This is a genomic window from Guptibacillus algicola (assembly GCF_020171805.1).
Classification (GTDB): Bacteria; Bacillota; Bacilli; order Bacillales; family Guptibacillaceae; genus Guptibacillus; species Guptibacillus algicola.
The window spans coordinates 172,643-230,313 of record NZ_JAIVAF010000004.1 but is presented as its reverse complement, the minus strand read 5'-3'; the positions used below and the strand labels follow the sequence as shown (position 1 = coordinate 230,313).

The 57,671-nt window shown below is 41.1% G+C and carries 58 protein-coding genes and 1 other annotated feature (2 of these 59 running past the window's edge); of the genes, 41 read left to right on the top strand and 17 right to left on the bottom strand.

The window, feature by feature from the left end; genetic code table 11:
- From LCM09_RS15235 to LCM09_RS15205, 7 genes are all read left to right on the top strand, one after another.
- A protein-coding gene (locus tag LCM09_RS15235) for a EutN/CcmL family microcompartment protein (protein WP_224883653.1) crosses the window boundary here: on the top strand, nt 1-136 show its 3' end. 149 nt of this gene lie to the left of the window's left edge; only the last 136 of its 285 coding nucleotides appear in the window; the start codon falls outside the window, past its left edge; it ends in the stop codon at nt 134-136.
- Complete coding sequence (locus LCM09_RS15230; RefSeq protein WP_224883651.1) at nt 129-551, top strand: BMC domain-containing protein; 423 nt, start codon at nt 129-131, stop codon at nt 549-551. Before LCM09_RS15235 ends, LCM09_RS15230 begins: the two co-directional genes overlap by 8 nt.
- A gap of 30 nt (nt 552-581) precedes the next feature.
- Nucleotides 582-1,517, top strand: coding sequence for a malate dehydrogenase (mdh, locus tag LCM09_RS15225; RefSeq protein WP_224883649.1), 936 nt, complete (start codon nt 582-584; stop codon nt 1,515-1,517).
- Between the two features lie 206 nt (nt 1,518-1,723).
- Nucleotides 1,724-2,725 carry a TAXI family TRAP transporter solute-binding subunit gene (locus tag LCM09_RS15220; RefSeq protein ID WP_224883647.1) on the top strand — a complete coding sequence of 334 codons (1,002 nt, stop codon included), beginning with the start codon at nt 1,724-1,726 and terminating at the stop codon, nt 2,723-2,725.
- Nucleotides 2,718-3,218: a DUF1850 domain-containing protein gene (locus tag LCM09_RS15215; RefSeq protein ID WP_224883645.1), complete on the top strand. Its 501-nt coding sequence runs from the start codon at nt 2,718-2,720 to the stop codon at nt 3,216-3,218. Before LCM09_RS15220 ends, LCM09_RS15215 begins: the two co-directional genes overlap by 8 nt.
- A gap of 15 nt (nt 3,219-3,233) precedes the next feature.
- Nucleotides 3,234-5,378, top strand: coding sequence for a TRAP transporter permease (locus LCM09_RS15210; protein ID WP_404800841.1), 2,145 nt, complete (start codon nt 3,234-3,236; stop codon nt 5,376-5,378).
- Nucleotides 5,379-5,393: 15 nt separating this feature from the next.
- Nucleotides 5,394-6,185: an SDR family oxidoreductase gene (locus tag LCM09_RS15205; RefSeq protein WP_224883641.1), complete on the top strand. Its 792-nt coding sequence runs from the start codon at nt 5,394-5,396 to the stop codon at nt 6,183-6,185.
- A 16-nt stretch (nt 6,186-6,201) separates the two neighbouring features.
- Here the strand turns inward: LCM09_RS15205 and LCM09_RS15200 are convergent, their stop codons facing one another.
- The gene (locus LCM09_RS15200; RefSeq protein WP_224883639.1) at nt 6,202-7,806 is read right to left on the bottom strand and encodes an ATP-binding protein; all 1,605 of its coding nucleotides are present in this window, start codon (nt 7,804-7,806) and stop codon (nt 6,202-6,204) included.
- A 518-nt stretch (nt 7,807-8,324) separates the two neighbouring features.
- Here LCM09_RS15200 and LCM09_RS15195 point away from each other — a divergent pair.
- From LCM09_RS15195 to LCM09_RS15180, 4 genes are all read left to right on the top strand, one after another.
- Nucleotides 8,325-10,175, top strand: coding sequence for a sensor histidine kinase (locus tag LCM09_RS15195; protein ID WP_224883637.1), 1,851 nt, complete (start codon nt 8,325-8,327; stop codon nt 10,173-10,175).
- Entirely contained in the window at nt 10,150-10,788 is a 639-nt protein-coding gene (locus tag LCM09_RS15190; RefSeq protein WP_224883635.1) for a response regulator, read from the top strand. Before LCM09_RS15195 ends, LCM09_RS15190 begins: the two co-directional genes overlap by 26 nt.
- Before the next feature lie 210 nt (nt 10,789-10,998).
- Nucleotides 10,999-13,455, top strand: coding sequence for a S8 family serine peptidase (locus tag LCM09_RS15185; RefSeq protein WP_224883629.1), 2,457 nt, complete (start codon nt 10,999-11,001; stop codon nt 13,453-13,455).
- A 233-nt stretch (nt 13,456-13,688) separates the two neighbouring features.
- The gene (locus LCM09_RS15180) at nt 13,689-15,047 is read left to right on the top strand and encodes a DUF2254 domain-containing protein (RefSeq protein ID WP_224883607.1); all 1,359 of its coding nucleotides are present in this window, start codon (nt 13,689-13,691) and stop codon (nt 15,045-15,047) included.
- A 174-nt stretch (nt 15,048-15,221) separates the two neighbouring features.
- Here the strand turns inward: LCM09_RS15180 and LCM09_RS15175 are convergent, their stop codons facing one another.
- Nucleotides 15,222-18,443: a M36 family metallopeptidase gene (locus LCM09_RS15175; RefSeq protein WP_224883605.1), complete on the bottom strand. Its 3,222-nt coding sequence runs from the start codon at nt 18,441-18,443 to the stop codon at nt 15,222-15,224.
- Between the two features lie 259 nt (nt 18,444-18,702).
- On the opposite strand from LCM09_RS15175, the gene LCM09_RS15170 reads away from it, so the two are divergent.
- From LCM09_RS15170 to LCM09_RS15160, 3 genes are all read left to right on the top strand, one after another.
- Nucleotides 18,703-19,467, top strand: coding sequence for a class I SAM-dependent methyltransferase (locus LCM09_RS15170; protein ID WP_224883603.1), 765 nt, complete (start codon nt 18,703-18,705; stop codon nt 19,465-19,467).
- A gap of 16 nt (nt 19,468-19,483) precedes the next feature.
- Entirely contained in the window at nt 19,484-20,221 is a 738-nt protein-coding gene (locus LCM09_RS15165; RefSeq protein WP_224883601.1) for a class I SAM-dependent DNA methyltransferase, read from the top strand.
- Nucleotides 20,222-20,368: 147 nt separating this feature from the next.
- The gene (locus LCM09_RS15160; protein ID WP_224883599.1) at nt 20,369-20,539 is read left to right on the top strand and encodes a hypothetical protein; all 171 of its coding nucleotides are present in this window, start codon (nt 20,369-20,371) and stop codon (nt 20,537-20,539) included.
- A 64-nt stretch (nt 20,540-20,603) separates the two neighbouring features.
- Here the strand turns inward: LCM09_RS15160 and LCM09_RS15155 are convergent, their stop codons facing one another.
- From LCM09_RS15155 to spxA, 5 genes are all read right to left on the bottom strand, one after another.
- Nucleotides 20,604-20,798 (bottom strand): hypothetical protein, encoded by a 195-nt coding sequence (locus LCM09_RS15155; RefSeq protein WP_224883597.1) that lies wholly within the window; start codon nt 20,796-20,798, stop codon nt 20,604-20,606.
- A gap of 160 nt (nt 20,799-20,958) precedes the next feature.
- Nucleotides 20,959-21,372 (bottom strand): DUF3021 domain-containing protein, encoded by a 414-nt coding sequence (locus tag LCM09_RS15150; RefSeq protein WP_224883595.1) that lies wholly within the window; start codon nt 21,370-21,372, stop codon nt 20,959-20,961.
- Nucleotides 21,369-21,827 (bottom strand): LytTR family DNA-binding domain-containing protein, encoded by a 459-nt coding sequence (locus LCM09_RS15145; protein ID WP_224883593.1) that lies wholly within the window; start codon nt 21,825-21,827, stop codon nt 21,369-21,371. The genes LCM09_RS15150 and LCM09_RS15145 overlap by 4 nt, the downstream gene beginning before the upstream one ends.
- Before the next feature lie 224 nt (nt 21,828-22,051).
- Nucleotides 22,052-22,468, bottom strand: coding sequence for a universal stress protein (locus LCM09_RS15140; protein ID WP_224883591.1), 417 nt, complete (start codon nt 22,466-22,468; stop codon nt 22,052-22,054).
- Nucleotides 22,469-22,583: 115 nt separating this feature from the next.
- Entirely contained in the window at nt 22,584-22,976 is a 393-nt protein-coding gene (gene spxA / locus LCM09_RS15135; protein ID WP_224883589.1) for a transcriptional regulator SpxA, read from the bottom strand.
- Nucleotides 22,977-23,277: 301 nt separating this feature from the next.
- On the opposite strand from spxA, the gene LCM09_RS15130 reads away from it, so the two are divergent.
- A complete protein-coding gene (locus tag LCM09_RS15130; RefSeq protein WP_224883580.1) occupies nt 23,278-23,445 on the top strand; it encodes a hypothetical protein in 168 nt (55 codons plus the stop codon).
- Between the two features lie 33 nt (nt 23,446-23,478).
- On the opposite strand, the gene LCM09_RS15125 is transcribed toward LCM09_RS15130, so the two are convergent.
- Nucleotides 23,479-23,781 (bottom strand): MTH1187 family thiamine-binding protein, encoded by a 303-nt coding sequence (locus tag LCM09_RS15125; RefSeq protein ID WP_224883578.1) that lies wholly within the window; start codon nt 23,779-23,781, stop codon nt 23,479-23,481.
- 126 nt (nt 23,782-23,907) lie between these two features.
- On the opposite strand from LCM09_RS15125, the gene LCM09_RS15120 reads away from it, so the two are divergent.
- The 3 genes from LCM09_RS15120 (at nt 23,908) to LCM09_RS15110 (ending at nt 25,343) form a co-directional block, all read left to right on the top strand.
- The gene (locus tag LCM09_RS15120) at nt 23,908-24,612 is read left to right on the top strand and encodes a class I SAM-dependent methyltransferase (RefSeq protein WP_224883576.1); all 705 of its coding nucleotides are present in this window, start codon (nt 23,908-23,910) and stop codon (nt 24,610-24,612) included.
- A 65-nt stretch (nt 24,613-24,677) separates the two neighbouring features.
- Nucleotides 24,678-24,977 (top strand): hypothetical protein, encoded by a 300-nt coding sequence (locus tag LCM09_RS15115; protein WP_224883574.1) that lies wholly within the window; start codon nt 24,678-24,680, stop codon nt 24,975-24,977.
- Between the two features lie 78 nt (nt 24,978-25,055).
- Entirely contained in the window at nt 25,056-25,343 is a 288-nt protein-coding gene (locus tag LCM09_RS15110; RefSeq protein ID WP_224883572.1) for a putative quinol monooxygenase, read from the top strand.
- Between the two features lie 83 nt (nt 25,344-25,426).
- On the opposite strand, the gene LCM09_RS15105 is transcribed toward LCM09_RS15110, so the two are convergent.
- Nucleotides 25,427-25,984 carry a TetR/AcrR family transcriptional regulator gene (locus LCM09_RS15105; protein WP_224883570.1) on the bottom strand — a complete coding sequence of 186 codons (558 nt, stop codon included), beginning with the start codon at nt 25,982-25,984 and terminating at the stop codon, nt 25,427-25,429.
- Nucleotides 25,985-26,277: 293 nt separating this feature from the next.
- On the opposite strand from LCM09_RS15105, the gene LCM09_RS15100 reads away from it, so the two are divergent.
- The 3 genes from LCM09_RS15100 to LCM09_RS15090 are packed head-to-tail and all read left to right on the top strand — an operon-like array spanning nt 26,278 to nt 28,621.
- Entirely contained in the window at nt 26,278-27,168 is an 891-nt protein-coding gene (locus LCM09_RS15100) for a beta-keto acid cleavage family enzyme (RefSeq protein ID WP_224883569.1), read from the top strand.
- A gap of 2 nt (nt 27,169-27,170) precedes the next feature.
- On the top strand, nt 27,171-28,133 hold the full coding sequence (locus LCM09_RS15095) for a 3-hydroxyacyl-CoA dehydrogenase NAD-binding domain-containing protein (protein WP_224883567.1): 963 nt from the start codon (nt 27,171-27,173) through the stop codon (nt 28,131-28,133).
- An 11-nt stretch (nt 28,134-28,144) separates the two neighbouring features.
- Complete coding sequence (locus LCM09_RS15090) at nt 28,145-28,621, top strand: thioesterase family protein (RefSeq protein WP_224883565.1); 477 nt, start codon at nt 28,145-28,147, stop codon at nt 28,619-28,621.
- A gap of 44 nt (nt 28,622-28,665) precedes the next feature.
- Here LCM09_RS15090 and arsC read toward each other — a convergent pair whose 3' ends face one another.
- Genes arsC through LCM09_RS15075 form a run of 3 tightly spaced genes read right to left on the bottom strand, consistent with a single transcriptional unit; the run spans nt 28,666 to nt 30,775 of the window.
- Nucleotides 28,666-29,088 carry an arsenate reductase (thioredoxin) gene (arsC, locus tag LCM09_RS15085; RefSeq protein WP_224883563.1) on the bottom strand — a complete coding sequence of 141 codons (423 nt, stop codon included), beginning with the start codon at nt 29,086-29,088 and terminating at the stop codon, nt 28,666-28,668.
- A 33-nt stretch (nt 29,089-29,121) separates the two neighbouring features.
- Complete coding sequence (locus LCM09_RS15080) at nt 29,122-30,417, bottom strand: arsenic transporter (RefSeq protein ID WP_263623025.1); 1,296 nt, start codon at nt 30,415-30,417, stop codon at nt 29,122-29,124.
- A gap of 13 nt (nt 30,418-30,430) precedes the next feature.
- Entirely contained in the window at nt 30,431-30,775 is a 345-nt protein-coding gene (locus LCM09_RS15075) for an ArsR/SmtB family transcription factor (protein WP_224883561.1), read from the bottom strand.
- Nucleotides 30,776-30,936: 161 nt separating this feature from the next.
- On the opposite strand from LCM09_RS15075, the gene LCM09_RS15070 reads away from it, so the two are divergent.
- The 3 genes from LCM09_RS15070 (at nt 30,937) to LCM09_RS15060 (ending at nt 31,664) form a co-directional block, all read left to right on the top strand.
- On the top strand, nt 30,937-31,176 hold the full coding sequence (locus tag LCM09_RS15070; protein ID WP_224883553.1) for a carboxymuconolactone decarboxylase family protein: 240 nt from the start codon (nt 30,937-30,939) through the stop codon (nt 31,174-31,176).
- A complete protein-coding gene (locus LCM09_RS15065; protein WP_224883551.1) occupies nt 31,177-31,473 on the top strand; it encodes a carboxymuconolactone decarboxylase family protein in 297 nt (98 codons plus the stop codon).
- 95 nt (nt 31,474-31,568) lie between these two features.
- Entirely contained in the window at nt 31,569-31,664 is a 96-nt protein-coding gene (locus LCM09_RS15060; RefSeq protein ID WP_142329528.1) for a YjcZ family sporulation protein, read from the top strand.
- A gap of 132 nt (nt 31,665-31,796) precedes the next feature.
- Here LCM09_RS15060 and desB read toward each other — a convergent pair whose 3' ends face one another.
- Nucleotides 31,797-32,852, bottom strand: coding sequence for a Delta(10) desaturase DesB (gene desB, locus LCM09_RS15055; RefSeq protein WP_224883549.1), 1,056 nt, complete (start codon nt 32,850-32,852; stop codon nt 31,797-31,799).
- A 482-nt stretch (nt 32,853-33,334) separates the two neighbouring features.
- Nucleotides 33,335-33,582, top strand: a binding site (T-box leader).
- A gap of 46 nt (nt 33,583-33,628) precedes the next feature.
- Between desB and LCM09_RS15050 the strand changes: the two genes are divergently transcribed.
- The 3 genes from LCM09_RS15050 to LCM09_RS15040 all read left to right on the top strand — a co-directional run bounded on the left by LCM09_RS15050 (nt 33,629) and on the right by LCM09_RS15040 (nt 35,595).
- Nucleotides 33,629-34,621 carry a tryptophan--tRNA ligase gene (locus tag LCM09_RS15050; RefSeq protein ID WP_224883547.1) on the top strand — a complete coding sequence of 331 codons (993 nt, stop codon included), beginning with the start codon at nt 33,629-33,631 and terminating at the stop codon, nt 34,619-34,621.
- 82 nt (nt 34,622-34,703) lie between these two features.
- Nucleotides 34,704-35,030, top strand: coding sequence for a VOC family protein (locus LCM09_RS15045; RefSeq protein ID WP_224883545.1), 327 nt, complete (start codon nt 34,704-34,706; stop codon nt 35,028-35,030).
- 85 nt (nt 35,031-35,115) lie between these two features.
- Nucleotides 35,116-35,595 (top strand): GyrI-like domain-containing protein, encoded by a 480-nt coding sequence (locus LCM09_RS15040; protein ID WP_224883543.1) that lies wholly within the window; start codon nt 35,116-35,118, stop codon nt 35,593-35,595.
- 29 nt (nt 35,596-35,624) lie between these two features.
- Here the strand turns inward: LCM09_RS15040 and LCM09_RS15035 are convergent, their stop codons facing one another.
- Both LCM09_RS15035 and LCM09_RS15030 read right to left on the bottom strand, forming a co-directional pair.
- Nucleotides 35,625-36,242, bottom strand: a complete 618-nt coding sequence (locus LCM09_RS15035) for a class D sortase (protein WP_224883541.1) — start codon at nt 36,240-36,242, stop codon at nt 35,625-35,627.
- A gap of 205 nt (nt 36,243-36,447) precedes the next feature.
- Nucleotides 36,448-36,927 carry a site-2 protease family protein gene (locus LCM09_RS15030; RefSeq protein WP_224883539.1) on the bottom strand — a complete coding sequence of 160 codons (480 nt, stop codon included), beginning with the start codon at nt 36,925-36,927 and terminating at the stop codon, nt 36,448-36,450.
- A 164-nt stretch (nt 36,928-37,091) separates the two neighbouring features.
- Between LCM09_RS15030 and LCM09_RS15025 the strand changes: the two genes are divergently transcribed.
- Both LCM09_RS15025 and LCM09_RS15020 read left to right on the top strand, forming a co-directional pair.
- Complete coding sequence (locus LCM09_RS15025; RefSeq protein WP_224883537.1) at nt 37,092-37,628, top strand: DinB family protein; 537 nt, start codon at nt 37,092-37,094, stop codon at nt 37,626-37,628.
- Between the two features lie 139 nt (nt 37,629-37,767).
- A complete protein-coding gene (locus tag LCM09_RS15020) occupies nt 37,768-38,787 on the top strand; it encodes a serine hydrolase domain-containing protein (RefSeq protein ID WP_224883536.1) in 1,020 nt (339 codons plus the stop codon).
- Between the two features lie 51 nt (nt 38,788-38,838).
- Here the strand turns inward: LCM09_RS15020 and LCM09_RS15015 are convergent, their stop codons facing one another.
- Nucleotides 38,839-39,027 carry a hypothetical protein gene (locus LCM09_RS15015; protein WP_224883534.1) on the bottom strand — a complete coding sequence of 63 codons (189 nt, stop codon included), beginning with the start codon at nt 39,025-39,027 and terminating at the stop codon, nt 38,839-38,841.
- A 271-nt stretch (nt 39,028-39,298) separates the two neighbouring features.
- On the opposite strand from LCM09_RS15015, the gene LCM09_RS15010 reads away from it, so the two are divergent.
- Nucleotides 39,299-41,278: a penicillin-binding transpeptidase domain-containing protein gene (locus tag LCM09_RS15010; protein WP_224883532.1), complete on the top strand. Its 1,980-nt coding sequence runs from the start codon at nt 39,299-39,301 to the stop codon at nt 41,276-41,278.
- Between the two features lie 71 nt (nt 41,279-41,349).
- Here the strand turns inward: LCM09_RS15010 and LCM09_RS15005 are convergent, their stop codons facing one another.
- Nucleotides 41,350-42,930 (bottom strand): peptide chain release factor 3, encoded by a 1,581-nt coding sequence (locus tag LCM09_RS15005; protein WP_224883523.1) that lies wholly within the window; start codon nt 42,928-42,930, stop codon nt 41,350-41,352.
- Nucleotides 42,931-43,056: 126 nt separating this feature from the next.
- Between LCM09_RS15005 and LCM09_RS15000 the strand changes: the two genes are divergently transcribed.
- The 11 genes from LCM09_RS15000 to LCM09_RS14950 form a co-directional block, all read left to right on the top strand.
- A complete protein-coding gene (locus LCM09_RS15000) occupies nt 43,057-43,482 on the top strand; it encodes a flavoprotein (RefSeq protein WP_224883521.1) in 426 nt (141 codons plus the stop codon).
- 202 nt (nt 43,483-43,684) lie between these two features.
- The gene (locus LCM09_RS14995) at nt 43,685-44,518 is read left to right on the top strand and encodes an aldo/keto reductase (RefSeq protein WP_318246526.1); all 834 of its coding nucleotides are present in this window, start codon (nt 43,685-43,687) and stop codon (nt 44,516-44,518) included.
- 184 nt (nt 44,519-44,702) lie between these two features.
- Entirely contained in the window at nt 44,703-46,292 is a 1,590-nt protein-coding gene (locus LCM09_RS14990) for a diguanylate cyclase (RefSeq protein WP_224883519.1), read from the top strand.
- Between the two features lie 16 nt (nt 46,293-46,308).
- On the top strand, nt 46,309-47,355 hold the full coding sequence (locus LCM09_RS14985; protein ID WP_224883514.1) for a HEAT repeat domain-containing protein: 1,047 nt from the start codon (nt 46,309-46,311) through the stop codon (nt 47,353-47,355).
- Nucleotides 47,342-48,757, top strand: a complete 1,416-nt coding sequence (locus tag LCM09_RS14980; RefSeq protein WP_224883512.1) for a glycosyltransferase family 2 protein — start codon at nt 47,342-47,344, stop codon at nt 48,755-48,757. The genes LCM09_RS14985 and LCM09_RS14980 overlap by 14 nt, the downstream gene beginning before the upstream one ends.
- Nucleotides 48,758-52,039 (top strand): hypothetical protein, encoded by a 3,282-nt coding sequence (locus LCM09_RS14975; protein WP_224883510.1) that lies wholly within the window; start codon nt 48,758-48,760, stop codon nt 52,037-52,039.
- A 72-nt stretch (nt 52,040-52,111) separates the two neighbouring features.
- The gene (locus tag LCM09_RS14970; protein ID WP_224883508.1) at nt 52,112-52,477 is read left to right on the top strand and encodes a response regulator transcription factor; all 366 of its coding nucleotides are present in this window, start codon (nt 52,112-52,114) and stop codon (nt 52,475-52,477) included.
- Entirely contained in the window at nt 52,470-55,352 is a 2,883-nt protein-coding gene (locus LCM09_RS14965; protein ID WP_224883506.1) for an ATP-binding protein, read from the top strand. The genes LCM09_RS14970 and LCM09_RS14965 overlap by 8 nt, the downstream gene beginning before the upstream one ends.
- A gap of 173 nt (nt 55,353-55,525) precedes the next feature.
- A complete protein-coding gene (locus LCM09_RS14960) occupies nt 55,526-56,527 on the top strand; it encodes an NAD-dependent epimerase/dehydratase family protein (protein WP_224883504.1) in 1,002 nt (333 codons plus the stop codon).
- A 28-nt stretch (nt 56,528-56,555) separates the two neighbouring features.
- Entirely contained in the window at nt 56,556-56,981 is a 426-nt protein-coding gene (locus LCM09_RS14955) for a DUF1801 domain-containing protein (RefSeq protein WP_224883502.1), read from the top strand.
- Nucleotides 56,982-57,002: 21 nt separating this feature from the next.
- Nucleotides 57,003-57,671, top strand: partial view of an MFS transporter gene (locus tag LCM09_RS14950; protein ID WP_224883500.1) — the 5' portion only. It continues 606 nt past the right edge of the window; 669 of the gene's 1,275 nt are visible here — the first part of the coding sequence; the start codon lies at nt 57,003-57,005; the stop codon falls past the right edge of the window.

The following is a 57,671-nucleotide window of genomic DNA, read 5'->3' as shown; positions in this document are numbered from 1 at the left end:
TGTAGGCGATAAAGTCATGGTTACAAGAGGGAGTTCGGCCTCCAATATAGAGGTAGACAATCCGATACCGATAGACTCTATCATCATTGGCATTGTAGATGCTGTAGAAGTTGAAAGAGGTGAAGAGAATGGCTAAAGCTTTAGGCATGATTGAAACAAGAGGTCTGATTGGCTCAATTGAAGCTGCAGATGTCATGGTTAAAGTAGCAGATGTTAAGCTGATCAACCAAGAAAAGATAGATGCAGCATTAGTCACCGTTTTTGTAGAAGGTGATGTTAGTGCAGTTCAAGCAGCTGTAGATGCAGGAAAAGAAGCTGCTCAACGGGTGGGAGAGCTTGTTGCTCATTATGTGATTCCTCATCCTGATGAGGGAACAAGCAGCATACTAAAAAAAGCAGACGAAAATAAACAAGAGGATAAAGAAAAACAAGGTAATACAGAAGAACAAGATAATGCCGAAGAACAAGCTACGAAAGCTAAACCTAAATCTTCTGGTAGAGCTTCTAAAACGACTCAAGAGCCAAAAAAGGAAACAAGTAAAACGTCTTAGTAATTCAATTCGTTGTATGGAGGTGATGGAATGACTTTCAACAGAAAAAAATTTGCAGTTATTGGGGCGGGATTCACAGGAACAACTACAGCACTGATGCTTGCACAAAAAGAACTTGGTGATGTCGTTCTAGTAGATATTCCTTCAATGGACAACCCTACAAAAGGCAAGGCATTAGATATGTTAGAAGCGAGTCCTGTTCAGAAATTCAATTCTACTATAACGGGTACATCAGATTATAAAGATATTAAAGACGCAGATATGGTAATCATAACTGCAGGTATACCTAGAAAACCAGGTATGAGTAGAGATGACTTAATCGCTACTAACTCAAAGATAATGAAGGATGTTTCTGAGAAAATCGTTCAGTATGCACCTGAAAGTTATATTTTAGTATTAAGTAACCCAGTCGATGCGATGACTTATGTTTGTTATAAAACGACTGGATTCCCAAAAAATCGAGTGATTGGACAATCTGGTGTGTTAGATACGGCGCGTTTTAATACGTTTGTTGCACAAGAACTAGGTGTCTCGGTTGAAGATGTTACAGGGTTTGTCTTAGGTGGACATGGTGACAGTATGGTGCCATTGGTTCGTTATTCTCATGCAGGTGGTATTCCATTAGAAAAGCTAATAGCTGAAGAGAAAATAGATGCCATCGTAGAAAGAACACGAAAAGGAGGAGGAGAAATAGTATCCTTGCTTGGACAAGGAAGTGCCTATTACGCTCCAGCAGCCTCTCTCGTGGAAATGGCCGAAGCAATTGTAAAAGACAAGAAAAGAATATTGCCATCTATCGCTTATCTAGAAGGTGAGTATGGATATGAGAACATCTATCTTGGTGTTCCAACAATACTTGGCGGAAATGGAATAGAAAGTGTCATTGAACTTCCTCTACATTCTAGCGAAAAAGAGGCACTTGATCGCTCTGCGGAGACAGTAAAAGAAACATTAACATTGGTATAATGTAAAAAGGGATAGTATTTAAAAGGGAACCTCCAATAATGGAAGTTCTCTTTTTTGTTGTTTCTTTTCTTTTCTTTTCTTTTCTTTTCTTATGTGTAAAATTCTATGACCAAAAAGACCAAAACGTCCAATATGTTCTAAATATTCAAAAACAATAATGTAAACGTTACCATAAACCTAGCAAATAAGAAGCGGAGGGGTTTAATTTGAAATCAAAGGTATTAGGTATTGTTTTACTGGCGCTCGCTATGATTATTTCTGCTTGTGGCGGTGGTAGTAATTCAGCAGGCGGAGATAATGGTGACAGTTCAGGTGGCTCTTCTCAATCTCTCGTATTTGGTACGGGTGGAACGTCGGGTACATATTATCCAATTGGTGGCGCACTTAAGCCGATTTTTGAACAAAGTGATTCGATCGGGAACATTACAGTTGAGTCTACTGGTGCTTCTGTAGCAAACATTCAGAACATCAAGGATGGTTTGAATCAAATGGCAATCGTTATGAGTGACGTTGCGTATGATGCTGTTGAAGGAAAAGGACAGTTTGAAGGGAAGAAGGTAGATGTTCAAGCACTTGCTGGCATGTACCAGAACGTTGTTCAAATCGTTGCCACAGAAGATAGTGGGATCGAATCTGTTGAAGATTTGAAAGGGAAGAAAGTAGGCGTAGGTAAGGTAGGCTCAGGAGTAGAACAAAGTGCACAAAAAGTACTTGAAGCAGTGGACTTAACGTATGACGATATGTCGAAAGTAACGCACACAGGCTACGCAGATAGCGTTCAGGAAATGAAGAATGGAAACCTTGATGCAGCTTTCTTTACTTCTGGTGTTCCAAATAGCAATATCACGGATCTTATGCAGCAAAATGACATTACGTTCGTTGAAATCAAAGGTGAGACGGCAGAAGCTCTAAAAGAAAAATATCCGTTCTACAAAGACTACATCATTCCTGCAGGGAATGAGGCAAAATATAATCTTGATAATGAAGTAACGACCGTTGGTATTCAAAATATGATCGTGGTTTCAAAAGACCTTGATGAGGAGACGGTAAAAGATTTAACAAAAAGGTACTATGACTACCTTGGAACTGATGAAGTAGCAGTTGGAGCATTAAAGCAGCTAGACCGAGATGAAATTGCAAAAGGTCTGATTGCACCGCTTCACCCAGGTGCAAAAGCTTTCTATGAGGAACAAGGCATACTTGAATAGAACAAAATGGGGGCATCGTCAAGGTGCTCCCATTTTTCTAAAGTGGTTCTTTCTTTTCGCAATCGTTCTTGCTCTTTTTGCTATTCCAATGAATGTGCTGGTGGTTGAGGAAGAGAAAGAGGTTATCGATGTTTTCCTGAGAGCGGATACGTTTTCAGTGAGGTGGGAGCATTCGGTGGAGAAGGAAGAATGGGAAGAATTTTTTCAAAGAGAAGGTTCTGAACTTATTTTAACTCATACTCGGTTTAAGACGTTTGGTGCTGGTGTCCCTAGTCATGCAGGTAAAGAGACGTTTATAAAAGAGGGTTGGGTATACATGACAGGTATTGATCAGTCGATCGATGATAGTCTATTTGTTCGTACCGGTGACGTGACGAAACACCGATTAACAGTAGCTGGACAAAGCGAAAAGCTTAAGGCAAACAGTTCCTACCATATAACTGTTAAGAAACTTAATCTATTTAGAGCTTTGCTAGTAAAACTTACATGTTAGGTGAGGTGCATGATCGTGAAAAAGAAAAATGTAGAAGAATACGACCGCGAGAGTAATGTGCGATCGTTCGATAATTCTTTATTAAAAGGTATCATTACAGTGTTAGCAGCTGGGCTTGCACTGTTCCATTTATATACGGCTTACGCGGGATCTCTTGTAGATATCCAACAACGAAGTATCCATTTGTATACATTGATGGCGCTCGGTTTTCTCATGTATCCGTTCATTAAGAAAAAAGCGGGAAAAGGTACGCCCTTCTATGATTACATATTGTTTGGACTAGCCATGTTCGCTGGTGTATACATGTTGTTGACTGCAGAACGAATCATCCAATCGGGTGGCCAGATCAACACGACTGATTTTATCGTCGGTATTCTAATCGTTATTCTTCTGTTCGATATAACTAGAAGAGTAACAGGTTGGGGGCTTACTTTACTAGGTTCGGCATTTCTCGTGTATGGGTTTTATGTAAAGCTCTCCATCTATCCGCAGTTAACGGAACAAGTCGTCTTCAGTGTATCAAAACAAATCATTTCTCAACTTGTGTTCATTACGGAAGGAATCCTCGGTACAGCGATAGGCGTATCAGCGAGCTATATTATCCTTTTCATTCTGTTCGGGGCATTCTTAAGTCGGTCAGGCATGGGTCAGTTATTTAATGATCTGGCGCTTGCTGTTGCAGGTCATACAAAGGGAGGCCCTGCAAAAGTAGCGGTCATAGCAAGTGGTTTCTTAGGGTCGATCAATGGATCCGCAATTGCGAACGTTGTAACGACAGGAGCGTTTACGATTCCGTTAATGAAGAAGATTGGTTACCACCGTAACTTCGCTGGGGCGGTAGAGTCTGCAGCGAGTGTGGGTGGACAGATCTTACCCCCGATCATGGGTGCAGCTGCATTTATTATGGCAGAAAACTTGAATGTTCCTTATACAAAAATCATTCTTGCGGGAATTATACCGGCACTATTGTTCTATATCGGTATTCTTCTTCAAGTACATTTCCGCGCAGCAAAACGTGGCTTAAAAGGGTTACCGAAAACGGAATTACCAACGGTAAAAGAAGTACTCGCTGAGAGAGGGCATTTAATCATTCCAATGCTAATCTTGCTTTACTTGCTTTTCTCAGGAAAAACACCTTTCTTTGCTGCATTTTGGGCAATCATTGCAACGGTTGTCATTTCTGCATCAAAAAAGATGCTGCCTGTTATCACAGTACTAGGGTTATTCTTGATTTTCCAACCTCAGATTACCGCAGTTCTTTCAGGGAACGCTAGCCCGAATTTACGCGGGGACTGGTGGGAGCTATTGTTGATCATTGCCGTTCCGCTTGTTATCAATGTGTGGAGACGCATGCTCAACTTACAGGCTGAAGAAATCGGAATTGTGGATAGTGTTCAAGCATTAGAAGAAGGTGCGAAAACGACTGTACCCGTTGCAATTGCATGTGGTGCTGTCGGAATTGTTGTTGGAATAGCATCGCTCACAGGTGTTGCGCTTGAGATTGCGAATAGTATCGTAAGCATTGGTTCGATGGTAAATAGTCCATTGATCCAACTTATTATCACCTTACTTCTTGCGATGGTTACTTCAATCATTCTAGGCATGGGACTACCAAGTATTCCTACTTATATCATCACAAGTACGATGGCAGCACCGATATTACTTCAGCTTCCATTGTTTAGAGAACTTGCAGGTTCACCAGAGACGGCTATTTTTGTCGCGCATATGTTTGTGTTCTACTTCGGTATCTTTGCAAATATTACCCCACCGGTTGCACTTGCTGCTTTTGCGGGGGCAGGTATTAGTGGAGGAGATCCAAACAAAACTGGTTTTCAGGCAATGAAACTAGCGATCGCAGGGTTTATTGTACCGTTCATGTTCGTATTCTCTCATGAGATGTTAATGGTTGATGCTACTGTGATGAACATTCTATTAATCGCGATCACTTCACTCATCGGTGTGTTTCTATTATCCGTTACAGCTGAAGGGTATTTCCTTACGAAACTATCTGGCTGGATGAGGCTCATTACGGGCATTGGCGCTATTCTACTCATATACCCTGGGCTCGTCACAGATGCTGTTGGAGCAATTGTGTTTATTCTAGTAATGGTGATGAATGTAGCTAGTAACAAAGCGAACGAAGAAACAATCTCTGCATAAGAAAGGAATGATTAGATGGATTTAGGATTAAAGGGAAAATCTGTTGTAGTCACAGCATCAAGTAAAGGGCTTGGAAAAGCGACTGCCCTCGCATTCGCAGAAGAAGGAGCAAAGGTGGTCATCTCCAGCCGTAATCGTGAGGAATTACAAAAAGCATGTGAAGATATATCTCGAGTAACGAATAACGACAACGTTTCCTATAAAGTCTGTGACGTGAAAAATGGAGAAGACATCAAGGAGTTAATGAACTATGCCAAAGAGAAGAATGGTGCGATTCATGTTCTTATCAACAATGCCGGTGGACCAGCTGCTGGTGGGTTTGAGAAGTTCTCAGATGAAGACTGGCAGAGTGCATTCGAACTAAATCTATTAAGCTTCGTCCGAACATCTCGAGCGGCTATTCCATTTATGAAGAAAGCAGGCGAGGGACGCATCGTGAACATTGCGTCTTCTTCTATCAAACAATCACTGGATAACTTAATCCTCTCTAACACGTTCCGTGCAGGAATCGTAGGTTTAGCTAAAAGTTTGTCACAGGAATATGCCGAAGATAACATTCTCGTAAACACCGTAGGTCCAGGCCGAATCGCGACTGAGCGTGTCGAGCAACTTGACGGCTTACGGGCAGATAAACTTGGAGTGTCAGTAGAAGAGTTAAAAGAAAAAACGGAAAGATCGATCCCAATTAAACGGTACGGCGAGCCAGATGAATTTGCGAAGATGCTCGTCTTCCTAGGGTCAGGAGCAAATACGTACGTTACAGGTCAGTCATTAGTAGTAGATGGTGGATTAGTAAAGGCGTTATAGAGAAGAAAAAGAAGACTCAACTAATGTTGGGTCTTCTTTCATTCCTTGCATCATAAGGAAGTGTAATGTGAATAGATGTGCCGTTTTCGTCAGACGAATTGACGCCAATACTTCCATTGTGAGACTTAACGATATCAGAACAAATCGAAAGCCCAATGCCTAGACCTTTATCTTTCGTACTGTAGAAGGGTAGTCCGAAATTCTCAATCTCTTTTTGTGACATGCCATTTCCTTCATCGTTAATCGTAATGACAACTTCAGTGTCGTGGACACCAAGATCGATTGAAACATCTCCACCTTCTGGCATCGCATCGATGGCATTATTGATGAGGTTGATCAGAACTTGTTTAAACTGAGATTCATCAATATAGAGAGGGACATGGTCACTAGGCTTATTGAAATAGAGGTTTGCATGTTTCTTTTTTGCAGAGCAATGCATAAGCTTAACCGTGTCGCTGATGATGGAAACGACGTCGCACGTCTTTTTTTGAGTTCCAGCGGGTTTCCCATACATAACGAACTCATTGACGAGCTTATCTATTCGTTCTAGTTCAGATTTAATGATTTCCATGTACTTCGTTTGTTTTTTATCTACTTCTAATATCTTGGTAAGTCCAATAATTGACGTTAAGGGATTTCGTATTTCGTGTGCAAACCCTGCACTGAGTTTCCCGATTGCAGAGAGTTTCTCGGATTGCACGACCTGGTTCTGAAGTTCGATATAAGATGTAACATCTTTGAATTGTCCATAAGCACCGGTCAGGACACCATCATTAAAAAGCGGTAGAATATCGATCAAACACGTTTTTTGTTGTTCAGGAAACGCGAGCTCAATGTTTTCAACAGGCTTCTCTTCTTTGAGAACGTGATGGAAGCAAGGAGATATATCAGGTAAAACCGTGATCCTATTTCCTATTGCTAGTTCTTGTTCCAAGCCGGTTATCATCTGTGCGCTTTTGTTAAAGTCACTAATCATTCCATCCTTATTTGTAATGATGATTCCAAGTGGTGTGGTCTCCATTAACACCTGGTTGTTTACATGTAGTTCCTGGTTTTGTTTCTGTGTATTTATTTCTCTTTCGATCGAATCGACGGCAGAGGAAAGAAGTCCCAAGTGAAACTCAGACGCATGCTCTTTACTTGTCATTAACGAGACAGTTCCTGCTACTTCTCCCTTTGTAATTGAAAAAGGAACTGAAAAACAGGCCACGTTTTCAAAGCAATCATGATAATGATCGTTACCTATTAACTGAATTGGCTCGCCATATTTAATTGCAAGAGTAATAGAGTTAGTGCCTGCAGCTTCTTCGTAAAACTGTACGCCGTTCTCAACGCCAAGGGTAGTTACCATCCTTTGAATGCTATCATCTCCATAAGAATCCAATACATGTCCCTCTTTATCTGTTGTCACGATATAGGTAGGCGTTCCAGATAAAAAACTGATCAATTTCTGCATGAATTCTCGTATCGTTGATAGCGATTGTCCATATTCTTGTTGTCTTTCTCTGAGCTGTTCCTTAGAAAGAGATCGTGTGAGAACAGGAATCGATGTAGGATCTAGTGCGAATACGTGCTGGCACTTATATTTAGATGTTTCGATGTAGTGTGTAGGATGAATCATGGTAATCCTCTTTCCTTCTGAACTGTATTACTACTATTGTAAATGAATTTACGGTGAAAGAAAAACACTACCGATTGGATTGGAGAAATAGGATAGATAAGATGATGAAATTGAATCAGGAGGTATAATAAAGACATGATTATCCTGTACCCTTTACTAGCAAGTATAAAAGCTTATACACGTAAGACCAAAAGGGTAAGAAAACGGAATTATACTACGTAAGTACTACGATATTTATATCTTTTGTCGAATTGGTTGAAGTCATTTCTTCTGACATAATGTAAAGTAACGAACCCGCTCTAAATGGGTTAGGCCCGGGATTGGTTAGTGGTTTACTCCATTTGACCAGTTTCGGGTTTTGTTTTTTATAGTGGGCACTTCGAATCTAGGATCTATCAGCAGATCCTTTTTTTGTTGTTATAAAACTTTTGTAAACAAGGATTTCTTTATAAACTCTCTCGAATCATGTAAAATGAAAGATATAGAAAATTCAGATACATAGAGTGAGGGGATACGTTATGGGACAACCGTCTCATCTTCAAAAGAAAGAAAAATACGCGAAGTGGTTCATGTACGTGGTCTCTATCGTTGGATTAGGCGCATTAGGTTGGATGACGTTCCAACTAACTTCACCAAACAATTGGTGGGTGTTCCTTCTTCTTGCCTTTTTCATAGTTGTAACTGAATATTTCCCTATCGCTATATGGAAAGGCTTCACTTCTCTTAGTTTCCCACTTCTCTATACATTGTTTATCAATGAAGGACTTCCGATTGCGGTTGTTACATACGCACTGTGCATTGTACTCGTGAACATGATACAACGAAGGCCGCTTCGAATTATCTTCTTTAACCCTTCACAGTTGATTATCAGTTTGATTGGAGCTTCCGTGCTTGCACGATTGTTTCAGGAACAAATTATGCAAATTGAACTCTACTCGTTTGGCTATATTTTAGTATTGACGCTATTTTTCTATATGATTAACAATCTTCTTGTGGATCTCGTCTTACTCATCCGCCCGCAGCCATATACCTTTAATCTGTGGCGAAAGAAATTCACCTCTGAAACAATAAGTGCTCTAATCTCGATTGCTTATATCGGGATCATGTTTTATATCGGAAATCAGAACAGAGGTGTAATCGATGTCTTTTCTTACTTTTTCTTCTTCTCTCCATTAGTTGGTTTAGCTTTATTAAGTTCTATTATCGTAAGACTTCAAGCTGAGCGAAATAGGATGACAGCTCTCTTTGACATCTCCACTGAATTGAATAAGTGGTTACCGACGAAGGACTGGGTTCATTCAATTAAGCCTAGTTTGAATAAGTTTATCGATGTTGATGCTAGCGTTCTATGGGTGAAGGAAGAAGGGGAATGGATCGTGCGTTTTGAAAACGGACAAGTTCAAAACGATCGACCGTTATCAAACCAGGAAATTGCAGATTTTGAATCGTTTCAGGATATTGTGGTCTATCAAAACAAGAAGAATGAATCAGGGCTTATCCCATCATGTTTTAATAAGGCACTCAATGCTTTCGTCTTCGCACCGATCATTCTAGAAGGTAAATCCCTTGGAATGTTTGCTGTAGCGCGAAGTCGAACGAAAAGCTTCAGACAAGAAGATATCCAATCGGTTGCCACCCTTGCTAACCAGCTTGCTGTGGCAATCAAAACAAGGATGTTGATTTTTGAACAGGAAAAAAGAACGGTTCTTGAAGAACGAAATCGAATTGCGAGAGACATTCATGACGGAGTGGCACAGTCCCTTGCAGGTGCAGTGATGAAGCTTGAAACCGCTCATCGTAAATTTTATCAAAAACCCGCAGAAGCAAATGGCATCATACTTGATAGTTTAGATAAATTACGTTTTAGTTTAAAAGATATTCGAGAATCGATTTATGCGTTACGTCCATATGAAACAGAAAGAGTGGGGTTGAAACAAGCAATCATAAAGAGAATCGATGTGGTCAAACGAGACTTCGGGCTCGATATTAGATTTGAAGAGAGAGGGAAGCAAATATCGCTGAGTCCTATGGTGGAAAAGGTTATGTTCGATACGTTTCAGGAAAGTGTTCAGAACACGATTAAACATGCTGGTGCCACAACGATTAGTGTTCTTCTAAGTTATCAGAAGGAGCATGTGTTATTGAAGGTAACAGACGATGGGGTAGGCTTTTCACTCCTAGATGCAATGATCAAAGCCAAGAAAGACCCGCATTTTGGGATACTCAGCATGAATGAACAAGCAGAAAAGATTGAAGCTTCTCTGCAGATCGATAGTAAAGAGAGAGAAGGAACTGAAATTACGCTAACGATTCCGAAGCTAGGTCTTGAAGGGGGGATGGATCATGATCAACGTCTTGTTAGTGGATGATCATGCTGTATTAAGGGATGGGATGAAAAACATATTAGAAATGGAAGATGATATAAAGGTTGTCGGTGAGGCCGTAAATGGAAATGAAGTGATGACTGAGCTTCAGAAGTGCAATCCTGACGTGGTGCTGATGGATATTAACATTCCAGATAAAAACGGAATTGAGCTTACCGCCATCTTAAAAAAAGACTATCCAGATGTTAAGGTTCTCGTCTTAACGATGCATAGCCACGATGAGTATTTTATGGCAGCTATACGTGAAGGAGCAGATGGGTATCTATTAAAAGACTTACCATCTGAGCAGGTGGTAGAAGCGATTCGCACGGTAGCAATGGGAGAATCGATCATCGATCCCTCTCTGACAAAGAAATTACTAGGGTACTATAACCAAAAGCAGGAATCAAAGAGTCAATCTGAACTCACCGAACGTGAAAAGGAAGTCTTAATTTGCCTGGTTAGTGGAATGAGCAACAAGGAAATAGGCGAAAAACTGTATATCAGTGATAAAACTGTCAAAATCCATGTTAGCAAAATCTACAAGAAGCTAAATGTGAAAAGTCGTTCCCAGGCCATCATCCACGCAGTACAAAATCAACTAGTACCTTTACCATAGAGATGGTTATCTATCGAAAGTCAGGACGTATCCTATTTTTGTGAGGATCGCGTACCTGGCTTTTCGTATGCATACCTGACTACGTCCTTAGTACTAGTTGGATATAGTCCATCTAGATTGGAATTTATATCTTAAGTGGAATAGCAAAATAGTCTCCCTTTCAGGATAATAGAAGAAAGAGTAATATTATTCTGAATAGGAGGGAATTAAATGAAATTTAAATCACTATTACTAGCAGTTTTGTTAGTTGTTTCAACACTGTTTGGCTCTATGGTAACTGCATCTGCTACAGAAACGAATGAAAAAGCTACGATCGGATCTAAGCTTCAAGAAATGATGCAGAAACAACTTACTGGACTGGAAGTAATCGTTACGTTTCACGGTGATGGGGGAACTACTTCATCTCAATTAGATTTGTTGAGTGATCTTGGAATCGCAAAAGGATTATCTTTTAAGAGTCTACCAATTGCAGGAGTTGTGGCAACAGCTGATCAAATCAATGCGCTTGCACAACAACCTGAAGTTCGTTCAATTTATTTTAACGCAGAACTAGAATACGACAATGCAGAATCAACAGCGCTAACGGGTGTTGATAAAGTAAGACTCGACGACGCGATGAGACAGGCAAACGGTGGAATGCCGGTATCAGGTAAAGGCGTCGGAGTTGTTGTGAATGATAGTGGAGTAGATGGAACTCATAGCGATATCAAATTTGGTGATCATCTAGTACAGAACGTGCTAGCTTCTACGAACCTTAACGCACTAAGCGATTTAGCTCCTGTTACATATGTAGAGGATGTACCGAACACTGATAATAACTCAGGACACGGAACTCACGTTGCAGGAATAGTTGGAGGCAATGGTTCAAAATCTGCAGGTAAACATGAAGGTGTTGCACCTGGAGCAAACCTGATCGGATATGGTTCTGGTGCAGGTCTAGCAATCCTTGATACGATCGGAGGATTTGATTACGCGTTAACACATCAAGCACAGTACAACATCCGTGTTATCACGAACTCATGGGGAGCTACAAGTGATGCGGGGACAGCGTTCGATCCTGAAGATCCAATCAATATTGCGACAAAGAAACTATACGATCGTGGAATTGTAACAGTATTCTCAGCTGGTAACTCTGGTCCTGCTGAATCAACAATCACTGGTAACTATAAGAAAGCACCTTGGGTAATCACAGTTGCTGCTGGAGATAAGCAAGGCAAGTTAGCAGACTTTTCTTCAAGAGGTGTAAAAAATAAAGGTGGAACGGTTATAGTCGATGGCGAAACATTCGAATGGGTAGATGCACCAACAATTACTACACCAGGTAAAGATATTATCTCTACGCGAGTAATTTCACCTACAACAGGACTTTCTGCTGATAAAGATGCAGAGATGATCGAACCAGCATATCTTCCTTACTATACAACGATGAGTGGTACGTCGATGGCAGCGCCTCACATGGCAGGAATCGTAGCACTAATCTTGGATGCGAATCCAACGCTTTCGCCAATGGAAGTAAAACAAATCGTTCAAGATACTGCAACAAACATGCCAGGATATGAATCATGGGAAGTTGGAGCTGGATACGCAAACGCTTATGCAGCAGTAGATAAAGCATTCAATACGACGAAAGAATATGGCCAAACGCTTAATGCTGCAACAACGTACAATGCAAACGTAGATATGGAAGTAAAGTATGAGCCTTTTACAATCGATTATAGTGCAGCGAATGACAATACGCATGAGTTTGAAGTAAAAGAAGGAACAACTGAAATTGTTGCTCGTGCGAACGCAAAGGGCTTACTTGGTGAAACAGGTAATACAATCAACTTAGTAGTGACAGCGCCAGATGGTACAGAATACAGATCGGGTATTTCAGCGCTTTTCAGTCTTTACACAAACCGTACTGTTCAAGTAACAGCACCTCAACCAGGAACGTGGACAGTTGAACTTCAGGGACTTAATGGTCTTGCTCTTCCTGAATCGATTGATGGTGAGCTTACGTTTAAGAAAGCAACTGGATTCAGTGGTTTATATGATATCGCTGGACATCCTGCAGAAGAAGCGATTAAAGCAGGTGTATCTGAAAGACTTCTAGATTCAGACAATAAAGGTAACTACAAGCCAGATAACAACCTGAAAAGAATGGATCTAGCTGAATTTTTAACAATGGGCGCTGGTGTTGTGCAAACACTTCCAGTCGAAAATAGTTTGACTGACGTTCGTGCAAAAGATCTTGCATATGCTGAAGCTGTAACAGCTACAGGCGCTGCTTTGAAGGACATCGAGCAAGACGATGCAGGAGTCATGCTTTCAGATAATGGAAAGTTCAACCCTAAAGGGACTGTTTCAAGAGCTGATCTTGCATACTCTCTTGTTCAAAGCCTTGGTCTTGAAGACGAAGCGAACGCTGTTAATGAACCACTTACTGTAGAGTACCAGGGTGAAAGAATTCAATTAACTGACGCATCAGACGTTCCTGCTGAGTTAAAAGGACACGTTCAGCTAGCTCTGGATCTGAATATCCTAAATGCATACTTCGATGTAACACAGGGTCCTTATGATCTTGAGCCAACTGTAACAGCATCATTTGCGCCATCTAAAAACGTTACAAAAGGTGACTTTGCAGTCGCAATCACGCGCTTCTATGCAACATATCTCATGCCGTAAAGTGCGGATAAGACTAGTTTACCAAGCACGATTCCTATTGTAGGGATCGTGTTTTTTGTTAGTTGATAGGTATAGCTATTTCGTTCGAAAAGAAAAAGGGAGGTTACTTTCCTACATTGGAGGGTAGAAATAGAAGTGTTTACTACTTTGAAGGATAGATTGGTGATCATATGGGGTTCTTTTACTATATAAAGAAATATTTAAAAATGTCGAGACGTCAACGGAAAATTGAATTGAAATCAACGCTTTGGTTTATGCCTCTTTGGTATATTCTTGGAGCGATCGGTTTATCTGTTTTCACCTATTTTCTTGATTATATTATCGATATCAGTTTATATCTTCCTTCTGCAATCGGGTTTAGCGGGCAGACCTTGCAGGTGCTTCTAAGTGCGCTCGTAGGAGGGGTTCTGACCTTAAGTGCGTTTACGATTAACTCTTTACTCGTCGCACTGACCACGTTTAGCGGACAGTTTTCTTCCAAAATGCTTGTGAATTTTGTTAGTGATCGAGCGACTCAGCACGTACTCGGTATTTTTAACGGCAGCTTCATTTATGTTCTCTTAAACTTTTTATACGTTACACATGGAGAAGAAGAGTTTATTGTTGCGACACCAATCTTATCCATATTGACAGCTATTACGGCAGCTGTAACGTTTATTTATTTTATCAACCATACAACGACTTGGATGCAGGTTCATAATATTAGTTCTAATATGAATGAAAAATCAAAGTCCGTTCAGGCATCTCTTGAGAAAGAATTACAGTCATACCATTTAGAAAAAGAGGTAGAGCCAGAATCGTTACCAACTGAAACGGATGGAAAGGTAATAAAAGCGAGTCAATCTGGTTACTTGCAAGTTGCGGACTTTTCAAGATTGATTAAGCATTCGAAAAAAGATGATATTCTTTTAAAGTTCAACGTAAGAATTGGGGAATTCGTATTAGAAGGTACGCCGCTCTTTACTTATTGGGAATATGGAGAGAGTATTCGTCCTGAGCGTTATTTAAAGTTTGTTGAGGTAGGCGTGAAGCAAACTGAAATACAAGATCTAGAGTATGGACTGAATAAGCTTGCTGAAGTAGCGATCAAAGCGTTAGGTCATAATGATCCTCTAACAGCAACGAATACGATTCATCAGATTGCTGATTTGTTGAAGACGATTCAACAAACGAGGAATTTCTCTCCTTACCTTTTTGATGAGAACCAAGAACTTCGGATCATGTTAAATCAAAAGAATTTTCCTTATTTTCTCCATAAGGGGTTCGCTTCCATTCGTGAGTATGCTGACCAAAACTCGACGATTATGACGGAGCTATTAACGATGATTGCCCTCATGAGTAAAACGATGGATAAGGTAGTCCATCAGGATCTATGGGAATTTGCCCGCCAGACGATTCTAGGATTTGATAACTATAGCCTGTACGAAAATGATTGTTTGTATATACTAGAACAATTATCTGAGGTTGCGAAGAATACAGGTAATCAGAAAGATTATCTCTTCCTCCTTGAATACATGTTGCAACGAGTCAGTTCGAAAAGTGCGGCAAACGTGTCATCGTTAAGCTATCTTGAAAAAGATGGTCCACGTTAAGTATTGTTTTTTTGATGGGAGCTCTAGTAGTTTTGGTAGGTATGTCCTTGATACCAATAATAAAACACTTAGTCTAATTTTTACATCTGTTGCACTCCTTTCTTGAAAAAAACAGATTACACTCACGGTATAATTAAGAAGCGAGCTCGAATTTCGAGCTCGCTTTTTATTAGATTAATAAGGACTAGTAGCGGTTAGCGTGAATGGGACGTTAGCGCCTGAATAGAGTCCTACATAGACGTACTTTGTGCCACCAGGGATGACACCTGATTCATTCGCGCCGGATGTTGCAACGCCGCCTATTTGTTCAAAGTTCTTGTTGTAGAAGAAGATATCAAAATCATAATCTGCAGCTGTGCTTCCACCTTCTACAGTGAAATTGTGGATTCCATCTCCATATTGTTCGGGTAGAGTAACCACATAACCGTCAGTACCTTGAGAACTTGGTTCAGGATTTTGTGTAGTTACAAACTCATTTTCTGTAACTGCTAGCGTAGCAGGCACACCTGCGAGACTGCCGACTCCAGTTCCTGCGTTCCCTACTTGAACCGTGCCTTCCGCAACGAATGGCTCTTCAGGAGCTACAGTTACAGGTTCGATCTTTGCTTTCTTAGTTGCAAAAGCTTGAATCTCAGCTACCTGTACATAGCCTTTTGAGTTATCTTGAGAATCGTGAGCGATGAACTTCAGGTATTTCGCTTTCACAGGCTGATCAAGATCGAAGCCTTTGTAATGAAGGTCAGCAATCGTTGGTCTTGGGTCTTGAGCAGTGAATTTCTCTCTAACAACTGTTGTCCAGTTCTTACCGTCCATTGATGTTTGAACAGAGAAGTTTTTAAGAGTTGCAAAGCGTGCCTTTGAAACGTCTTTTGCAGCACTTACTTGGATGTGAGAGATATCAACTGCATCGTCTCCTGCTAGATCTACAACGAAGTCAGATCCTTTGAATCCATTTTCTTGCGTATCAGATGCATATACACTTGCTTCTGTATCGTCGATTGCTAGTTTAACAGGGTTGCTATCAGATTCGCCTGATACATCTGTAACAGTTGCGCCGTTAAAGGATGAAGCTACGTTTGGTGCGAGCTTAAAGTTCAGGTTATTCACTTTACCTGGTTCGATCTTCACGTCACGAATCGTACGAGAGCCATAGCCACGTGCCTGGATCGTAATGTCATACGTACCTTCTACAACGTATGTGGAGAAGCCGCCCTTATCTTCAGTTACTGAAACTGGTGACGTTCTTGCTTCGAATTCTCCAATCATAATACGAGCGTCTTCAATCGGTTGCTTAGTAGATGCATTGATCACTTGTCCAACTAGCTGACCATTACGATCGCCATCCGGGTGATTAAATGCAGGAATTGGGTCTGTGTCGTCTCCTCCTTTAGAGAATGCGTCAGAGCCAAGTCCACGCTCGGCGAATGCTGTCCATAAAGCATCGTAATGATTTCCTTCATAACGCTCAAAATCTGCAGCGATAATCGCTGTTCTCATTTCTTCCATAGAAGGATCAGGTACGGAAATCGGCATTGCATCCATAACAAGCTGTTCAGCAACGGCTTCGCCTTCTTCTTTACCGAATTGCTCGATTAATTCTTCTCTCACTTGCCAGAGGATTGCAGCCCAGATGTCTCCATCAGAGTGAACTTCTGGTCCAACGATGTCATAACCGATATCACCATAGTTATAAGGTGCATCATCAAGAGAGTAGCTTCGGATACCGCGCTCTTCGTTTCCAGTTACGTAAGCTCCTACAACAGGTTTTTCTTGAAGACCATTTTTAATGAGATAATGCATGCCGAACCAGTCTCCCCAACCTTCTCCCATTGATCCAGATTGGTGACTACCTAGCGCTTCACCACCTGCTACATAGCGGTTTGAAAGCGCGTGAGAGTATTCATGGTAGATGATTCCTGCATCAAAGTCGCCATCAGCATACTGACCTTCGAATGCTCCTTCGATCGGTTCCCATAGGAACATACCACTCCATGCTGGAATTCCGTCTGGAAGTGTTAGCATGTAGGCATTGTCACGGCCAGTATAAGTTGGTGCACCACCTGATGCTGCTCCTGCTTGAACGAGTCCAAGAATAGCGTCTCCACCTAGACCGCCTTTGCCGAAGTTAGATGCCTGCAGGTTACCTGCTGCTTCTACCCAACCAAGATTGTAGAAGTAATCATGGAACAGATTGTGATGGTAGAACAGATTTGTCGATGCACTATTTACATCATCCGCATAGGAAGGAGGAAGGATTTGACCATTTGTCTTATTCCATGAATCTTTGAACGTAAAGCTAAATTCACCAAGTGGTGCAACAGGGCGGACCGCTTGATCAGCAGGTGCGATAAAGTTACTCCAGTTCGCGTAACTATTTGCGTTGTTACCAAATGTTGTTACACCAAGAGGACTACCAGGAAGCAACCAGCCATTTGGAGATGCATTAGGGTCACCGTTGAATGACTTAACGACTTGCGTACCGCCTTTAGCAGCTCCAGGATAGTTTTCAAAAATAAGTCCTTCAGGGTCGGCTATATAATCGACAAGAGAACGTTTGTATAGCTGTTCACCAGTTACAGCATCGACAACGATTTCATGCCCTTTATCGATTTCTTCAATAAATAGCACACGGTAAGCTGGACGGACGCCTTCTTCAGTGATGAATGTAGCTTTCTTCACTCGTTGAACAGTAGGAAGGATATCAGTACCATCAAAAACATCCCAGCCGTTTTCTGTGCCCGTTAATTCTGGTGTATAGGAGAGGGAAGCATTTTCATGTGATATCGCTTTGCTTAACGCTTCGGCTGAGGATAGTTCAAAGCTATCTTTCATTGATTTCGAACGGCTCATGTTGCCTGTTACGGATAGGATCTTACCTTCTTTGTTAACAGCAACGATCACTCGTCCTCCATAGACAGACCCGATTCCATCGAAAGTTTGCTGGAACGTGACAGGTTGTAGTCCAGTTCCTTTCATCGCATAGTTACGTGTCACATTTAGATTGTCGATATCAGATGCTGTAAGACCGAACATCGCAGCGTTGTCTTTTAACCAATCACGAGCGATCGTTTCAGCGTTTTTATTCGAAGCGTCTGTTAAGTATCCTTGTTCTTTAATAATCATGGAAGGTGTTCCGAAGAGAGAGTTCCATTTGATTTTCGTTCCTGTACCCGCTGTGTTGATGAACGAGTCAGCCGCATTGAGCTGAGCAGCAGTAGGCATCACATTATTAAGTACATTTCGAATGTCCATCAGAGAGGAATGGTGTTCATGATCCGTTACACTTTTCTCGACGATCGGACCTGTAACGTCTGAAGCACTAGCTCCCCCTGAAACGAGTAGAGATCCAGCCATCAAACCGATCCCTAACATAGACGTGAAGTTTCGCTTTTTCATATTAGTTGTAGCCTCCCTATAATAAAAGCATTGATACGAATTTCTATCAGTCTATCAGTGTTCCCTCTACAAAATGTGTGGTTTACTGACAAGAGCCTATAGGGTTTGTTTGTTTGACCTAGAGGTGACTACAACTAAAGGAGTAGGGGGGATAGTCTAATCGGGAGAGTTAATTTCAGCAGTAGAGGAAGGTATTACGATGATGAAAACAGAATAAGTGTTGTTGGAGTGAAAATCATGACATAAGGGGGGAGTCTACATGAATGTGTTTTCACATAATAGTCAGGCATGGGATAGAAAAGTGACGGAAGGTGTCGCTTATACGAAGCCTGTGAGCACTGAACTAGTTGAGAAAGCGAGAAAGGGAGACTGGGAGATTACGGTTACGACGGAGAAAAGTGTGCCGAGAAGCTGGTTTAAAGAATCACTGGTAGGTATGAACGTACTTTGTCTCGCCTCAGGAGGGGGGCAGCAGGCACCCATCCTTGCTGCAGCAGGAGCAGACGTAACGGTTGTCGATCTCTCAGAAAAACAGTTAGGGCAGGATAAATTCGTCGCAGAACGAGAAGGATTAGACATCGTAACGATACAGGGGAGCATGACGGACCTTCACTTTTTTGAAGATGAAACGTTTGATCTTATCGTTCATCCCGTGTCGAATGTATTCGTTGAAAACGTTCGGCCTGTTTGGAATGAAGCTTCACGTGTATTGAAACCAAACGGCACGCTGATCTCGGGCTTTACGAATCCGATACTCTATCTTTTTGATGACGAACAAGAGGATAAAGGAATTCTTGATGTGAAGCATTCGATTCCATTCTCCTCGATCGAGCAATTGAGTCAAGAGGAGCTTATGAATCAAGCGCTCGAATTTGGTCATACGCTAGAAGACCAAATTCAAGGCCAGATCGATGCAGGGCTTTTGATCGCAGGTCTGTATGAAGATGATTTTGGAGGAAGACGAATGATCGATCAGTACATCAAGACATTCATTGCAACAAAAGCGATAAAGCTCAGCCTATAAGAAGGGAAGCGGTCGAATGGAATTTGAAGGATCAGCGGTTTACGAGAATAAGGACTTTTATGAGAATTACATGAAAAGAAGGCACCGGGATGAGAGTCCTAATGCGTTAATCGAAACACCTGCTTTACTAGATTTACTAGGATCTGTAGAGGGAGGAGATATCCTTGATCTCGGGTGTGGAGACGCCACGCTCGGAACAATGCTGCTCGACTTTGGCTGTCAATCATACCTTGGAATCGATGGATCAGATAACATGTGTGAGCGTGCTAACCTTAAGTTAGATGGCCTGAATGGTCGAGTCGTTCACTCTTCTCTTCAAGCGTTCCACTATCCGAAAGAAAGCTATGACATCGTTGTGTCTCAACTTGTTCTACATTACATAGAGAACCTCGATGATCTTCTGAACGATGTGTTTCAGAGTATAAAGGAAAATGGTCGATTCGTCTTTAGCGTTCAGCACCCGTTGTTAACGGCTTCTTTTAAAAGTATGGAAGCGGGTGGAAAGCGTTCGAACTGGATCGTGGATGATTACTTTGTGAGCGGGAAGCGTGTTGAGCCGTGGATCGGAGAAAAGGTGGTCAAATATCATCGCACGATAGAAGAGTATTTCAAGAAGTTGCAGCGCGCTGGCTTTGTGATAGAAGGCATTCGAGAAGCAACGCCGAACGAAGAGAATTTTGCAGACAAAGAAGAATATGAACGTAGAAGGAAAATTCCATTGTTCCTGTTATTTTCCTGTGTGAAAAAGGCATAAGCTGGCGATTGATCGCTAGCTTTTTTTATGAATTTTACCACCTGAATTGTTATGATTAATTAGATGATGGTTGATTAAAACATAGAATTTGAAACCTTTTTGTCTCTCGATCGTATAGGTAGAGAGTTTTTGACAGGAGGCGGTACGATGACAGTTTTGGGAATGATTCTATGGGGATCACTTGCGCTATTAGTGATTCTAGCGTTTGTTCTAGAGAAGATATTTGGAATGAAGAAACCAACGAAGTCAGATCGACAGAAAAATGAAAGTGTTCATATTATTGATCGAGCGAATAACAATAGTGGTCCGCCCGTGTGATAGCTTAGTATTAATAAAAACCTGCATATCCCCAAAACGGGGATATGCAGGTTTTAACTTTGTATTAAATCAGTGTGACGAACACACCACCTATTATTGCGATTGCTAAGATGATAAAGGTGATTTGCACCACCGACCATGGTAAGAACTTTAATAAGTATACGATTGTATCTGTATAAAGACTTCCGCCACCACTTTCGTATTTTGTAATAAACTTCTCTTTACTGAACTTGAATAAAAGAATATACAATGAAAGCATGACGATAAAGGGTTCCGAAAACTAGATTCATATGTTCACCTCTAAGCTGAATGTTTCATTCTTTAATTTATACTAACAAATACATACTAGTCTTTACAGAAAAATAGCCGTTCAGATATATTCTGAGCGGCTGTTGTTTGTTCATTATGATCTTTTTCTATTATTTGATATGTTGAAGATCATCGTTCAGTTTTTTAGATTCATTTTTGAAGTATAAATAGAACGAAATCCATAGGACTGTATAGATTATAATAGCGAATGCGATGAATAGTAAGAAATTTGTTAACCCTTGTGGAATCCAACCGATTCCATAGGCAAGGATGAAATAGAAGATCGAGACGGTTGTGAAATGTAAGGCTGTTTGCTGTGAAAGCTTGAGTGAATTGATTTCAAAATAGAGTGGGGTAACTGTAAATAACCATCCGCAAAATAGGGAACCTAAAGAGTTTTTCACAAAGAGGCTAGAGTCTAGTGTTGGTTGATCACCGAAGAAAATGACAGCGTATGTTAGTAACACTGCAAGAAACCCTCCATAGAAAATACCGATTACACTTCTAAACAAAAATGTTTTCATTTATTTGCCCTCCTGTTCATTTTTAGCACTTCTTTTATCTTTCCTACATAGTGCCTTGACGCGTATTCTTTTCCGCCAGATTGAAAGTTGACGGAGAGTGTGCCGTTGAACGATGGTTCAAAGTGACTAATTTTGTATAGATTAGCGAGTACAGATTTAGAAAGCCGGATGAATGTGTGAGACGGAAGTAATTCTTCCAATTCATACAATTTTTCTTTCACTTTAAAATCTCCTTGGAGCGTAGTTGCGATTACCGTATCCCCTTCCGAATGAAAATAATGGACGTCTTTAGGTTTAATAATGTGCTGCTCTTCCCCCTTCTTCCCAACGAGAAAATCGGTTTTCTTTTCGTTTAAGTAATCCAAAATATCTTTAATTGAATCATCCATTTCACCACAGTGAATGGTAACGCTAGTTTCTTCATACTTACGGTCAACGTCTAGCAAGACTTTCATGTTTTCTTCATCCTTTACTTTGTGGCTTTCTTAAGAATAGTATAGAACTGGAAATGCAGGAAGTCATTACTTAGAAGGTAAGGAGTCGTTCTGGACCGACAAGTTGCAAATACTCGATGATGTGTTGCATGAAAGAACGGAGAAAGAATCAAATAACTATGGAAACAAAAAAGAGCTTGGATTGGCTTTTCGCCTCCAAGCTCTTTTGTATGAGAACAAACCGTTTATTTTACAACGTGAACAGGACAACTCGCTTTTTGTATGACCTGATGACTGACGCTTCCTAGGACCATTTCCTGTAAGACGTTCAGTCCTCTTGTTCCCATTACGATGAGATCGATGTCATGTTCTTCTGCATACTTCACGAGAGTGACAGAAGGGTCACCACGAAGCATGTTGATTTCATATGTTAAATTGGCATCTGCTGCTTTTTGTTCGACAGCACGAAGCTTATCTTTACGCTCTTCTCTAATACCGAGAGAATCCCAATTTCGTAATACATCGTGTTTTGAGGTATCACCGTCCACCACATAGACGACATCCACCTGTGCACCAGTTAATTTAGCTAATTTGATCGCTTCTTCTGCTGCTGTTACAGAATCTTCTGAGCCATCGGATGCAAGCATAATCTTATTGTACATAGTAATACTGCCTCCAGTATAAAAGTATTATTCCATTTTATACTCATACCCTTTTGCAACGAGTACTAACCGTGCTGACTAACAAAAAAACAGAAGAGGGTATACCTCTCCTGTTTTATGCTTGTTGTAGAATTTGCTCAAGTTGAAACGCTCTTATTTTCCGTGGAAGAAAGCTTCTGATTTCATCTTCATGGAAGCCTACTTGGAGACGTTTTTTGTCTAGTAAAATTGGTCGTTTTAGAATACCTGGGTTTTCTTGAATCAAACTATATAGCTCTTGAAGAGAAAGCTCATCAAGTTCTTGTTGAAGGGCATCGTATGCTTTCGAACGTTTTGAAATGATTTCTTCTGTTCCTTTTTCGGTCATTCTGATAATTGACTTAATTTCTTCCTCAGTGAGCGGTTTTGAAAAAATGTTGCGCTGCTCATATGGAAGATCATGCTCTTCTAGCCATGCTTTGGCTTTTCTGCACGATGTGCAGCTTGGCGATGTGTAAAGTGTGATCATGTGATTAACCTCCAAAATGGATTTATACATTGATCTGAATACAGCGTACCACAGTCATCGCTTCGATTACTGTAAGCTGCATTACACCTCTATTTTTATAGAGGGTTTTTGCTTAAGTTTGTTTTGCGCTCATCACTATCATAATTCGCTTCTTTGAATCTGTTTCCTTTCGTTGCTTAAGGAAAAGAGTTGACAATTATATGTCTGGTAATGTTTAGGCTGTGGTTAAAAAGGGTAATGTACATATTACCAGCACATCGGGAGCACTACTTAGTAAACGAATAAAGGAGAGAAATAGATCATGGAATTTGAAATGATTTTGGAAATTTTATTATTAAGTGTAGGTTTTATCGCTCTTGCGGCGTTATTCCTAAATGTAGATAAAAAGCGTACACAAAAACGCTTGAATCTTGAGCTTGCTCAGTATAAGCAGTCTCGCAAAATTCAATATAGTAATCAAAAAGGATGATAGCTTACTTTAAGCTACCATCCTTCTTTTGTTTTATGATCCTAATGCTGTTTGCACTTCATTTACCTGCCCCTCAATATTAAGCGGCTTGTCTTCGCGATCTTCGATTTTAATGTTCGTAACCACTCGCTCAGACCCGTTCTTTAAAGCTTGTGTATGGATATCTCTTGCAAGCTCAAAGAGTTCATCGACATTTCCTTCAAAAACTGTGGAGGTTGGGCTAATATGATAGTTGAAGCCTTCCTTTTCTGCTAATCTTATTGCATCTGTCACAAATTGACTCATACTTGTTTGACTGGTTCCAATTGGCGTGACGCTAATTTCTAATAATGCCATGTTCGATCTCCTCCTATCTTGAGGTTATATAGGTGTCATTGACGAATTGGTCGAGATCGAAACATTTTGAAGCGTTTTCCGTTCGAAAGTACTAACGAGCTTTAACGATAGTAGGGGAGTGAACACATGAAACGTCCTATAGAAGATACATACAACAAATTAGCACGTACATATGAACTGAGTACGGATGAGGGCTCTTCTTATAACGCCTATTATGAGCGACCTGCTTTGATGAGTGAAGTCGAAGAAGACCTTAAAGGAAAGAGAGTGTTAGATGCTGGGTGTTCAGCGGGATGGTATTCAGAACAGCTTGCAGAGAGAGGAGCATCTGTTACTGGCATCGACATCAGTGAAAAGATGATCGAAGCTGCGAACCGAAGAGTGGGAGAACAAGCTGAATTTATCCAACATGATTTATCAAACCCACTTCCTTTTGAAGAGCAGTCGTTCGATCTTATTGTCAGTTCTCTTACTCTCCATTACTTAGAAGATTGGGAACCCATTTTTGAAGAGTTCAACAGGATTTTGAAACCGGGTGGGAAGCTTCTATTTTCAGTGCATCACCCGTTTATGGACTTTACGAAATTTGGAGCAAAAGATTATTTCCAAACGACACTCCTTACTGATACGTGGGAAAAACCAGAAGTTACGCTCGACGTAACGTTTTACAGACGAGCGATGCAAGATATTGTAAATGTTGTGACAAGGCACCTTACGCTTGGCGAAATCATCGAACCGAAGCCAGCTGAAATCATGAAGTTGAAAGAACCGAAGTCCTATGATTACCTGATGAAAAACCCTCATTTTCTCATAATAAAAGCTTATAAGTAGGAAGAGAGTGAAACTCCTCCCAGGGCTTATTCGTAAATATAGTAAGACAAGGGGAGGGACATCCTATGGAACTTTGGACATTATTGCTTATGATTCCTGTCTTCATTTTAGTGCTGATGGGATTTAATTTTCTAATGGGATATCGAAAGGGACATATACAGATCGACTTTGAGGAACGGTATACAGACTTTAACGAGTATGTACAAGCGATTACGAAACAGCTCAAAGCTGAGGGACGTGAGGTAGAGTATACGGGATACCGTCGTTTTAGAATCGATGGTAAAGAATATATTTTCATCGAGCGGAATGTGAGCATGGGCGGAGTACCGTTGCAGCGGACGATCCTTAAACCAGCTAAGGCTTGAACTCTTCGCATGTTTTTCGATCGTTATGTTCACTCTATAGAATGAAAAGATAAGATATGATAACGAGGTGAACATACAATGGATGAAATCGTGATTACGGCTATCCTTAAGCCAATAGAAGGTCATGAAAATGAAGTGTACAATGTTTTAAAGAGCGTAGGAGAAGCATCACGAAAAGAAACAGGTTGTATACAGTACGATTTACATCGATCGATAGAAGATTCAACGTACATTATTCAGGAAGTGTGGCAGAATGAAGAAGCAGTTAAAGGGCATATAAATTCCACTCATTATCAAGAGTATCGGGATAGCATTCCTGACTTCATCACTTCGAGGGAAGTATACAAGATGAAGAAACTAGATTAACGATTGAGCTGGATTTGGGGGAAGCTCAGATCTTTCAACTATACAAAAAAAGCACTCGCTCTACAAAGACGCGAGTGCTTTTCTTATTCGTTTTCTTTTTTAGAATTCAGATAGGTTTGTTCTAAGAGTGCATCTACGACTTGCTTCCGAAGCTTGTCATCAAGCGGTGCAAGGCCGAAAATTTCAGAGAACCACAATCCATCGACTGCAAGTCTTAAAATAGTTGCTTTCACAGGATCTAATCCGTCTGCCTCGATGTTTTCTTGCCAATTCGCATACGTTTGTTGCAACGGTTTCAGAAGGTCAGGATTAATTCCTTGAGCTGCAAGCATTCCAGCACTCGTTTCGGTGTCTTTTTGACTTTGGTCGTGCGTGGCTTTCACAAAAGCTCTTGTCCATTTGCCATCTTTATTAATATCTTCTTGTACAGCACTTTCAACATTAGATCGGTAGAGGTTGTTCATATGGAGTACAAGTCCTTCAACTAGAGCTTCTTTGCTCCGAAAATGATAAAGGAGTCCCCCTTTACTCACCATCGCCTCTTCTGCTACAGCATCCAACGTCAGCGCATCTATGCCACGCTTATGAACAATTAATGCCGCAGCTTCTAATATTTTATGCCGTTTCGACTCTCTGGGCATTCATCTAATCCTTTCGACTAAATAATTTATTAATCTTAGCACATCTTAACACTAGAGAATGTTGGAAACAATTCCTTCTTCGTTTCAAGTAATATATTTAAAGTATACTGTTTAGACGGTTTTTAATCAAGTTATTAGTCAGTGTAGTAGAGGAAAGCAACAAGTTATATCATGAAAAATTCCTTGCATAACTAATCTGCGGAAGGTTGAAAGTAAACAGTCCGGATGGTATAGTTTAAATTGTATTTAAAAAGTAAGCACTAATGTATAGGGATATAAAGGAGGACATAAGGATGAAAGGAAAAGTATTGTTAACAGCAGCAGTAACAGGTGCAGGAGATACCATTAAGAAAAATCCACATGTACCTGTCACACCGAAAGAAATTGCAGAATCTGCAATTGAATCAGCGAAAGCAGGTGCAACAATCGCCCACGTTCATGCTCGCAATCCTGAAACAGGTGGAATTAGCCATAATGTAGATCATTACCGTGAAATCGTCGAACGTATTCGTGAATCTGAGACAGACGTGATTATCAACATCACATCTGGAGGCGGTGGAGATTTCATCCCTAGTTTATCCACACCGTCTGCGGGTGGAGAAGGTACAGATATGCAAACACCGAGAGAACGCCATGAACCTGTAGGACAGTTATTACCGGAAATGTGCACACTGGATTGCGGTAGTACGAATTTTGGTAACATGATCTACATGAGCCCAACTGACTGGTTGCGTGAACAAGCAAAGCTTATTCAAGAAAGTGGTGTAAAGCCTGAACTTGAGTGCTTTGATACAGGTCACGTTCGCTTTGCAAAACAATTGATCGATGAAGGTTTAATCGATGGCGATCCAATGTTTCAGTTTTGCCTCGGTATTCCGTGGGGAGCTGAAGCGGATGCAGAAACGATGCTGTATATGAGAAATCGTCTCCCTGAAAATGCGCACTGGTCAGCGTTTGGAATCGGCAGAATGCAAATGCCAATCGCAGCGCAATCAGCAATGCTTGGAGGGAATGTGCGAGTAGGGCTTGAAGATAACATTTACTTGAGTAAAGGCGTTCCTGCAACGAATGAACAGCTTGTTGATAAAGCCGTTACGATGCTTAATGGTCATGGACTAGAACCAATGACTCCAGAAGAAGCAAGAGACTATCTACAACTTAGAAATCCGCACGGAGGGCAATAAAGATGGCAGATATCAAAAAAGTTGCAGTCGTAGGGACAGGCGTAATTGGCAATGGGTGGATTACACGCTTTCTTGCTAATGGGTACGATGTTGTTGCAACTGATCCAGCAGACGGCGCTGAGGAGAGAATGCGTAAAGCGGTCGATCATGCATGGCCATACGTAAAGGAACTCGGACTAGCAGATGGGGCATCAAGAGATCGATTGTCGTTTGAGCAAGATCTTGCGACTGCAGTTGCAAATGCTGATTATATTCAGGAAAATGTTCCTGAGGTTGAAGATTTGAAGGAGTCTGTACTAAAGAATATCGATGCACATGCCAAAAAGGATGCGGTCATCGGATCAAGTACTTCAGGAATTAAGCCATCCTATTTACAGCGTGGACTAGCACACCCTGAACGTTTTGTTGTAGCTCATCCATTTCATCCTGTTTACATTTTGCCATTAGTAGAAGTTGTCCCAGGACAAGGTACCACAAAAGAGTACACTGATCGTGCGATGGCGTTCTTTGAAGGTATGAATATGAAGACGTTACTTGTGCGCCATGAAATTGAGGGTCACATTGCGGACCGTCTACTCGAGGCAATTTGGCGTGAATCGCTTCATATCGTCAACGAAGGGATCGCAACGACAGAAGAAGTGGACAATGCGTTTATTTATGGCGCAGGACTTCGTTATGCACAGTACGGTCCTTTCCTTACGTTCCATCTTGCAGGGGGGGAAGGCGGCATGCGTCATATGTTGAAACAGTTTGGACCTGCACTTAAGAAGCCATGGACAAAGCTTGAAGCTCCGGAGCTAACGGATGAGCTTCACGACCGAGTAGTAGAGGGGTGTGAAGATCAGTCTCGTGACTGTAGCTTATCGGAACTTGATAAGAACCGAAACGAATTTCTTGTTAAACTTCTTGATCTTGTTAAGGACTATTGGCCAGAAGCACAACAGTCTAGAAAGACAAACGAATAGGAGGGAATGACGTGAAGCCTTCTTTCAAACTAGAACAAAAGGTACTTAATGAATGGGTCGATTACAATGGTCATATGAATGATGCTGAGTATGCGAAAGTATTTAGCATCGCTGTCGACGAATTTATGAACTATATCGGCTTGCACGAGGAAGCACGCGAAAAATACAGTTACACGATTTTTACTTTGGAAACGCACCTTTGCTACTTGAAGGAAGCACATGAAGGTGAGAAATTGATTGTTACTAGTCAATTGTTAGATATTGATCAGAAACGTATTCACATCTTCTTCATGATGAGCAATGAGCAGGGTGATTTAGTGGCAACGAGTGAACAGATGCTAATGGGAATGGATACGACAGAGGGAAGACCTGGAGCATTTCCTGAAGCTGTGGGTGTCGAATTAGAGCGACTGTACTTGATGGATAAAGAAAACGAAAAACCGAAGCATGCTGGAAGAACAATCGGTATTAAAAGAAAAAAAGATTAGCATATGAAAAGGCATCCCCAATCGATGGGAATGCCTTTTTATGTTTACTGCTCTTCTTTTGCGAAGCGTTCGATGCGTGCATCGATTTCATCGCGAACACGTTGGAAGAACGCCCATTTTTCTTCTTCTGTTCCTTCAGCTTTGGCTGGATCGTCAAAGCCCCAGTGCTCACGTGTTACATGTGGAGGAGTCATAGGGCATTTATCGTTTGCATCACCGCAAAGCGTTACGACCATATCAGCATTGTTCAATAGCTCGGAATCAATGGTGTCTGATGTTTGGTTTGTGATGTCGATGTCCACTTCATTCATTGCTTTAACGGCATTCGGGTTTAAGCCATGCGCTTCAATACCAGCTGAATAAACGTCGTAGCGATCGCTTAGGTGTTTTTTTGCGAAACCCTCAGCCATTTGGCTTCTACAAGAATTACCTGTACATAGGAAATAAATCGTTTTTTTGTTAGACATAATTAGCAGTCTCCTCTTTGTTGAAATGTAATTTTAGAGAATCAATAGCCATAGATAAAGGCCAAAGAGTGTGATTAACAGTGTTGGTACTGTTAAGATGATTCCAATTTTGAAATAGTATCCCCAGGAAATCTTCACACCTTTAAGGGAAAGTACGTGAAGCCATAATAATGTAGCAAGTGAACCGATCGGAGTGATCTTAGGACCTAAGTCAGAGCCGATGATGTTTGCGTAAATCAGTGCTTCTTTTAGCGTGCCTGTCGTAGATGTTGCTTCAATAGCAAGGGCATCGATCATAACCGTAGGCATATTGTTCATGATTGAAGATAAAATGGCGGCAATGAAGCCCATCGAAACGGTCGCTGCTAGTAATCCTTGGTCTGCAGCACCTTGAATGAGGTCTGCGAGTATGTCCGTTAAGCCAACATTACGGAGCCCGTAAACGACAACGTACATACCGATCGAGAAGAACACGATCGCCCAAGGCGCACCATTAACGACTTTACGTGTTTCAACTGCGGAACTTCTTCTAGCCATCAGCAGGAAGAAAATGGCTACAATCCCTGCGATGATCGAAACAGGAACGCCGATAAATTCACTTGCAAAATATCCTACGAGCAGGACAGCAAGTACAAGCCAGGACAGTTTAAACATCTTCTCATCACGGATCGCTTCTTTCGGTGCTCGAAGCATTTTTAGATCATAGTTTCCTGGAATATCTTTTCTAAAGAAAAGGTAGAGCACAAGGATACTTGCGCCTAGTGCGAAGAAGTTTGGAACGATCATTCTTGAAGCATACTCAACGAACCCAATATCGAAAAAGTCCGCTGATACGATATTCACAAGGTTACTAACAACGAGTGGCAGTGAGGTTGTGTCTGCGATAAATCCACTCGCCATAATAAACGGGAAAATCATTCTCTCTTGGAACTTAAGGTTCCGAACCATCGCGAGCACGATTGGTGTCAGAATAAGAGCTGCGCCATCATTTGCGAAAAGTGCAGCAACAACAGCTCCAAGAAGTGTTACGTAAATGAACATTCGAAGTCCATTCCCTTTTGCTACTCTTGCCATATGAAGAGCAGCCCATTCGAAGAACCCGATTTCATCGAGGATAAGTGAAATTAAGATAATGGCAATAAAGGCGAATGTGGCGTTCCACACAATTCCCGTTACTGTTATCACATCTTGAAAATCAACGACCCCTACAAGAAGAGCTAGAATCGCACCACCGCAAGCCGTCCACCCAATTCCAAGGTTCTTCGGCTGCCAGATGACGAGAACTAGCGTAAGTATAAAAATCATGATTGCAAGTAGTACAGAAATCAAATCAATTCCTCCATTAATCACAGCGAATGCGACGGCCGCTTATTTCTAGTTGGTGAAGCTTTTCTTTTTGGTCTGGTATGAGCTGAATGACGCTTTCGATGATAGAAAAAGCTTCATGGTCCTTATTAAGCGAGTAGAAAATCCACTGGCTATTTCTTCGTTCTTTTACTAACCCCGCATCCCGAAGTTTCCTAAGATGTTGACTGACTGAAGGTTGACTCATATTAAGTAAGTCAACAAATTCACACACACAGCACTCGCCATCTTTTAACAAACCGATGATCGTGAGCCTTGTTTTATCTCCTAATAGTTTAAGAACGCTAGCAGCTAATTCCATCTCAATGGCTGTTCGATTCATTGCATCACCCCCGTCATTAGTATATAAGCATGTGCTTATATATGCAATGGATTTTTCTTCGTTTCTAGTATTTTGTAGTGAGAAGAAGGTGAATTCTTCTTTTACTCGAAAAAGACAAAGAGAGACGGGAGCTCTATGACATCACAAAGGAGAGATAAAGGATGAATGCAAGAATTCACATGGTGCCATATGATGAGGCAGAAGGTAAGTTAAAAGAGCTTTATGATGCATTTAACAATAAGATGGCCAATATACTGCGCGTTCACTCACTCAATCCACGATCACTCGAAACGCATTTGAACTATTACAAAGTGATCATGTTCTCCTCTTCTCCTTTATCACGGAAGGTGAGGGAAATGATCGCAACCGTTGTTTCTGTAGAAAATGAGTGTTTCTACTGAATGGAACATCATGGGGCGGCGCTCCATTTCGTGACGAAGGATCATGTTCTAGTGGAAGGATTGAAGAGAAATTATCGTGAGGTAGAATTGGATGAGAAAGAAGTAGCTATCCTTGATTATGCAGTAAAGTTAACGAGGAAACCCAGTAGTGTAAGAGACGTTGATGTTGATGAACTTAAAGAAATAGGGTGTAGTGATCGAGAAATATTGGATGTTTGTCAGATCGCCTCATACTTCAATTTTGTTAATCGTATGGCAGAAGGTCTAGGTGTCAAGCTAGAGGATCCAGAGAGCTAAAACAAAGAATAACCCCCTTCCTAAACGGATGCCCATCCAACATGGTAACTATAGCATAGGATATAGTAATCCATGATGGAAGGGAGGCCAACTCCATGGGATATGGTTACGGCAGCGGGTTCGCTCTAATTGTAGTGCTGTTTATTCTCCTTATCATCGTAGGTGCAGCTTTTGTTGGAGGCGGGTACTAATACTCGATTCATAAAGCTGCATGCTGCAGGGTAATCCTGCCTTAAGCATGTAATGAGAACAAGTTTGCAGGGAGGGCTTTTGGTCTTCTCTGATAACTAGAAAAAGCAGCCCGTTTTTGGGCTGCTTTCTATTTATTTCTTTGTGAGTTTTCGTGGCAAAATCGAATGTGGATTCAGCTTGTTTCCTAGTGATCCAAATGCGTTTCCGCTATTTGGGTCAACCAGTTCATTGTGATCAAAGTAAACACGCGGCGTTTTCCATAATGCGATCATCGCTCTCGTCATCGGCATTTCATGATAACGATCAGGCCACATATCTTTAATATGTTTTTTAACGATCGGATAGTATTTCGGGCTCATACCCGGGAATAAATGATGTTCTGTATGGTATGAGAAGTTAAAGTGAATCTTATCTACCCATTTAGGAACCGTTACAGTTAAGCTGTTTGCAAGCGGATCATTTACAGGTGTTAATGGATTCAATCGGTGGTTTGTTGAAATATAAGCCATCACGATAAAGTTTGCAATCAATAATGGGATGAAGAACGCGAAAATCCATTTTTCGAATCCCATAATGAATAGTAAACCGATCCACGTTACCCAAGGAAGAACAACTTGAAGCCAAACTTCAGTCTGCTTTCCGGATTTGAATTCTTTTACATATACGAAGAACATTTTCATAGAATGAGCTGTGAACTGTAATGTTAAGGATGCAAAACTAAAGAATGCTCTGATGAAAAACGGAAGCTTGTAAATCCACTGGAAGATTTTCATCTTTGAAATCTTTTCGAGTGTTGGCCAAGCATCAGGGTCATTTTCATCATGCTGTGTGTGCACATGGTGATTCATATTGTGCCATTTTCTCCATAGCTTTGGTCCAGTACTTAGCGGGAAGAACGCGATCGCACCTAGTGTATCGCGAAGCCAAGGCTTCCGCACTACCGTGCCGTGCAGGATTTCGTGACCAAGAAACCCTAGTCCAGCAAAGCTTGAACCAATTACAACAGAGAGAGCTAAATTGATAAGTGGATGTAAGTTAAACAGTCCTATGATTAGGAAACTGGCAATTGTAATCAACAAGTAAATAAGACCACCGAATAATCGGCTTGGTACGGGTTTGAAGGCATCTTTTGGCAAGTGTTTTTTGACACGAGCGGCATACCAACTGAATGAATGTAGATCTTTCACTAAATCACCTTCCAATAGTCATTTGGGCAGAATTTTCAATAATTTTTGTTTGATTCGCAGTTAACTCTAACAGCACCCTTAAGGCATGTCAATGGGATTTATGACCAAAAGTTATGACCAGGTACTAAAAATTGTTGTTTAAAATGGTGAAAACCTTGCTATACCGTACGAAACACCTCCATACATTCACATGATAGTAAAAATATTTTGAGCAAAAATATTTTTGGTCATACATCGAAAGAAAAATGTAGAAATTTCTAAAAATACCCTTTTTATATAGAATATTGAATAATCTGATATATGAGGAACTTGGGATAGAAGGGAAGGGGGGAACAGAATCTTGCTATTTTCTATCTCTAGTATAACGCGTATTGAAAGAATTAGATAATTTGAAGGTGCATTTTAGAAAATAGTTAACTACTAATGATATGGGGAATATTTCTTGACTTACTCGTTATATAGATTTAGAATAATAAAAAAATAAACGTGCGATGATGAAGAAGAGTAGTCTTGAGCGTCACGACAGAGAGCTGATGGTTGGTGTGAATCAGTGTGCGCAAAAGGTGAATGGGCTTTTGAGCTTCTGGGCTGAAAGATGAGTAGGTTCCGGCGGAGCGTCTTACCGATACAAGAGACACCTTATAGAAAGGGTTTCTTATTTCTGTAGGAGTTAAGAGCGTTTATTTACGTAAACGAACGAAGGTGGCACCACGGGTTTCTCGTCCTTTTATAGGATGGGGGACCCTTTTTGTATTGAATTGAATGGAGGAGTAATCATGAAGAATACCGTGTTAACTGGCATTAAACCAACAGGAAGGATTCATCTTGGAAACTATATCGGTGCAATCAAGCCAGCGTTAGAGCTTGCGAAGCATGAGGAACCCGTATACTTTGTAGCGGATTATCACGGTCTGACGAAAATACAAGATGCGAAACAAATGAAGGAGCTTTCATATGGGATTGCGGCAACATGGCTTGCATTAGGTCTAGATCCTCAGAAATCGATCTTCTATCGCCAATCTGACGTTCCGGAAATTTTTGAACTATCATGGATTCTTGCATGCTTTAGTTCAAAAGGCTTAATGAATCGTGCGCATGCTTATAAAGCGATCGTAGATCAAAACCGAGAAACAGGGCGCGAACAAGATGATGGGGTTAACATGGGGCTTTTCACGTATCCGATATTGATGGCTTCTGACATCTTGTTATTCCAATCTGATCTTGTGCCAGTTGGAAAAGATCAAATTCAGCATGTTGAAATCGCACGTGATCTTGCGGAAACATTCAACAGACAATTTGGTGAGACATTTAAATTACCTGATTATGTTGTTGAGGAGGAATCAGCTGTACTTCCGGGGCTGGATGGGCGGAAAATGAGTAAGAGCTATAACAATACGATTCCAATTTTCGAGGAGCCGGATAAGCTTAAAAAGTTAATCAACAGAATCAAAACAGACTCTACAGAGCCACATGAAGCAAAAGACCCTGATGAATCGATTGTGTTTGCCCTCTATCGAGAGTTTGCAAGCGAAGATGAGATCGCTACGATGCGTGAGCGATTTGAAACGGGGATTGGATGGGGAGAAGCGAAGAGAGAACTCTTCGATGTAATGAATCTTGCTCTTCGCGAACCGAGGAGAAAGTACAAGTATTATATGGAGAACCTTGAAGAGCTCGATCGAATTCTCGCAGAAGGCGCAGGAAAAGCACGAGCTAAAGTAATGCCTCTTCTCACTGATGTGAAGCGGAAACTTGGGATCTATGTATAAATAGTAGTTGAAAAAGGAATATGATGAATGAAAGAGAAGGTGGATAAGTGGGAATAATAAATGGAGGAAGTGAGGTGTTGCAGTGAAGTACGAACTGTCAAAAAATATTGGTTTACAGGTGGAGAATGTCGCTGAAGCAAAATCATTTTATGAAGAAGTGTTAGGTTTAAAGCACCAAGATCATAGCACGGTAAATGAAGTTGAATTCAAAAGTGCTCACAACCATATCTTCTTAATCGATGGCGAAAAAAACCTCGGTCCTGTCTTGGAGTTGGAAGTGGAATCGTTAGAAGAAGCAAGGAATGACCTGCTGAAGAATGGATGCAAAATCATTCGGTGGGAAGGTAAAGGAAAGGATTGCTATGTGCAGGATCCTTATGGAATGACGTTTAATATTTGGGAGAAGTAGGCTCAGTGTAAAGGTTGGAATTGATAGCAGGAATCAAATGATTAACAAAGAAGGAGGTAGTAACTCAATCTAAGGTGGTGCTTTGATGTCAACTGAATTACAAACCCCGGTTCTTGTAGAAATGGGTGAGATGACATTAATCGGTATGAAGTGTGATACTACAATGAAGGAAAAGGATAAGAAAATTCCAGAGATGGTAGAGTCGTTTTATGCTAACCATGTAGATAAAATCCAAAGCAGAATTGACCCAAATGTTTCTTTTGGGATATACGTAGATCCTCCGAATTGGGACCCTGATACTGAAGAGTTTAGTTGGATTGCTTGTGTAGAAGTCGAGGAGGATGCAAAGGTACCTGAAGGAATGACAAAGATTGTCTTACCACCGAGAAGGTATGCAGCAGTACAGCATGATCCAACGTCAGATGAGTGTAATCCATATTCTTATCTTCACAGATGGGTTCAGGAATCCTCTTATGAGCGGACAGGCGATTTGTATGGTTTTGAGAAATATACCCCATTTATTGGAACAGAATCTAAGTATTTATTACATCTACCAATAAAATAACGAAAGAGCTGCCTCTCGTTGGCAGCTCTTTATTTACGTAGTGGCGTTTCTGTTGAAACGAGTTCTGATTGAATGATATATCGTTCTGGAGCAAAACCGATATAATCAAATGGGTAACAAGTTGTTAAGGTTAAGGTCGACTTGTCCTTCTTTACGATAACAGAACGGTCATCCTCATCTGTTATCCAGATCTTTCTCACCTGATAGTCATAGACAGTCCCTTCAAATTCCACATAGAGATGGTCACCTTCTTCTACTTGATCCAGGTTGTGGAAAACGGTATCTCTATGTCCAGATAGTACTACGTGGCCCTCTTCTTCAGGTGTTACGGTCCACTTACTGTCATGTAAGCCTACACCTTTCTTCAACGAATCTTCGTCTGTGCCATAATAAACGCTGTACTTACTACCGATTCGGGGAATCGAAAGCATCGCAGCTTTTTCACCATGCTCAAAAGTAGGCTTTAATTCTTTGTCATCCCCAACAGATATCGTCTTTTTTTCCACAGTAGAATCCCAGCCAGGATGGTTTTCTTGGATAGCTTCAGGCTGATGTGTCACAGCTTTACTCTGATTCCAGAACGAATAGCCACTCCATAAAACGATCAAGAAACCGGCTGATAAAAGTAGCAGCCCAACTTTCTTCATAGAGATTCCTTCCTTTTTAAGTTCACTAGAATAAGTCTCATCCTAACTCCCCCCTAAAACAGTCTCTCTTAATTTTGTTCCTCATGAAGAGGGATGTAAACACATTTATTCTAAAATAGTAAAAAATCAATGGATTGACAGGTGTTTCCACCGGTGGGATATCTAACGTTTAAAAAAGCTGCCCTCGAAGGCAGCTTTTTGCTAGTTAATCGATAGGATCTTCTGCTTTTCCGTAGCGGATAACATCAAAAACAGCAAGGCCATCACTTGGCTTGCCTGCATCGTTTCGATAAGGCATTAGTGAAAAGAAGATAAAGTAAACAGAGAAATACGAATACTGATAGAAAAAGAGTGCGGCGGGTAACACGTCTAGGTTGATTAATAGGTTAATGATCAAAATAACAGACAAGTTAAAAAGACTACCTGCTAAATAAATCGCAACATGAGCCCACGTTTTGTTGTATGTCAGCTTTTCATACTGACACCAACCTTCCATAAAATACTTTTTCTTCACTTCGAGGGCACCGATATGAAAGAGCGTCTCGCCGGTACCTATACAAAACTTTATTTTTCCTCCGAAAAGTCTCGCTGTTAGAACATGTCCAGCTTCATGTACTAACGTAACGATCGGTAGAATTAAAAAGAAATTTATTAAAAACATCGGTAAATCACTTAATGTAAACAATATGTTTCCTCCTGAACGGTCTTAGTTGTAGACTATTTTGTGCAATGATACAGAGGTTACCCGATTTCATGGGGGAACTAACAAGATTGAAAAAAAAATGTGGATTAAATAAAGGGTAATCAGGTGGAATATGGAAGTGTTCATATGGAAACTAGATTTATTGTATGATAGAGAAGCAAGTTGCACAGGATAGAGGAGCATTAATTTACATATTGAAAGGTGTGTTTCGTATGGAAAGTATTATGCAACAGATGGATATGACGCGTACATTTCTGCTTATGGGGGCAGAGAAGATCACAGAGGAGAATGCGGATATCATTCCAGAAGGGTTTCCGAATTCGTTACGCTGGCAGTTAGGTCATGTGCTTGTATCGTTTGAATACATCGTGTTCCATATGGCAGGAGAAGGAGTTAAACTCCCTGAAGGGTATGGGGAACTGTTTACTAGAGGAACTAGCCCGAAGGATTGGACCGTTGATCCTCCAAAGGTTGCTGAGTTGAAAGAGCTACTATCTGAACAAATGGGACGATTCAAAGATACGTTTGGAAGTCGTCTGGATGAAACGATCGAAGAGACGTTCAAGGCTGGTCCTGTAGAATTGAATACAATCGGTGAATTAATTCTTTTTGCACTGTTTCATGAAAGCGAACATGGCGGCTGTATCAAAGGTCTACACCGTGCTATTAAAGGTGCAAATTAATATAAGAGAGGCTGACGTTTGTGTTAGCCTCTCTTTTTTTAGCTAGCGCTCTCTTATTCCTACGTATAAAAGGAATTCGAGGAGTGCTATTGAACATACAAGGTAACAGTATAATAGAAAGAGAGAGGAGCGAGGAAACATGCAACCAGTAATCGGCCAAATTGAGAAAAAGATAAAAGAAGAAAAGTTCTCTGGCGTCGTGTATGCACGAAATCAAAACGATGTCATTCTCGAATCTGCATCAGGCTTCGCTAATCGAGCAGAGGAAATCGAAAATAACATTCACACGAGCTTTGGAATCGCATCTGGTTGTAAGCTGTTTACAGCGGTAGCAATCTGCCAGCTTGTTGAAAGAGGTCTGTTATCATTCCAATCTAAAATAGGAGACTGTTTTAAGGTACCATTCCCTAATTTCGATAACGACATAACGGTGCATCAACTGTTGACGCATACGTCCGGGATCGAGGATTACTTTGATGAAGAAACGATGGAGGACTATGAAGACTTATGGGTTCAAAAACCTTCGTATACGATGAACGAACCAAAAGATTTCTTACCATTGTTCCAGGATGGAGAGATGAAATTCGCTCCAGGGGAGAGGTTCCACTACAATAACGCGGCGTATATCATATTGGGTTTAATCGTGGAACAACTATCAGAGCAGTCTTTTACTGATTACGTTTCATCAAACATCTTTGAACCTAGTTGTATGAATGACTCCGGCTATTTCCCTCAGGATGCGCTCCCTAAGAATACGGCAAAAGGGTATATCGATTTCAAAGATGGTACATGGAAAACAAATGTCTATTCCATCCCAAGAGTAGGTGGACCAGATGGGGGTGCATATATTACAGCTCCTGACATGATAAATTTCTGGGAAAGCCTCATAAATGGTAAGTTGATTAGTAAACCAATCGTGTTCAATTTGTTAACCCCCCATGTCCATGTGAAAGGTAATACCTATTATGGCTATGGAGTTTGGATCGATAAAAATGAGAATGAGGTTACGAAATATCATGTGATGGGGTATGACCCTGGGGTGAGTTTCCACTCTGCTTATTATCCATCCACAGATGTCATGATCGCGATTCCATCTAATAAGGAAAGAGGCCCTTATAAACTATTAAAGGCACTAGAACAGGAATGGGATATGCAATAAAACAACAAAGCCAGTGCCTTTAAGGGTAGCTGGCTTTGTTGTTTCGGTTCTCTAAAAGGTATTCGCTATCCCTGTTGCTAGTAAGTAAACCGCAAACACGACCAATGCAATGCTAGTTAGTATATACGATCGTTTTGATTTAAAATCAATCGCTATCCCATTATTTGTATCGAAAAACCAGCTGTACTGAACGATTGCGCATACAATTAATAGCGCAATACCAAATGCTATGTTAATCATCGTCATTTCCCCTCCTCTATTCTCTACGTCCGCAATTCTCTTACTTATGTATACGGTTCTTATTATACGAAGTTTCAAGAAAGCCGCAGTTTCATGGTAAGAAGACTATGAATCTGTTGCAAGGGTGCAGAATGTGGTGAACTGAATGAAATAACAGGAAGTACTATTCATTTGTTAGCTGACTAATTTAAATATGTGAGTCTTAATCCTTTCAACTCGCGATCCGTTCTTTTATACTAAAGGAAAATAAAGGAACAAAGGGGAGCTAGTTTTGAATCTAAGATCATTAATCGTGATGGGGTTTTTCGTCTTGCTTCTTGCAGGTTGTTCTTCGCCTCCATCAGCGATCGATGCGTTCGATACATATGTAAAGGACTGGAACGAACAAGAGTTTAGTAGTATGTACACCCAATTGTCGCAGGATACCCAGGAGTCGATTACGAAAGAAGAATTTGTAGAACGGTATAAATCCATTTATGGCGATGTGGAAGTTCAAGAGTTAAAGGTTACATTCGAGAAGCCAGAAGAAGAACCAGAACCCAATGAAGAAGGAGTAGTCACGCTTCCTTATTCTGTGTCGATGCAAACACTTGCGGGAGAAGTCGCTTTTGAAAATAAGGCAACGCTAGTGCTGACAGAGGAAGAGGATTCAGAAGCATATAAGGTGAACTGGAATCCCTCCTTTATCTTTAAAGAGTTAAATGAGGGCGAGGAAGTCGCAATTACTTCTGAAGTTCCGACACGAGGAAATATAACGGATCGGAACGGTGTAGAGCTTGCGGTGAATGGCACTGTTTCACAGATCGGAGTCGTACCCGAAAAAATCGAAGCCGATAAAGAAGCGATTCTTTCACAGCTAAGTGAAGTATTGAAAATAAGTGTAGAGGATATTGAGAAAGAGTTGAGTCAGGGCTGGGTACAGTCGAATTCTGCTCAATTTGTACCAATTAAAAGTGTAATGAAAACAGAAGATGATTTGATCGAAGAAGCAAAACAGATTACTGGTGTGCAAGTGAATAATAAGACAGAACGGATTTACCCACTCGGCGAAAGTACCGCGCACCTTACTGGCTATATCCGTAACTTGCTGAAAGAAGATTTAGAAGAATATGCGGAAAAAGGCTATTCAAGTTACGAGAGGATTGGTGTAGCTGGCCTAGAAGAAATCCATGAAGAAAAGCTTCACGGTGAAACAGGCTGGACCATTAAAGTGAAAGGGACAGAGAAAGTGATCGCGAACTCTCCGAAAGTGGATGGTGAGAACATTCAAGTAACGATTGATTCAACCGTGCAGGAGAAGCTCTACAAGGAACTTGACGGTAAAGCGGGAACAGCTGTGGCACTCCACCCAACAACAGGAGAAACGCTTGCTTTAACAAGTTCTCCTTCGTACAATCCAAACGATTTCACGCTTGGGTTTGATGAAGGTGAGTATGATGCGCTTGCTGCTAATAAAGATCAGCCTTTCTCCGCAAAGTTCAATAAAGCTTATTCTCCAGGGTCCACGATCAAGCCGCTTACTGCTGCGATCGCCTTAAAGGATGGTCTCGATCCGAATGCGGTAGAGGAAATTGACGGATTGAATTGGGGAGCTGACTCGAGCTGGGGCGGTTATCAAGTTACTCGAGTAAAGCCAGCCGATCCTGAAGTAACCCTTGAAGAAGCGCTCGTTCACTCCGATAACATTTACTTTGCGAGAAAAGCGCTTGATCTTGGAGACGAGAAGTTCCAAAAAGGGCTTAAGTCCTTTCTCATCGGGACAGAAACTGACTTTCCCTTTCCGACTGCGAAGTCTTCTGTTTCGAACGATGGATTAGGAAACGGCATCCTGTTAGCAGACTCAGGGTATGGACAAGGAGAATTGCTGGTCTCACCTTATCACCTTGCGATGACGTATACAGCGTTCGCTAATGAAGGGAAAATGATGAAGCCTTCGTTACTGATGGGGCAGAGTAGCGAACCGATGGAGGTTGTCTCTACGGATATTGCTTCAATTGTTGAGAAAGCCCTTGAAAAAGTCGTATTAGATCCAGACGGAACCGCATACGAGCCTGTCGTTGAAGGAATCAGGATTGCAGGTAAAACAGGAACCGCTGAATTAAAAGGTGCCGGAGAAGAAACAGGGCAAGAAAACGGTTTATTCGTAGCGTACAATACAGATCGAAAAGATTTACTTATCGCAATGATGGTTGAGGACGCGTCGAGTAAGGATGTAATAGGTAAAGTTAAGAATGTTTTTGATCAGATGTAGCAGTAAATCGAAACGAAAAAGCCACATCTTATTCCATAACGGATTAAGATGTGGCTTATTTTATGCTCTTGCTATTTAGATTCTTTCAAAGGAACGTCAGGATTTTTCTCCTGGAACCAGCGAAGCGCAAAGTCATTTGTAAATAAGAGGACTGGGCGTTTTTGCTGATCGTAGACGAGAAGGTTTCTCGAGTTGTCGACAAGGTTTTCTGGCTTGTCAGCTTCGATCCAACGTGCATGCTGATGAGGCATCGTATCGAACTGAATATCCGTGTTGTACTCACCTTTCATACGGTGTTCGAAGATCTCAAACTGAAGTCTTCCGACAACGCCGACGACGATTTCATCCCAGTGCGCGGTTTTGTAAACCTGAATCGCACCTTCTTCTGAAAGCTGTTGCACGCCTTTGTAGAAGTGCTTTTGCTTCAATGCTTTTTGAGCACGAACCTTTGCGAAATGCTCAGGCGGGAAGGTTGGAAGCGCGCCGAATGAATAGACGTTTTTAGAACCGACAAGCGTATCACCGATCTGATAGGTGCCGGAGTCGTAAAGACCGACAATATCCCCCGGATAAGCTTTGTCTACATTACCTCTAGAAGAAGCGAAGAAAAGCTGTCCTTGAGAAAGCTTCATGCTCTTATTCGTTCTTTCAAGCCATGCTTCCATGCCTTTTTCAAACGTGCCTGATACGATACGAAGGAATGCAACACGGTCACGGTGAGCAGGGTTCATGTTCGCCTGGATTTTGAAAATAAATCCTGAGAACGTTTCGTCTTCTGGCTTCACTTCTCCTTCAGAGCTTTGTCTAGGTGCTGGAGGTGGAGCGAGCTCTAGGAAATGATTTAAGAATGTCGGAACCCCGAAGCTTGAGATCGCACTTCCGAAAAATACCGGTGTCTGCTTTCCTGACTGTAAAGCTTCATCGCTATACTCTGAACCTGCTTCATCAAGTAACATGACATCTTCTTGAAGCTGATTGACGAGGTCTTCTCCAGCTTTTTCTTTTAGGACAGGATCCTCGAGGTCTGAAATGTATACAGCCTCTTTATCCTTGTTATCGCCGTCTGTATCATAGAACTCTACAGCTTTTTTGTGTCTGTCATAAACGCCCTGGAAGTCTTGCCCCATACCGATTGGCCAGTTCATGGGATAGGATTCAATTCCAAGTACTTCTTCAATTTCTTCAAGCAGTTCAAGAGGTTCACGTCCCTGGCGATCCATCTTGTTCACGAATGTGAAAATCGGAATACCATGTTCACTAACAACTTTGAAAAGCTTTTTCGTTTGGGACTCGACACCTTTAGCGGCATCGATGATCATCACGACGCTATCAACAGCAAGAAGAGTACGATACGTATCTTCACTGAAATCTTCGTGTCCAGGTGTATCGAGGATGTTGATCGTATGCCCCATGTAGGTAAAGTTCATCACACTGGACGTTACGGAGATTCCACGCTGTTTCTCAATTTCCATCCAGTCAGATGTCGCAAACTTGGACGATTTACGGGATTTAACCGTACCAGTCGAACGGATTTGTCCGCCAAGAAATAGTAGCTTCTCAGTCAAAGTCGTCTTACCCGCATCGGGGTGAGAGATAATCGCGAACGTTCTTCTTTTATTTATTTCTTCTTTTAATTGGTTTTGGTTGCTCATAAGGCTATTTATCCTTTCAAATATCACTTCTTATGTAATATAACATAATCCCATCTCTCTTCCTATTGTAGAGATGAAAGGATTCTGTCGATGCTTGTTGAAATAGAGTGATGGGGAGGGATTCTTATGAAAAGTTTTGAGGAGTTTCTAGACGAGTTTCTAGAAAGCTGGAGCGGGTCAAACATCGATGGTGTGAAATACAAAATCAGTGATAGCTACCAGGCTAGAGAAGTAACAAGTCAGTCTGAGATTTATGATTTTGGGTATACAGAATCAGTTCAGGGATGGGAACAAGCTTTTTCTACCTTTAAGAAGGACGGGACACAATGGGTTTTGAAAAAAGTGTCCGTCACCCCTCTTAGACGGAATGAAGTGCTTGCCGTCATTTGGGCTTCAATTTCGACTGAAGGAAAGCGTAGTGAAACAGGTAACCTTTTTTTTAATACGTTTCGAAAGGGCGTGCAGGGGGACTGGAAGCTTGTAAGAAGTTATATAGAAGCTGGAATTCCGCAAGAAAATATCACTAATGAAGATGAACTCTTTAAATGGTAGATCAAGAACTGCTCGATGGTAATCGGGCGGTTTACTTATGTGATTAAGGGTCTTTAGCACTGTATCTGTTAATTCGAGACGAGGAAAATGAATCCTTCATCCTGATTTCATGAGGGACGAGTTCGTTTAATTGACTTTGAGCCTGTATTCAGAAAAAATAGTGATGAAGTGATTCAATTTTACAAAAGAGGAGTGAAGAGTTATGAGTAAGATGACACTATCAAAAACGATAAAGCTAAATAATGGCGTCGAAATGCCGCAAGTTGGTCTAGGTGTTTTTCAGGTGAAAGAAGAAGATCAGCTTATAGGTGCTGTTACTGCTGCTATCAAAAATGGTTATAAAAGCATAGATACTGCTGCGATCTACGGCAATGAAGAGTGGGTTGGAAAAGCGATCAAAGAAGCTGGTGTCCCTCGAGAAGAGCTCTTCATCACGTCGAAGGTTTGGAATACAGATCAAGGCTACAACGAAACGATCCAAGCTTTTGAAACTTCTCTTGAGAAAATGGACCTTGAATATTTAGATCTATACTTGATTCACTGGCCTGTTGAAGGGAAGTTCGTTGATACTTGGAAAGCGATGGAACACCTTTATCATGAAGGGAAAGTCAAAGCGATAGGTGTAAGTAACTTCCATATTCACCATCTCGAAACATTAATGAAAGAAACAACAGTAAAGCCTGTTGTTAATCAGATTGAACTTCATCCGAAGCTCAACCAGAAGGAACTACGAGAATTTGGTGAGAAGCACGATATTAAGATTGAAGCGTGGTCACCTCTTATGCAAGGTGAATTGTTGGATAACGAAGTGCTTAAGGAAATTGCAGAAAAACACAACAAATCTACTGCTCAAATTATCCTAAGGTGGCACCTGCAAAACGATGTAATCATCATTCCGAAATCTACGAAAGAACATCGTATTAAGGAAAATGCAGATTTATTTGATTTTGAGCTTACAAGTGAAGAGATGGGCAGGATCAACGGTTTGAATGAAGACAAGCGAGTTGGACCAGATCCAGATAACTTTGATTTTTAAAACGAAGCCGGTAGGAGTTTTCTCCTATCGGTTTTTTTAGTTTAGTAAGGTCAAACGATGGATTTTTTTACCTTTGAAGGAAAAATTACGATTTCCGACATTGTAGTGTTGGACGAAGTCTTATAGTATTAACTATTTAAGGAGTTATTTAAAATCGCCCTTGTTTTTAATAGGAGGCATTATATTGGAAAAGTATAAAAAGAAGTTTGCTAGTAAACTAAGAGACCAGATCGATGCGATCAAAACGATGAACAAGAGTGTTCCTGAGAAGGAAATTTATCAGCTTTTGCACACCATAAAAGGCACAGCAGGTACAGTCGGATACCATGATGTAGGAGAGCAGGCAGAGGCGGCTTTAACACAGTTTGATGAAGAAAGTGACAAGACTTACTCTAATGACTATACCGTGAAAGTGCTTGAAGAGATAGTCGAAGGAATCCACGATGTAGATGCAACAAAGCAAAAGGAATTTACTGATGAAAAAGAAGTAGTCATTCTTATTCATCCTGATCCTATGTCCTTGATTGAAATGAAAAGTTACATAGAAAACCAAGGTTTTATCGTGTTTGCGTCATTAACACTTTCTAAAGCAAGGACAGTTATTTATGATATGAATCCTGATTGTATTATTTTGGAGCGTTCGTTAATGGAGCAGGATAACGATATTGCTGGTGAGATTAGAGAAAAAGCAGAAGTGCAGTTTATCCCGTTAGTCATTACGGACGGGAATAGCTCTGCAACGAATCGATTGAACAGCTACAAACTAGGCGCAAGCGACTATTTTGAACGTGACATCTCTCATGAAGAGTACGTCGTAAGAGTGCTTGATAAAATAAAAAAACGTAGGATGGTCATGACGTCTGTTTTAACAGATGAATTGACGGGTGCTTATAATCGTAAGTTTCTTGAGAAACATTTAAATCACCTTAAGTCTGAGATTGTGAGAACGAAGGAGAAAGTTTGTCTAACTATCCTGGATATTGATCATTTCAAAAGTGTGAATGACACGTACGGTCATTTGATAGGAGATCAAGTGTTAAGAAAGTTATCCCATTTTATTTTGAGTCGTAAGAAAAGAAGAGATACTCTAATTCGATACGGAGGAGAAGAGTTTGTTGTTGTTCTTCCAGGACGTAGTCCTTCTGATGCAATCACGTTTATCAATGAACTTCTAACAGATTTTCAAAAAGAAGTATTCGGACCACAAACAGAACAATTTTCGGTTACCTTTTCAGCCGGGATTGTAGAGCTCGATACGAAATCAACCAATCGTGAGTTATTAAATCTAGCTGACGAAGCTCTCTACCGTGCAAAATCTAACGGTCGAAACCAAGTGGTTTTCTACGATCATGTCCCATCTAGCGAAAACAATAGTAAAACTATCCAAATCGCAGTTGTTGATGATGACGAAATTCTTAGAACGATGCTTACATCAAATCTGAAAGATCTTCAAATGGATGGCAACTATCATATCGAAGTAAAAGCGTATCGAGAAGGTGAAGCGTTCTTTGAAGATTCATGGCATAGGACGAGCTCCCCTTGTCTCGTTTTACTCGATGGCATCATGCCACGTATGGATGGGATCGAGGTCCTGCATCGGTTGCGCCATGAGCAGGAGCAAAGTCGTTATACGGTAATGATGTTAACGGGCAGGAAAACAGAACGAGACATCGTGAAAGCACTAGAGCTCGGAGCCGATGATTATATTACGAAGCCTTTCAATATGCTCGAGCTTGAAGCTCGGATCCGTAGACTTATTGAAAAGGTCGTTTAGTAGGACGGTCCATGATATGAATGCTGTATTTGTTGTATTTCAACTTTTTCTTATTATGTTGGTCGTACTTACACTGCTGTTTTGTTTTCTTATTGTTAGAAAGTATCGATTCAATCGATTTGAAGAGAAGAAAGAGTACTGGAAGAAACAGTATTTAAACATGCTTTTGGATGCGCTTAAAGGAAATAGAGAGATTCCACCACCAGAATCCAAAGCGATGAGAGAAGCGCTCGAAGACGTTTTGACCAGGTATTACTCCTTGATGAAAGGAAATACGCTCATGATGGCGGAAATTGAGACCATCGCTGAGAGGTACTTTTACTCACATTATCAAAATGAACTAGTTAGCAGTAGTTGGAGTACGCGTATGAACACTCTTTATCGTATCGAAAAATTTCGAATGGCTTCATTGGCTACAGAATGTTTAGCAATCTATGAAAGTAAATACGCTACAGAATTGGAAGCTATACAAGTTTTTCGGATTCTAGCAAACGTCCAAGATGATCGTATTTATACGATTCTCTTAAAAGAGAAAAAAGAGTATTCAGGCTTCTATTATCTTGACATCTTTTCGCGCCTCGAGAGGCCGTTGTTTGAGCAGTTTGTTGAATCGATCGATCAATTCCCCCTGTTGATTCAGCAGACGTTGATCGAAGCAATGGGAGAAAGAAAAGAATATGAATACTTACCATATGTCGAAGCTTTTTTGGGATCCTCTGTAGCAGAATTTAGGATACGTGCATTAAAAGCCTTATCAAAAATGGGGTATGTGTCGAAGGTTGACAAGATTATTCCTTCTCTAACTTCTGATAGCTGGCAAGAGAGAATGATGGCAGCGAAAGCTGCGAAATTGCAAAGAGAAGATCGCTTGAATCATTTTCTGTTGCGACTACTTTCCGATAAAGAGTGGTGGGTTAGAACGGCTGCAGCTGAATCTCTTTCATACCAATCGAAAGGTAGGACGTTATTAAAAGAGGTCTCCGAAACGCATGAGGACCGATTTGCTAGAGATATTGCCCATGAATGGCTTTTGAGGAAGGAGTACACACGTGACCCTCGCTAACATCTTCACAACGTTATTAATTATTTTCACAAGTTTTGTTGCAGTATATCTTATAGGAATTATATTGTTTTACCTCATTCTTTTTATTATCTCTGCGATTCAGCTAAGAAAAGATCATAACATTGATCAGTTTGAACAATATGAAGAGATTATTGATTCATCCTTCTCGCCCCCCGTGTCGATCCTTGTGCCAGCATTTAATGAAGAAACAGGAATCGTGCCAAGCGTTCGGTCGTTACTTAGCATTAATTACCCGGAATTTGAGGTAGTCGTCATAAACGATGGTTCAAAAGATGACACCCTTCAAGCAGTGATTGATTCATTCAGCATGGTGAGGGTTGAAAGAACAGTGCGTAAGGTGGTGGATTCGAAAGAAATCAAACAAGTCTATCAATCTACGCTTTATGAGAATTTATATGTAGTTGATAAGATGAACGGCGGTAAGGCAGATGCGTTAAACGCTGGGATTAACGTCGCACACTATCCCTATTTCTGCTCGCTCGATGGTGATTCTATTATTGAGAGAGATGCATTTGCAAAGGTGATGAAACCCATCATCGATTCCAAGCAACAGGTTATTGCTGTTGGAGGAAGTGTCCGTATCGCTAACGGGTGTGATATTGAACGAGGAGAAGTTATGAAGGTCGGTCTTTCTAAAAGTCCATTAGTTGTGATGCAGGTGATTGAATATTTACGTGCTTTCCTAATGGGACGAATAGGATTATCTCGTCATAACTTACTTCTTATTATCTCCGGTGCCTTTGGGGTTTTTCATCGTGAAAGTGTTGTTCAAGTGAGCGGTTATCGAACGAACACGGTTGGAGAAGATATGGATTTAGTGGTCAGACTTCATCGATTAGCAAAAGAATCGAATTCTGGGAAGAGGATTGTATATGTGCCAGATCCAGTGTGTTGGACAGAAGCTCCTGAAACCATGCGGATTCTAAGGCGACAACGGAGCCGGTGGCATAGAGGACTTTTCGAGAGTCTTTGGTACAACAGGAAAATGCTACTTAATCCTCGGTACGGATTGGTTGGTATGATCTCGATGCCATATTTCTTAATCGTTGAATTCCTAGGTCCCCTTATCGAACTCATCGGGTATGTCCTTATTATTCTTGCCCCTTTCATAAGCGGGTTTTATACGTCGTTCGCGTTCATGTTGTTCTTACTAGCTGTTATTTACGGTTCGCTTCTATCGATGAGTGCTGTTTTACTAGAGGAGTGGAGTCTTCGTCGCTATCCAAAAGTAAGTGATTTAGTGAGACTCTACTTTTATTCTCTTTCAGAAGCATTTTGGTTTAGACCAATGACGGTTTTATGGCGTGTGGAAGGAATGCTTCAGCTTATTAGAAGAAATCACGGCTGGGGAGAAATGAGCAGAAAAGGAGTATCGAAATAAGTGTTTATTTTCAAAAAGTTAACTTCTATCGCTAGTCTTGCAACTGGCATCGTAGTGTTGATCGGAATCGTCTGCATTCCGATCATCATATGGTTTTTCCAAGGTGAGCATCGTCACGACGTGTTTATTATTGATAAAACGGTTCCCGATCAAACGTATCGCGAACACAGAGGATTAACATGGATACTTAATCATCAGAAATGGGTAAAGGAAGATGGTGCTTACGATGCTTCGAAAGACTACACCGGTTTTCACCCTGGTCGTGAGCGTGAATATGACACCTCTTCTTTTCCAGAAACCTTAACGGATTACGACCTGATCTACCTTGCTGACTCATACGGTGTTTATGAAGATGAGTATTATGGTGGTACTTCAATCGGAGACCGCTCTTCTTCTCTTTATGGTGGCATGGATGTAGGTGAAGTCGACAAAATTGCTGAAGCTGTACAAAAAGGGTCAACATTTATCGCTGAATTTAACGCGTTTGGTAGTCCAACGGAAAAAGCAGCGAGAGAGCGCTTATACTCCGTTCTCAACCTTGAATGGTCAGGTTGGATTGGGCGTTACTTTAGTGAGCTTGAGGCAGGAGGAGAAGTGCCAGCCTGGGCCGTGAAAAATTACGAAAAACAAACAGGGGTCAAATGGAAGTTTCAAGGAGAAGGATTGCTCCTAGTGGATGAAAACGACCAGTTGATCGTGATCGAAGGAAAGGATATAGGAGATGAAACAGTCCGATTCTCTTTCACAGAAAACGGTAAAGAGCATTTCGATGATCACATTGTGGAAGAATCGAGCTCCTATCATTATTGGTTTGATATCGTCACCCCTGAAAACGACAAGGAAGTATTGGCTACATTTTCACTCGATGTAAACGAAGAAGTGGAAGAAAAGCTTTCGAACAATGGCATTCCAGTTTCGTTTCCTGCTGTAGTCAATCACCTTGATACGTATTATTTTGCTGGAGATTATGCAGACCGTCCTTCATCGCTCGAGTATTATCAATATAATGGAATACCATTGATCAATCGGTTGCTTACCTTTGGTGATAACACGTCGATCGATGCGTTCTACTGGAAAATGTATTATCCAATGATGGAAGCTGTACTCGAAAAAGTGGATGAAAATGATGAAGAAGCTCAAAACCCTTCGAGTGACAGCTATACATCTGATGGCGTGAGTGTAGCTGGTCAAGTAAGCGATAATAAGATTCAAATCTATCAAGATGGTAAATGGGAAGACATGTTGATTAAAGGTGTGAATATGGGGATCGCAAAGCCTGGCCACTTTCCGGGAGAAACTGCAATCACAAAGCGTGAATATAAGAGGTGGTTCACTCAGATCTCTGAAATGAACGCCAATGCGATCAGAGTGTATACGATCCATCCTCCAGGCTTCTATGAAGCGTTACTCGAACATAACGAAGGAGCTAGGGAGCCGCTCTATCTCTTTCATGGCGTATGGGTTGAAGAAGAGCCGATGCTCGAGTCACAGAATGCTTTCGCCGATAAGAATATTGAGCTTCTCGATCGAGCGATCGAAGACACTGTGGACATCATTCATGGAAATGCACGGATCGAAGAAAGAAAAGGTCATGCGGGAGGTATCTATTCCGCTGACATTTCTCCTTATGTACTTGGCTGGATCCTCGGAGTGGAGTGGGATCCTGAAGTCGTCGTTTCAACGAATCAAAAAAATAAAGATGTTGACCAATATAATGGTGACTATGTCTCTACAACGGATGCTAGTCCTTTTGAGATTTGGCTTGCAAACATGATGGATAAAACAATGCGTTATGAGATGGAGAAATACCAGTGGCAACGTCCAGTTAGTTTTACAAACTGGGTGACGACAGATCTTCTTGAACATCCTTCAGAGCCTTTAGAAAAAGAAGATCTTGTCTCCGTAAACCCAAACATGATCAAACTGAAAGATGAGTATCAAGCTGGTCAATTTGCTTCCTATCATATCTATCCGTATTACCCAGACTTTCTGAACTTTGAAGAGAAGTACGTGAATTATACAGATCATAATGGTGTGAAAAATAATTATGCCGGCTATCTGAATGATCTAAAAAATGAACACGACATGCCTGTTCTTGTGGCTGAGTTTGGTGTACCAGCTTCGAGAGGAATCACACACCGGAATGTCTATGGCATGGATCAAGGAGGACATTCTGAAACAGAACAGGGTCAAATCGACGCGAAACTATTCGATTCAATCGTTGCAGAAGACTATGCCGGAGGCCTCATCTTCTCCTGGCAGGATGAATGGTTCAAACGGACATGGAACACGATGGATCATGATAACCCAGACCGGCGTCCATTCTGGTCAAATGATCAGACCAATGAGCAGCAATTTGGATTACTGAGCTTTGATCCTGGTGAAACCTTAAAGGTGAAAGTTGATGGGGACGTGAGCGATTGGGAAAATGCCGGCATTGAGCCGATCGTCACATCTGAAGATAATAATTTTGAAAAATTGTTTATGACAAGTGATGAGAAGTATATCTATTTTCGTTTAGATTATCAGAACATGACGGCTGAACGTTTAGAAGAAGAGTCTACGATGCTATTATTCGATACAATCGATCAACAAGGGAGCACTGAACTTTCGGATGACCCTGCCCTTTCAACAAGCAAGGGAATTGATTTTGTATTGAATGTAAGCGGAAAGATGAATTCCCGTCTTCTCGTTCATAGTTACTATGATTCTTTTTATTATCAATATGGTGAATCACTAGGTTTGATCGATAAGAAAGGATATGCTTCTGATCCGACAAACGATGTGTTCCACCCGGTCCGCTTAGCGTTAAACAAAGAGCTCTTTATCCCAACAAAAGAGACAGTAATTCCATTTGAAGATTACGAAGCAGGTCTTTTAACATATGGCAACGCAAATCCCGAAGACAAGAATTATAACTCAGTTTCTGATTTTATCGTTGGTAAAAATAGCATCGAAATGCGTATCCCATGGGCATTGTTTAACGTAAAAGATCCTAGTACCAAAGAAATTCTTGGAGATGCATTTAAAAATGGCTTGAAGGCATCACAGCTTTCCAATGGCTTTGATATTGGCGTCGTCACTTATAGTGGTCAAACAGGGCAAGACGAAATCGATGTGAAATCGATTATTGATTCAGAGCCAACCATTGAAGAAGGCACCCTGAACGTTGATCGTTTTGAACGCTTTGAATGGGAAAAATGGGATGAGCCAACGTATCATGAACGATTGAAACAATCCTACTATATTATTCAAGACACTTTTGGCCGATATAAGAAGTAGGGGGGATGACCCTCTACTTCTTCCTCTTAAAAGAAATGAGTGAAGATAACTGATAAAGGATGTGTGCACAACATGAATACGAGAATACTTGTAGCGGATGATGAAGAGATCTTGCGTATGCTGATTGTAGATACTCTTGAAGATAATGGCTATGAGATCGATGAAGCAGAAGATGGCCGCGAAGCACTGAATCTCATCAACACTCATACATATGATCTTGTCTTACTAGATTACATGATGCCTGAAATGACAGGGCTAGAAGTGATCGAAACCGTCAGAGCGGCTGGTAAGGAAGATGTGAAGATCATGATGTTAACTGCGAAGGCTCAGAAGAAAGATGAGGAGATCGCAAAAGATGCAGGAGCCGATTATTTTATTTCAAAACCCTTTAGTCCAATGAACCTATTAGAAACAGTTGAGGCAATCCTAGATGAATAAACGTTGGAAGAATAGCCTTTCGAATGAGTTTGTAAAGATTATGGGTGGGTTTTTAGTCGTTATCGTCCTTGTAACGATCGCCCTTGGTGTGTACACGCACCAAATTGAAGTGACGTATGAAAATAAGACGGATGAACTTCGGAGTAAGTATGAATCAGCGATTGAACTTGAAGATAGTTTGAATCAGATGTTTTTTGAAGCTCGCGGGTATTTGGGGTTCAGACTTGAATCGCCGTTTTTATCCTCTTATGAAGTCGAAAAAGCAAGGATTGAGGAGAGAATATCGGCTTTAAGTCCGAAATTAAGCACTCAAGAGGAACGTGAAAAAATCGACGATCTTAGAAATTATCTTATTCGCTATAATATATTGTTTGAAGATGCAACAGAATTTGTAGCATCTGATAATACAGACGAATTACAAAACCTTTCTCAAAATATGGGCGGAACTGATCTCGTCTATACTGCAAAAAATTCAATTCGAGAGCTCGTTAATTCGATCAGAAATGATATTCGAGAAACAGATGAAGAGCTTGTTACACGACTATCAAACATACAAGATCTATTTATTGCGTTCGTTGTGTTTCTCTTAGTGGTTGCTACTTTCCTTGTCGGGGTGATGGCAAAGAAAATAGGTCGGCCATTACATGAGCTCGCAATTGCATCGAGTCAAGTTTCTGCTGGTGAGCGTGTTGAAGTCCCGCATGAGAAGAGGTTTGATGAACTCGGTGAATTAGCGAGAGCTTTTAATTCGATGGTAATGAGCATTCAAAGTAATGAAAGTAAGCTCATCAGTACGAACGAAGCGCTTATGAAGCAACGTGAAGAGTTAAAGGTAAACAAGGATGAATTAGAGCAAAGTGTAAAAAAGATGAACTATCAAACGAAAGTTCTTGAGCACCGGAACCAATTAAATCGATCGTTAGCATCAACGTTAAGCAAGCCTGACTTGCTTCAAAGTATTATTTCTAACTTAATCGAGATTTTGTCCGCTGATAGAGGGTTGATCGTCCTTCTTAATCAGAGGAGAGATCATTCTTCAGTCGGATTAGGCAGTGATAGAGTTAAACGCTGGATCGACCATATTGAAGATGGTCCTGCATTAAAAGCAATCACTCAGAAAAAGTATCACATCGTGAGTAGAGAAGCGACTCCAGGAGAAGCAGGTTACCATGAAGTAGAAGAATCCGTCTCGTATGATATGTACTTGCCCATCCTTTCAGAAGATACGGCCGTTGCGATTCTTTGTATCACGAGAATCGGAATCATCTTTACAGACAAAGAAGTAAGCGAAATCAACGACCTTTGCCGTCAGATCTCTCTGTCTTTAGATAAGTTACGTTTGTATGAAACAACGGAAAATGATCGCAAGGTTACGATGGATGTATTAAATACGATTCGTGAAGGCATTCAGTTAGTCGATCGAAATGGTAATACCATGTCAGTAAATGGACAAATGTGTTCGATGCTCGATGCTTGCATCTCTGATGATGAACGTGAGAAAGATTTTGAGGTGTGGAGCGAGACGTTTTTAGGAAAAGTTAACGAGGAATATCGAGACGAAGTTCGCACGTATATTAACCGAGTGATAAAAGGTGTTAAACCAAAAGAAAGTGAGCTCGTCTACCAAACGAATCACGAAACTCCTCGATTTATTCGGATGTATTATGAGCACTTGCGTAATGCAGAGAAATTTATCGGCTCGATTTTCGTGCATAGAGATATTACGAGAGAGTACGAAGTCGATGAGATGAAAAATGAATTCGTAAGCACGGTTAGCCATGAACTACGTACACCACTCTCAAGCGTTTTAGGTTTTACAGAACTGATGATTTCAAAGGATCTTAAGCCAGAAAAGCAGAAGAGATACCTACAAACGATTCACAAAGAAGCGAGTCGGTTAACCGTCTTGATCAATGACTTTCTTGATATTCAGCGGATGGAGTCTGGAAGGCAGACGTACGAGAAGGCGGCGATTGACCTTAAGCCGATTGTTTCTGATGTGTTGGAGGGGTACTTGGAGACTTACAAAACTCACACGTTCACCATTGAGGATGATAGTGACCAGCATAAGATTCTTGGTGATTCGGACAAAGTCACACAATTGCTTAACAATTTGATTGGTAATGCAGTGAAGTATTCTCCTGAAGGAGGTAAGATCACCATCCGTTTTGAAGAAAAACGTGATGGGATGCTTTTCCTACACGTAGAAGACGAAGGATTAGGAATTCCTGAAGAAGCGAAGCCTCACTTGTTTGATAAGTTTTATCGTGTTGATAACAGTGACCGTCGTCAAATTGGAGGAACAGGTCTCGGGTTATCTATTTCACAAGAAATTGCAAATGCTCATGGAGGAGATCTTTCAGTCACGTCAGCCTTAGGACAAGGGAGTACATTTACGATTTCTTTCCCTATACTTGGTAAGGAAATGGACGTGCCAAAAGATGGTGGTGTGCTTATTGTTGAAGATGATGATAGTTTGGCCCTTTTATTGATGGAAGAATTAAAAGCAAGTGGCTTTGACGTTTATCATTGTAGAAGCGGTGAGTCTGCGATTCATATGATAGAGAAAATGACACCGCGTGGTATTGTGCTAGACATCTTGTTAGATGGCAAGCTAAGTGGTTGGGACGTTCTTAAAGTAGTGAAGGAAACGGAACGAACAACTGATATTCCGATCGTCGTGTCAACGGTGACGGAAGATAAACAGAAAGGACTCGATCTCGGAGCGAAGGATTACCTCATTAAGCCCTATCCTCCACAAGATTTATCAAGGTCTGTGATCAAAGCGTTATCCAGAGAAGAGTCTGGCGAAATACTCGTTCCTGAGTATGCAATCGAGAAGGAACGAAAGCGGAGAGAAGAAAGAGGTAAGTAAGACAACTGAGTGAGCTTCTGAAATTTTGTAGGGATGTGCGAATGAGCACATCCTTTTTCTTTTGGAGAAGATAATGCGGCATACTTTTTCTAATTCCGACAAGAATAAAGGAATTTCAAGCTAAAAGAAGAAATCATATCATGTCTGACTTTAAATAAAAGGGAGGCGTACAGATGAAACTTCTTATCCTAGGTGGTACGCGGTTCATTGGTAGGTATATAACTGAACGAGCATTGAATAATGGACATGAAGTTACTCATTTCAACCGAGGAAATCACGCTTTTCCTGAAGTCGAAACATTGATTGGTGACAGAGACGGAGATCTTTCAGCGCTCGAAGGGCGATCGTTCGATGCCGTCATCGATACAAGTGGATTTTTTCCTAGAACCGTCTCTGAATCAGTTTCACTTTTAGCAAAAGTCGTGGATCACTATACGTTTATCTCGACCATTTCTGTTTATAAAGAGTTTGGAGAAAAGCCTTGTACAGAGGATTCACCTGTTCAGGTGATTTCAGAAGAAGAAGCTGAGAGAGTAACCTCTAATGGCAATGGGCCGACCGAACATTACGGTGCACTTAAGGCTCTCGCTGAGAAAGAGCTTGAGAAGCATATGCCTGGTAGAGTACTGAATATAAGGCCTGGTTTAGTCGTGGGACCTCATGATTATTCAGACCGCTTCACCTATTGGGTCAAACGCTTAGACGATGGTGGGGATGTCCTTGCTCCAGGAAAACCACAGCGTCCGATTCAATTCATCGATGTACGCGATCTCGCAAACTGTATCGTAGACATGACAGAGAAAAAAGTTACAGGAGTCTATAATGTAACTGGGTCTGAACGCCATTTGACGATGGGAGAACTGCTTGATACGTGTAAACGTGTGAGCGGAAGTAAAGCATTACTTCACTGGTTAGATGAAGAGTTTTTACTCAGCCAGGGCGTGACACCATGGAGTGATTTACCTTTATGGCTACCTGAATCTCATAATGCGGCTGCTGATATCAATGTGGACAAGGCGATTGCTCAAGGACTAACCTTTCGACCGATCGAAGAAACCGTTTCAGATACGTTAGCATGGTTGAAAACGAGAGACCCGTCACTCGACTGGAAAGCTGGACTCGATCGCGAGAAAGAGACGAAATTACTGAACAAAACAGATCGGATGTATTCATAGATTAAGGCACTAAAAGGGAGAGATCGAAATGGCTTACGAGCTAAAGACGAGAGAAAATGACAAAAGCGTCATCGAGTTTATAGAAAATGTTGAAAGTAAGAAAAAGCGTGAAGATGCGTATCGTTTGCTAGATATTTTCACTGAAGAGACAGGCTACAACGCTAAGATGTGGGGGGAAAGCATCATTGGATTCGGTTCGTATCATTACAAGTACAAAACGGGTCATGAAGGCGATATGATGCTTGTTGGCTTTTCTCCACGTAAAGCAAAAATTAGCCTGTACTTCGCAACTGGCGAACCAAAGCGAGAAGAAATTCTTGGGCGGTTCGGGAAGCATACATCTGGAAAGGCCTGTGTGTACATCAACAAAGTGGACGATATCGATATTGAGGTATTAAAGGAGCTCATTCACGAGTCGATTACATTCCTACGCGAAACATATCCAGAACAATAACGCATACAAAGTGGTGAAGGTTTGAAACGAGTACATTATAGCTGGATTATTTTAACCATTACATTCTTCACAATCATCGTAGCTGGTATCATTCGTTCATCCTCGGGCGTTTTTATCATCCCTTTTGAGAACGAGTTTGGCTGGAATCGTTCAATTATTTCTTTCGCGTTCGGAGTGAGCTTGTTTCTATACGGCTTTTCAGGTCCTTTTATGGCTGCTTTAATCGAAGTACTCGGACTGAAGAAAATGATGCTCATAGCCTTGTCGACCCTACTCGTAGGCTTAGGGTTAACCTATGTGATGGAGCAGTCGTGGCAGCTTATCTTAATATGGGGTGTGATTATCGGACTTGGATCAGGGTTGTTTCTTACTGTTCTTAGTCCATATGTAGCGAACCGGTGGTTTGAAAAGAGACGGGGATTAGCAATCGGAATCCTCACAGCGAGTACGGCAACTGGCCAATTAATTCTTCTGCCAGTTCTTGCGATCATCATTGAAAATTTTTCGTGGCGTTTTGCCGTAGGGCTCATCCTTCTATTAAGTGCGTTGATGTTTGTGATCGTTCTATTATTCATGAAGAGTTCACCACGTGAAGTTGGTCTTCTTCCCTATGGACGTGAAGAAGAGCGAGAGGAGTCTGAAGGGTTACAAAAGAAAAATCCGATCGCTATGGCATTTGGCTCTCTAGTA

Excerpts from the sequence above, each read along its gene's own strand:
- LCM09_RS15140 (WP_224883591.1), bottom strand. The coding sequence starts at position 22,468 with ATGTACAATAAGATTATGCTTGCATCCGATGGCTCAGAAGATTCTGTA.
- arsC (WP_224883563.1), bottom strand. The coding sequence starts at position 29,088 with ATGTCTAACAAAAAAACGATTTATTTCCTATGTACAGGTAATTCTTGT.
- LCM09_RS15130 (WP_224883580.1), top strand. The coding sequence starts at position 23,278 with ATGGAATTTGAAATGATTTTGGAAATTTTATTATTAAGTGTAGGTTTT.
- LCM09_RS15205 (WP_224883641.1), top strand. The coding sequence starts at position 5,394 with ATGGATTTAGGATTAAAGGGAAAATCTGTTGTAGTCACAGCATCAAGT.
- LCM09_RS15150 (WP_224883595.1), bottom strand. The coding sequence starts at position 21,372 with ATGAAAACATTTTTGTTTAGAAGTGTAATCGGTATTTTCTATGGAGGG.
- LCM09_RS15200 (WP_224883639.1), bottom strand. The coding sequence starts at position 7,806 with ATGATTCATCCTACACACTACATCGAAACATCTAAATATAAGTGCCAG.
- LCM09_RS15105 (WP_224883570.1), bottom strand. The coding sequence starts at position 25,984 with ATGCCCAGAGAGTCGAAACGGCATAAAATATTAGAAGCTGCGGCATTA.
- spxA (WP_224883589.1), bottom strand. The coding sequence starts at position 22,976 with ATGATCACACTTTACACATCGCCAAGCTGCACATCGTGCAGAAAAGCC.
- LCM09_RS15185 (WP_224883629.1), top strand. The coding sequence starts at position 10,999 with ATGAAATTTAAATCACTATTACTAGCAGTTTTGTTAGTTGTTTCAACA.
- LCM09_RS15005 (WP_224883523.1), bottom strand. The coding sequence starts at position 42,930 with ATGAGCAACCAAAACCAATTAAAAGAAGAAATAAATAAAAGAAGAACG.
- LCM09_RS15050 (WP_224883547.1), top strand. The coding sequence starts at position 33,629 with ATGAAGAATACCGTGTTAACTGGCATTAAACCAACAGGAAGGATTCAT.
- LCM09_RS14985 (WP_224883514.1), top strand. The coding sequence starts at position 46,309 with ATGAATGCTGTATTTGTTGTATTTCAACTTTTTCTTATTATGTTGGTC.
- LCM09_RS15120 (WP_224883576.1), top strand. The coding sequence starts at position 23,908 with ATGAAACGTCCTATAGAAGATACATACAACAAATTAGCACGTACATAT.
- LCM09_RS15075 (WP_224883561.1), bottom strand. The coding sequence starts at position 30,775 with ATGAATCGAACAGCCATTGAGATGGAATTAGCTGCTAGCGTTCTTAAA.
- LCM09_RS15060 (WP_142329528.1), top strand. The coding sequence starts at position 31,569 with ATGGGATATGGTTACGGCAGCGGGTTCGCTCTAATTGTAGTGCTGTTT.
- LCM09_RS15125 (WP_224883578.1), bottom strand. The coding sequence starts at position 23,781 with ATGGCATTATTAGAAATTAGCGTCACGCCAATTGGAACCAGTCAAACA.
- LCM09_RS15165 (WP_224883601.1), top strand. The coding sequence starts at position 19,484 with ATGGAATTTGAAGGATCAGCGGTTTACGAGAATAAGGACTTTTATGAG.
- LCM09_RS14955 (WP_224883502.1), top strand. The coding sequence starts at position 56,556 with ATGGCTTACGAGCTAAAGACGAGAGAAAATGACAAAAGCGTCATCGAG.
- LCM09_RS15195 (WP_224883637.1), top strand. The coding sequence starts at position 8,325 with ATGGGACAACCGTCTCATCTTCAAAAGAAAGAAAAATACGCGAAGTGG.
- LCM09_RS15175 (WP_224883605.1), bottom strand. The coding sequence starts at position 18,443 with ATGAAAAAGCGAAACTTCACGTCTATGTTAGGGATCGGTTTGATGGCT.
- LCM09_RS14960 (WP_224883504.1), top strand. The coding sequence starts at position 55,526 with ATGAAACTTCTTATCCTAGGTGGTACGCGGTTCATTGGTAGGTATATA.
- LCM09_RS15025 (WP_224883537.1), top strand. The coding sequence starts at position 37,092 with ATGATAGAGAAGCAAGTTGCACAGGATAGAGGAGCATTAATTTACATA.
- LCM09_RS15035 (WP_224883541.1), bottom strand. The coding sequence starts at position 36,242 with ATGAAGAAAGTTGGGCTGCTACTTTTATCAGCCGGTTTCTTGATCGTT.
- LCM09_RS15040 (WP_224883543.1), top strand. The coding sequence starts at position 35,116 with ATGTCAACTGAATTACAAACCCCGGTTCTTGTAGAAATGGGTGAGATG.
- LCM09_RS14965 (WP_224883506.1), top strand. The coding sequence starts at position 52,470 with ATGAATAAACGTTGGAAGAATAGCCTTTCGAATGAGTTTGTAAAGATT.
- LCM09_RS15160 (WP_224883599.1), top strand. The coding sequence starts at position 20,369 with ATGACAGTTTTGGGAATGATTCTATGGGGATCACTTGCGCTATTAGTG.
- LCM09_RS15065 (WP_224883551.1), top strand. The coding sequence starts at position 31,177 with ATGGAACATCATGGGGCGGCGCTCCATTTCGTGACGAAGGATCATGTT.
- LCM09_RS14970 (WP_224883508.1), top strand. The coding sequence starts at position 52,112 with ATGAATACGAGAATACTTGTAGCGGATGATGAAGAGATCTTGCGTATG.
- LCM09_RS15155 (WP_224883597.1), bottom strand. The coding sequence starts at position 20,798 with ATGCTTTCATTGTATATTCTTTTATTCAAGTTCAGTAAAGAGAAGTTT.
- LCM09_RS15100 (WP_224883569.1), top strand. The coding sequence starts at position 26,278 with ATGAAAGGAAAAGTATTGTTAACAGCAGCAGTAACAGGTGCAGGAGAT.
- LCM09_RS15000 (WP_224883521.1), top strand. The coding sequence starts at position 43,057 with ATGAAAAGTTTTGAGGAGTTTCTAGACGAGTTTCTAGAAAGCTGGAGC.
- LCM09_RS15190 (WP_224883635.1), top strand. The coding sequence starts at position 10,150 with ATGATCAACGTCTTGTTAGTGGATGATCATGCTGTATTAAGGGATGGG.
- LCM09_RS15145 (WP_224883593.1), bottom strand. The coding sequence starts at position 21,827 with ATGAAAGTCTTGCTAGACGTTGACCGTAAGTATGAAGAAACTAGCGTT.
- mdh (WP_224883649.1), top strand. The coding sequence starts at position 582 with ATGACTTTCAACAGAAAAAAATTTGCAGTTATTGGGGCGGGATTCACA.
- LCM09_RS15095 (WP_224883567.1), top strand. The coding sequence starts at position 27,171 with ATGGCAGATATCAAAAAAGTTGCAGTCGTAGGGACAGGCGTAATTGGC.
- LCM09_RS15020 (WP_224883536.1), top strand. The coding sequence starts at position 37,768 with ATGCAACCAGTAATCGGCCAAATTGAGAAAAAGATAAAAGAAGAAAAG.
- LCM09_RS15070 (WP_224883553.1), top strand. The coding sequence starts at position 30,937 with ATGAATGCAAGAATTCACATGGTGCCATATGATGAGGCAGAAGGTAAG.
- LCM09_RS15230 (WP_224883651.1), top strand. The coding sequence starts at position 129 with ATGGCTAAAGCTTTAGGCATGATTGAAACAAGAGGTCTGATTGGCTCA.
- LCM09_RS15015 (WP_224883534.1), bottom strand. The coding sequence starts at position 39,027 with ATGATTAACATAGCATTTGGTATTGCGCTATTAATTGTATGCGCAATC.
- LCM09_RS15110 (WP_224883572.1), top strand. The coding sequence starts at position 25,056 with ATGGATGAAATCGTGATTACGGCTATCCTTAAGCCAATAGAAGGTCAT.
- LCM09_RS15115 (WP_224883574.1), top strand. The coding sequence starts at position 24,678 with ATGGAACTTTGGACATTATTGCTTATGATTCCTGTCTTCATTTTAGTG.
- LCM09_RS15170 (WP_224883603.1), top strand. The coding sequence starts at position 18,703 with ATGAATGTGTTTTCACATAATAGTCAGGCATGGGATAGAAAAGTGACG.
- LCM09_RS14995 (WP_318246526.1), top strand. The coding sequence starts at position 43,685 with ATGAGTAAGATGACACTATCAAAAACGATAAAGCTAAATAATGGCGTC.